General features: G+C 65.6%; 49 protein-coding genes and 2 tRNA genes. 36 read left to right on the forward strand and 15 right to left on the reverse strand.

Annotated elements, in window-relative coordinates; all coding sequences use genetic code 11:
* Positions 1-894 (reverse strand): AMP-binding protein (locus QM712_RS27400; RefSeq protein ID WP_415026277.1); only part of this gene is annotated, 894 nt, incomplete at its 3' end.
* Between the two features lie 401 nt (positions 895-1,295).
* On the opposite strand from QM712_RS27400, the gene QM712_RS27405 reads away from it, so the two are divergent.
* The 4 genes from QM712_RS27405 (at position 1,296) to QM712_RS27420 (ending at position 5,016) form a co-directional block, all read left to right on the forward strand.
* Positions 1,296-2,465, forward strand: coding sequence for a DNA topoisomerase IB (locus QM712_RS27405; protein WP_415026278.1), 1,170 nt, complete (start codon positions 1,296-1,298; stop codon positions 2,463-2,465).
* Positions 2,466-2,729: 264 nt separating this feature from the next.
* Positions 2,730-3,179, forward strand: a complete 450-nt coding sequence (locus QM712_RS27410) for a dihydrofolate reductase family protein (protein WP_415026279.1) — start codon at positions 2,730-2,732, stop codon at positions 3,177-3,179.
* Positions 3,180-3,190: 11 nt separating this feature from the next.
* A complete protein-coding gene (locus QM712_RS27415) occupies positions 3,191-3,937 on the forward strand; it encodes an SDR family NAD(P)-dependent oxidoreductase (RefSeq protein WP_415026280.1) in 747 nt (248 codons plus the stop codon).
* 41 nt (positions 3,938-3,978) lie between these two features.
* The gene (locus QM712_RS27420; RefSeq protein ID WP_415026281.1) at positions 3,979-5,016 is read left to right on the forward strand and encodes a sigma-70 family RNA polymerase sigma factor; all 1,038 of its coding nucleotides are present in this window, start codon (positions 3,979-3,981) and stop codon (positions 5,014-5,016) included.
* Positions 5,017-5,042: 26 nt separating this feature from the next.
* Here the strand turns inward: QM712_RS27420 and QM712_RS27425 are convergent, their stop codons facing one another.
* The 3 genes from QM712_RS27425 to tsaD are packed head-to-tail and all read right to left on the reverse strand — an operon-like array spanning position 5,043 to position 7,515.
* Positions 5,043-5,456 (reverse strand): EVE domain-containing protein, encoded by a 414-nt coding sequence (locus tag QM712_RS27425; protein WP_415026282.1) that lies wholly within the window; start codon positions 5,454-5,456, stop codon positions 5,043-5,045.
* A gap of 2 nt (positions 5,457-5,458) precedes the next feature.
* Positions 5,459-6,439, reverse strand: a complete 981-nt coding sequence (locus QM712_RS27430; RefSeq protein WP_415026283.1) for an NAD(P)H-dependent glycerol-3-phosphate dehydrogenase — start codon at positions 6,437-6,439, stop codon at positions 5,459-5,461.
* A gap of 2 nt (positions 6,440-6,441) precedes the next feature.
* Positions 6,442-7,515, reverse strand: a complete 1,074-nt coding sequence (tsaD, locus tag QM712_RS27435) for a tRNA (adenosine(37)-N6)-threonylcarbamoyltransferase complex transferase subunit TsaD (protein WP_415026284.1) — start codon at positions 7,513-7,515, stop codon at positions 6,442-6,444.
* A gap of 144 nt (positions 7,516-7,659) precedes the next feature.
* Between tsaD and QM712_RS27440 the strand changes: the two genes are divergently transcribed.
* The 7 genes from QM712_RS27440 to QM712_RS27470 all read left to right on the forward strand — a co-directional run bounded on the left by QM712_RS27440 (position 7,660) and on the right by QM712_RS27470 (position 15,515).
* Positions 7,660-8,406, forward strand: coding sequence for a uroporphyrinogen-III synthase (locus QM712_RS27440; protein ID WP_415026285.1), 747 nt, complete (start codon positions 7,660-7,662; stop codon positions 8,404-8,406).
* Between the two features lie 65 nt (positions 8,407-8,471).
* Positions 8,472-9,722: a COG4223 family protein gene (locus QM712_RS27445; protein WP_415026286.1), complete on the forward strand. Its 1,251-nt coding sequence runs from the start codon at positions 8,472-8,474 to the stop codon at positions 9,720-9,722.
* A gap of 36 nt (positions 9,723-9,758) precedes the next feature.
* Positions 9,759-11,486, forward strand: coding sequence for a heme biosynthesis HemY N-terminal domain-containing protein (locus QM712_RS27450; RefSeq protein WP_415026287.1), 1,728 nt, complete (start codon positions 9,759-9,761; stop codon positions 11,484-11,486).
* A gap of 100 nt (positions 11,487-11,586) precedes the next feature.
* A tRNA-Thr gene (locus QM712_RS27455) sits at positions 11,587-11,662 on the forward strand.
* Positions 11,663-11,749: 87 nt separating this feature from the next.
* A complete protein-coding gene (locus QM712_RS27460; protein WP_415026288.1) occupies positions 11,750-13,264 on the forward strand; it encodes a glycosyltransferase in 1,515 nt (504 codons plus the stop codon).
* A 33-nt stretch (positions 13,265-13,297) separates the two neighbouring features.
* Positions 13,298-15,043 (forward strand): hypothetical protein, encoded by a 1,746-nt coding sequence (locus QM712_RS27465; protein ID WP_415026289.1) that lies wholly within the window; start codon positions 13,298-13,300, stop codon positions 15,041-15,043.
* 100 nt (positions 15,044-15,143) lie between these two features.
* Complete coding sequence (locus QM712_RS27470) at positions 15,144-15,515, forward strand: hypothetical protein (protein WP_415026290.1); 372 nt, start codon at positions 15,144-15,146, stop codon at positions 15,513-15,515.
* A gap of 76 nt (positions 15,516-15,591) precedes the next feature.
* Here QM712_RS27470 and QM712_RS27475 read toward each other — a convergent pair whose 3' ends face one another.
* Positions 15,592-16,635: a polysaccharide deacetylase family protein gene (locus QM712_RS27475; protein ID WP_415026291.1), complete on the reverse strand. Its 1,044-nt coding sequence runs from the start codon at positions 16,633-16,635 to the stop codon at positions 15,592-15,594.
* A 252-nt stretch (positions 16,636-16,887) separates the two neighbouring features.
* Between QM712_RS27475 and QM712_RS27480 the strand changes: the two genes are divergently transcribed.
* Together QM712_RS27480 and QM712_RS27485 are read left to right on the forward strand one after the other, a co-directional pair.
* Positions 16,888-17,190 (forward strand): hypothetical protein, encoded by a 303-nt coding sequence (locus tag QM712_RS27480; protein ID WP_415026292.1) that lies wholly within the window; start codon positions 16,888-16,890, stop codon positions 17,188-17,190.
* 163 nt (positions 17,191-17,353) lie between these two features.
* Positions 17,354-17,569, forward strand: a complete 216-nt coding sequence (locus QM712_RS27485; protein WP_415026293.1) for a hypothetical protein — start codon at positions 17,354-17,356, stop codon at positions 17,567-17,569.
* A gap of 69 nt (positions 17,570-17,638) precedes the next feature.
* On the opposite strand, the gene QM712_RS27490 is transcribed toward QM712_RS27485, so the two are convergent.
* Positions 17,639-19,327, reverse strand: a complete 1,689-nt coding sequence (locus QM712_RS27490; RefSeq protein ID WP_415026294.1) for an MFS transporter — start codon at positions 19,325-19,327, stop codon at positions 17,639-17,641.
* A 137-nt stretch (positions 19,328-19,464) separates the two neighbouring features.
* Here QM712_RS27490 and QM712_RS27495 point away from each other — a divergent pair, with 137 nt between their 5' ends.
* The 7 genes from QM712_RS27495 (at position 19,465) to QM712_RS27525 (ending at position 27,286) form a co-directional block, all read left to right on the forward strand.
* Positions 19,465-20,835: a hydrolase gene (locus QM712_RS27495; RefSeq protein WP_415026295.1), complete on the forward strand. Its 1,371-nt coding sequence runs from the start codon at positions 19,465-19,467 to the stop codon at positions 20,833-20,835.
* A 32-nt stretch (positions 20,836-20,867) separates the two neighbouring features.
* Positions 20,868-22,235: a cytochrome P450 gene (locus QM712_RS27500; protein ID WP_415026296.1), complete on the forward strand. Its 1,368-nt coding sequence runs from the start codon at positions 20,868-20,870 to the stop codon at positions 22,233-22,235.
* A gap of 50 nt (positions 22,236-22,285) precedes the next feature.
* The gene (locus QM712_RS27505; RefSeq protein ID WP_415026297.1) at positions 22,286-23,695 is read left to right on the forward strand and encodes an adenylate/guanylate cyclase domain-containing protein; all 1,410 of its coding nucleotides are present in this window, start codon (positions 22,286-22,288) and stop codon (positions 23,693-23,695) included.
* 203 nt (positions 23,696-23,898) lie between these two features.
* The gene (locus QM712_RS27510; RefSeq protein ID WP_415026298.1) at positions 23,899-24,387 is read left to right on the forward strand and encodes a TerB family tellurite resistance protein; all 489 of its coding nucleotides are present in this window, start codon (positions 23,899-23,901) and stop codon (positions 24,385-24,387) included.
* Between the two features lie 228 nt (positions 24,388-24,615).
* Positions 24,616-25,395 carry an SDR family NAD(P)-dependent oxidoreductase gene (locus QM712_RS27515; protein WP_415026299.1) on the forward strand — a complete coding sequence of 260 codons (780 nt, stop codon included), beginning with the start codon at positions 24,616-24,618 and terminating at the stop codon, positions 25,393-25,395.
* A gap of 193 nt (positions 25,396-25,588) precedes the next feature.
* Positions 25,589-26,392, forward strand: coding sequence for a glutamine amidotransferase (locus QM712_RS27520; RefSeq protein WP_415026300.1), 804 nt, complete (start codon positions 25,589-25,591; stop codon positions 26,390-26,392).
* Between the two features lie 81 nt (positions 26,393-26,473).
* Positions 26,474-27,286, forward strand: a complete 813-nt coding sequence (locus QM712_RS27525) for an enoyl-CoA hydratase (RefSeq protein ID WP_415026301.1) — start codon at positions 26,474-26,476, stop codon at positions 27,284-27,286.
* 232 nt (positions 27,287-27,518) lie between these two features.
* Here QM712_RS27525 and QM712_RS27530 read toward each other — a convergent pair.
* Positions 27,519-27,594: transfer RNA gene (locus QM712_RS27530), tRNA-Ala, on the reverse strand.
* A 188-nt stretch (positions 27,595-27,782) separates the two neighbouring features.
* Here QM712_RS27530 and QM712_RS27535 point away from each other — a divergent pair.
* Genes QM712_RS27535 through folD form a run of 3 tightly spaced genes read left to right on the forward strand, consistent with a single transcriptional unit; the run spans position 27,783 to position 29,333 of the window.
* Positions 27,783-28,073, forward strand: a complete 291-nt coding sequence (locus QM712_RS27535; RefSeq protein WP_415026302.1) for a YggT family protein — start codon at positions 27,783-27,785, stop codon at positions 28,071-28,073.
* A 17-nt stretch (positions 28,074-28,090) separates the two neighbouring features.
* Positions 28,091-28,426, forward strand: a complete 336-nt coding sequence (locus QM712_RS27540) for a DUF167 domain-containing protein (RefSeq protein WP_415026303.1) — start codon at positions 28,091-28,093, stop codon at positions 28,424-28,426.
* Between the two features lie 22 nt (positions 28,427-28,448).
* Positions 28,449-29,333 carry a bifunctional methylenetetrahydrofolate dehydrogenase/methenyltetrahydrofolate cyclohydrolase FolD gene (folD, locus tag QM712_RS27545; RefSeq protein WP_415026304.1) on the forward strand — a complete coding sequence of 295 codons (885 nt, stop codon included), beginning with the start codon at positions 28,449-28,451 and terminating at the stop codon, positions 29,331-29,333.
* A 53-nt stretch (positions 29,334-29,386) separates the two neighbouring features.
* Here the strand turns inward: folD and ppa are convergent, their stop codons facing one another.
* Both ppa and QM712_RS27555 read right to left on the reverse strand, forming a co-directional pair.
* Positions 29,387-29,926 carry an inorganic diphosphatase gene (gene ppa / locus QM712_RS27550; RefSeq protein WP_415026305.1) on the reverse strand — a complete coding sequence of 180 codons (540 nt, stop codon included), beginning with the start codon at positions 29,924-29,926 and terminating at the stop codon, positions 29,387-29,389.
* A 175-nt stretch (positions 29,927-30,101) separates the two neighbouring features.
* Positions 30,102-30,611 carry a GNAT family N-acetyltransferase gene (locus tag QM712_RS27555; protein WP_008136728.1) on the reverse strand — a complete coding sequence of 170 codons (510 nt, stop codon included), beginning with the start codon at positions 30,609-30,611 and terminating at the stop codon, positions 30,102-30,104.
* Positions 30,612-30,876: 265 nt separating this feature from the next.
* Between QM712_RS27555 and QM712_RS27560 the strand changes: the two genes are divergently transcribed.
* From QM712_RS27560 to QM712_RS27575, 4 genes are read left to right on the forward strand one after another with little or no spacing between them, the layout of a single operon-like run.
* Complete coding sequence (locus QM712_RS27560; RefSeq protein WP_415026306.1) at positions 30,877-31,776, forward strand: dienelactone hydrolase family protein; 900 nt, start codon at positions 30,877-30,879, stop codon at positions 31,774-31,776.
* Positions 31,773-32,240, forward strand: coding sequence for a DUF2269 family protein (locus QM712_RS27565; RefSeq protein WP_415026307.1), 468 nt, complete (start codon positions 31,773-31,775; stop codon positions 32,238-32,240). The genes QM712_RS27560 and QM712_RS27565 overlap by 4 nt, the downstream gene beginning before the upstream one ends.
* 8 nt (positions 32,241-32,248) lie before the next feature.
* Positions 32,249-33,568, forward strand: coding sequence for an SDR family oxidoreductase (locus tag QM712_RS27570; protein ID WP_415026308.1), 1,320 nt, complete (start codon positions 32,249-32,251; stop codon positions 33,566-33,568).
* A gap of 60 nt (positions 33,569-33,628) precedes the next feature.
* Positions 33,629-34,036: a thiol-disulfide oxidoreductase DCC family protein gene (locus QM712_RS27575; RefSeq protein ID WP_415026309.1), complete on the forward strand. Its 408-nt coding sequence runs from the start codon at positions 33,629-33,631 to the stop codon at positions 34,034-34,036.
* Positions 34,037-34,042: 6 nt separating this feature from the next.
* On the opposite strand, the gene QM712_RS27580 is transcribed toward QM712_RS27575, so the two are convergent.
* From QM712_RS27580 to QM712_RS27590, 3 genes are all read right to left on the reverse strand, one after another.
* Positions 34,043-35,290 (reverse strand): flavin monoamine oxidase family protein, encoded by a 1,248-nt coding sequence (locus QM712_RS27580; protein WP_415026310.1) that lies wholly within the window; start codon positions 35,288-35,290, stop codon positions 34,043-34,045.
* A gap of 191 nt (positions 35,291-35,481) precedes the next feature.
* Positions 35,482-37,308 carry a translational GTPase TypA gene (typA, locus tag QM712_RS27585; RefSeq protein WP_415026311.1) on the reverse strand — a complete coding sequence of 609 codons (1,827 nt, stop codon included), beginning with the start codon at positions 37,306-37,308 and terminating at the stop codon, positions 35,482-35,484.
* A gap of 275 nt (positions 37,309-37,583) precedes the next feature.
* Positions 37,584-38,354, reverse strand: coding sequence for a Crp/Fnr family transcriptional regulator (locus QM712_RS27590; protein WP_415026312.1), 771 nt, complete (start codon positions 38,352-38,354; stop codon positions 37,584-37,586).
* A 186-nt stretch (positions 38,355-38,540) separates the two neighbouring features.
* On the opposite strand from QM712_RS27590, the gene QM712_RS27595 reads away from it, so the two are divergent.
* Positions 38,541-38,927, forward strand: coding sequence for a response regulator (locus tag QM712_RS27595; protein ID WP_415026313.1), 387 nt, complete (start codon positions 38,541-38,543; stop codon positions 38,925-38,927).
* Positions 38,928-38,985: 58 nt separating this feature from the next.
* Here QM712_RS27595 and QM712_RS27600 read toward each other — a convergent pair whose 3' ends face one another.
* Positions 38,986-40,527, reverse strand: a complete 1,542-nt coding sequence (locus QM712_RS27600; RefSeq protein ID WP_415026314.1) for an alkaline phosphatase D family protein — start codon at positions 40,525-40,527, stop codon at positions 38,986-38,988.
* 127 nt (positions 40,528-40,654) lie between these two features.
* Positions 40,655-42,100: a TAXI family TRAP transporter solute-binding subunit gene (locus QM712_RS27605; RefSeq protein ID WP_415026315.1), complete on the reverse strand. Its 1,446-nt coding sequence runs from the start codon at positions 42,098-42,100 to the stop codon at positions 40,655-40,657.
* A 151-nt stretch (positions 42,101-42,251) separates the two neighbouring features.
* Here QM712_RS27605 and QM712_RS27610 point away from each other — a divergent pair, with 151 nt between their 5' ends.
* Entirely contained in the window at positions 42,252-42,554 is a 303-nt protein-coding gene (locus QM712_RS27610; RefSeq protein WP_415026316.1) for a 4a-hydroxytetrahydrobiopterin dehydratase, read from the forward strand.
* A 90-nt stretch (positions 42,555-42,644) separates the two neighbouring features.
* Positions 42,645-43,016, forward strand: a complete 372-nt coding sequence (locus QM712_RS27615) for a YkvA family protein (RefSeq protein WP_415026317.1) — start codon at positions 42,645-42,647, stop codon at positions 43,014-43,016.
* Positions 43,017-43,193: 177 nt separating this feature from the next.
* Here QM712_RS27615 and QM712_RS27620 read toward each other — a convergent pair whose 3' ends face one another.
* Positions 43,194-44,168 (reverse strand): NADPH:quinone oxidoreductase family protein, encoded by a 975-nt coding sequence (locus QM712_RS27620; protein ID WP_415026318.1) that lies wholly within the window; start codon positions 44,166-44,168, stop codon positions 43,194-43,196.
* A 231-nt stretch (positions 44,169-44,399) separates the two neighbouring features.
* On the opposite strand from QM712_RS27620, the gene QM712_RS27625 reads away from it, so the two are divergent.
* From QM712_RS27625 to QM712_RS27650, 6 genes are all read left to right on the forward strand, one after another.
* Positions 44,400-45,239: an SDR family oxidoreductase gene (locus QM712_RS27625; protein WP_415026319.1), complete on the forward strand. Its 840-nt coding sequence runs from the start codon at positions 44,400-44,402 to the stop codon at positions 45,237-45,239.
* Positions 45,240-45,354: 115 nt separating this feature from the next.
* Complete coding sequence (locus QM712_RS27630) at positions 45,355-45,990, forward strand: invasion associated locus B family protein (protein ID WP_415026320.1); 636 nt, start codon at positions 45,355-45,357, stop codon at positions 45,988-45,990.
* Positions 45,991-46,200: 210 nt separating this feature from the next.
* Complete coding sequence (gene rlmN / locus QM712_RS27635) at positions 46,201-47,403, forward strand: 23S rRNA (adenine(2503)-C(2))-methyltransferase RlmN (RefSeq protein WP_415026321.1); 1,203 nt, start codon at positions 46,201-46,203, stop codon at positions 47,401-47,403.
* A gap of 123 nt (positions 47,404-47,526) precedes the next feature.
* Positions 47,527-48,021, forward strand: coding sequence for a hypothetical protein (locus QM712_RS27640; protein ID WP_415026322.1), 495 nt, complete (start codon positions 47,527-47,529; stop codon positions 48,019-48,021).
* A 56-nt stretch (positions 48,022-48,077) separates the two neighbouring features.
* Entirely contained in the window at positions 48,078-48,854 is a 777-nt protein-coding gene (locus tag QM712_RS27645) for a phosphatase PAP2 family protein (RefSeq protein WP_415026323.1), read from the forward strand.
* A gap of 92 nt (positions 48,855-48,946) precedes the next feature.
* A partial coding sequence (locus QM712_RS27650; RefSeq protein WP_415026324.1) for an argininosuccinate synthase domain-containing protein occupies positions 48,947-49,474 on the forward strand: 528 nt, incomplete at its 3' end.

Here is a 49,474-nt window from a genome sequence, read left to right on the forward strand (position 1 = left end):
GTAGATGTCGCCGTCGTGATAGTCGAAGACGTATTGATGCGTCATCGAGGCGAAGACGAGATAGCCGCCGGTGGTGTGCAGCACGCCCTTGGGCTGGCCGGTCGAGCCCGACGTGTAGAGGATGAACAGCGGGTCCTCGGCGTTCATGTGCTCCGCCGGACATTCCGTCGTCACCATCGCCGCCGCCTCGTGATACCAGAGGTCGCGCGTCGGGTTCATGTCGATCTTGCTGCCGGTGCGCTTGACCACGACGACCCAGTCGACGCCGTCGGCCTTGGCGAGCGCCGCGTCGACATTGGCCTTCAGCGGCACCTTCTTGCCACCGCGCAGGCCTTCGTCGGCCGTGATGATGACCTTGGATTTGCAGTCGTTGATGCGCTGGGCGAGGCTGTCCGGCGAGAACCCGGCGAAGACCACCGAATGGATCGCGCCGATGCGCGCGCAGGCCAGCATCGCGTAGGCCGCCTCCGGAATCATCGGCAGGTAGATGGTGACGCGGTCGCCCTTCTGGACGTTGCGGGTGCGCAGGATGTTGGCCATCCGGCAGACCTCGTCGTGCAGCTCCCTGTACGAGATGTGCTTGGACTGCGAGGGATCGTCACCCTCCCAGATGATCGCGGTCTGGTCGGCGCGGTCGTGAAGATGCCGGTCGATGCAATTATGGGCAACGTTGAGGATGCCGTCCTCGAACCATTTGATCGAGATGTTGCCCGGCGCGAACGAGGTATTCTCGATCTTGGTCGGCGCCTTCATCCAGTCGACGCGCTTGGCCTGTTCGGCCCAGAAGCCATTCGAATCCGAGATCGAGCGGGCGTACATCTCCTTGTACTTTGCCTGGTCGATCCAGGCTCGCTTGGCCCACTCGGCGGGGACGTCGTAAATCTTCTCGGACATGTTTCCCTCCACATGCGGCGATCCGAACGCAAGCGACCGGCGCGCCGACTTGATCGTTAAATCAATTATGCGTCGGGCTAACCGCGCCCGACAAGGAGCACAAGCTGGACCTTCGGTGGGCCGCCGGCCATGCGAAGGATCAATGTGCCTGAGGGGTCTGTCGCAGATTTGAAACGGACGGGAGTCCGGTTTTCGGCTCTTTACCCAAATCCCGGGAACGGGCCCGCGCAGGGCTCCCATGCCCGAGTTGGAGGTATTTGGCAACCTTCCCTCACTGATTCGGGACTCGCAATGAGGTTCGGAACACCCTAAATGGCCAACCCGGGTCCGGAGAGACCCTTCGGAACAAACATCAGAACAACCGCATTGACCGGTAACAGACAGGGCTAAGGCGTAAAGCTATGATGGATCAGCAGAATCTCGGGACGATGCGGCCCGCGTCAGCCGATCCTGCCGCCGTTGCGCTCGCCAAGGCCCTCGGACAATGGCCGAAACAGGGTGTTTCCGGGCGTCCGAGCCCGAAAAAGGTGTTCGATACGCCGTCCCCGACCTCGGTCGAGGCCCTCGCGAAGGAACTCGGCCTGCGGCTCGGCGATCAGAACGAGCTGACGATCCGGCGTATCAAGCGCGGCAAGGGCTACTCCTTCGTGCGTCCCAACGGCGCACATATTCGTGACGCCCGCACCATTCGGCGGCTGCATGCCATGGCGGTGCCGCCGGCCTATCGCGAAGTCCGTTACTCCGCCGATCCGAGCTCGCATCTCCAGGCCGTGGGACGTGATGCCGCGGGCCGGCTGCAATACCGCTATCACGCCGATTGGGAGAAGGTCCGCGAGCACCGCAAGGCGCATCGCCTGGAGAAGCTGGTCGGCGCCCTGCCGAAGATCCGGCGCAAGGTGTCCGCGTTCCTGTCGGGCGACGAACCGACGCGCGAATTCGCGCTCTCGGCCGTGATCGAACTGATCGCGCGCACCGCGATCCGTCCCGGCAATGAATCCTATGCGCGCCTCAACGGCACCCGCGGCGCGACCACGCTCCTGAAGTCCAACGTCACGCTGGAGGACGACTGCTTCGTGCTGACCTTCAAGGCGAAGGGAGGCAAGGCGGTGCGGAAGGAATGCGACGCGGCCAAGCTGGTGCGCGCCATCGGCATCCTGCGCGGCGTTCCCGGCAAGCGCATGTTCCAGTACCGCGATGCCTACGGCATCGTGCGCGCGGTCAGCACCACCCAGGTGAACGCGTTCCTGCGCGAGATCGCCGGTATCAAGATTTCGCTGAAGGATTTCCGCACGCTGATGGCGTCGGCCGTCGTCGTGGAATCGCTGTCGCGGATCACGCCGGCGACCAGCCAGCGCGGCCGCAAGAAGCAGGTGCTGGACGCGATCCGCGCCGCCGCCGACCAGCTCTCCAACACGCCGGCGATCTGCCGCAAGAGCTACGTCCACGACACCATCGTCACTGCGTTCGAGGACGGCATTCTCGAGCGGTTCGCCGCGACGATGAAGGGCCAGCGCTCGCAGGCGCGGCGCGAGCAGCTCCTGGCGCAGGTGGTGGCGACCGCGGCGGTCTGACCGTCCGCGGATCCGATCCGGCGAGCGGATCAGCCCGCCGAAAAAATCTTTCCATCGACCGATGAGTTTCCGGCACGCCGCCGGTCTTACACACGAGAGCCCGCCAAGCCGGCCGGCCCGAGTGATGGGAGACGTGCGATGCGGAAGCTGATCGCTGCCTTCAAGGTGTCCGTCGACGGCAAGGTCGAGGCCGCGCAGGACATGGCCGACTGGGTCGAGGCCTAGTCGGACGATTACGGCCTGACCGGCGAGATCGACGCCTGCGTGATCGGGGGCCGCATGTATCCCGGCTACGAGCGCTACTGGACAGCTATCCAGAACGAACCGAACAAGGTCGCCTGGATCACCGGCACGGCGCCGACTGCGGCCGAGGTTGCATGGGCCCGCTTCGCCGCCGGCACGCCGCACTACGTTCTCTCGACGACGCTCGCCGCGGCGGCATGGCCGAACACACGCATCGTGCGCAAGCGCGACGACATCGCCGCGCTCAAGCGGCAGTCCGGCAAGAACATCTACCTGATGGGCGGCGCGCAGACGGCGGCGGATTTCATCGATGCCGGGCTGGTCGATGAAATCCGGCTGATCGTCTATCCGTTGATAGCAGGCCCCGGCAAAGCCCTGTTCGCGTTGACCGGGCAGCGCCGCGGCCTCGAGCTGCGCAAGGTACAGCAGCTTCCGGCCGGCAAGGTCGCTCTCACCTACCAGATCGGTTGATGGAGGTCGCCATGGATTCGCTGGCAGGCAAGATGGTCACGGTCATCGGCGGCAGCCGCAATGTCGGACGGAAGATCGTCGAGACGGTGCACGCGCAGCGCGCCAGGGTGCTCGCGGTGGCGCGGCAGGAGGGCGGGCTGCGGCAACTCGCCGAGGACATTCCGGGCATCGGCATTCTTGCGCTTGACGCGGCGGACGAGGATGCGCCGGCAAGGGCGTTCCATGTTCAGAAGCCCGACATCCTGGTGCTGTGCGCGGGCGCGCTTCCGCCGGCCGCGCCGCTGCACGAACAGAACTGGCTCGACTTCGCGGTCAATTGGGAGACCGACGTCAGAATCGCGTTTCACTTCTGCAAGGCCGCGCTGTCCTGGCCGCTCGCGCCGGGCGCATCGGTGATCGTCATCTCGTCCGGCGCGGCATTCGCGGGCTCGCCGAACTCGGGCGGCTATGCCGGCGCGAAGCGCACGCAGCTCTTCATCGTGAACTACGCGCAGAAGGAATCCGATCGCCTCGGCCTCGGCCTGCACTTCTCCGCGCTCGCGCCGCGGATGATGCCCGAGACCGATCTCGGCCGGCATGCGGTTGCCGGCTATGCCCGCTATCTCGGCATCTCGCCCGCTGATTTCGTCGGCGGCATGGCCTCGCCTCCCGCGCCTTCCGACGTCGCGAGCGGCGTCCTCGAACTCGCCGCTCGTCCGGATCATGCCAAAGGCAAAGCGTTCATCGTCACCGGCAACGGTCTCGAAGCCACGCCCTGAAGGAGAAGCCCTTGACCAAGATCGCCGGAGGCCCAATCTCAATGGCCATGACCGCGGGCGGGACATCGCAGCCGATGCAGTTGCCCGAGCGCACCAGCGCGACATTCGAACGGCTCGCCGAGCCGTTGCGCCGGGAGCTCAGGCTGCACTGCTATCGCATGCTGGGCTCGCTGCATGAGGCCGAGGACCTCGTGCAGGAAACCTATCTGCGCGCCTGGCGCGGCTTCGACAGTTTCGAGGGCAGCGGGACGTTTCGCGCCTGGTTGTACCGGATCGCCACCAACGCCTGCCTCAATGCGCTGGAAGGCCGCAAGGCCGCACGACGCGTGCTGCCGGACCAGCAGGGGCCGCCTGCATCGGCGATGCCGGAGGGCAGTCCCGCGACCGACATCGCATGGCTCGAGCCCTATCCGGATTCACAGCTCGAAGGCATTGTCGACGACCAGCCCAATCCGGAAGCGCGCTACGCGTCGCGCGAGGCCGTGCAGCTTGCTTTCGTCGCGACGATCCAGCAATTACCGCCGCGCCAGCGCGCGGCGCTGTTGTTGTGCGATGTGCTCGGGTGGGCCGCCGATGAAGCGGCCACCCTGCTCGGCGGCTCCACGGCTTCGATCAACAGCGCCCTGCAACGCGCGCGCGAGACCCTCGCAAAGCGATATCCCGATGGCCGGCCGCACGTGCCGTCCCGCCCCGAACCTGCGCAGCAGGAGCTTCTCGGCCGCTATCTTCGCGCCTGGGAAGGCCACGATCTCGATGGTTTCGTTGCGCTGCTGAAGGAGGATGCGACCTTCAGCATGCCGCCGTGGCTGCAATGGTATTCGGGGCGCGATGCGATCCGTGCCTTCTTCGACGTGGCGTGGGGACACTGCCGCGGCATGCGCCTCGTGCCGACCGCGGCCAACGGCCAGCCGGCCTTCGCCGTCTATGCGCGGACCGGCGCCGACCTGCGGCTCGCCGCCAACGCCATCCACGTGCTGACGCTGGAGAACGATCGGATCGCGACGGTGACGATGTTCCTGGAGCCGCGGATGTTCGAAGCGTTCGGATTGCCGCTGGAGCTTCCGGAAGTGGACGGTTAGGCAGCGATCGTCACCCGGATCGCGCGCTAGACGCCGCCCATCTTGCAGACGAGCTTCCATTCGTCCGCCGTCACCGGTTGTACCGACAGCCGTGAATATTTCACCAGTGCCATGTCGACGAGCTTCTTCTCCGCCTTGACCGCGGCCATCGTCACCGGCGACTTCAAGGGCTTGTCGGCCTTGATGTCGACGCAGACGAACTTGCCGGTCTTGTCGGTCGGATCGGGATAGGCTTCCTTGATGATCTCGGCGATCCCGACGATCTCCTTGCCTTCGTTGGAATGATAGAAGAACGCCTTGTCGCCCTTCTTCATGTTCACGAGGTTCTGGCGCGCGGTGAAATTGCGCACGCCGGTCCAGGCCTCGCCCTTCGCGCCCTTCGCCACCTGCTGGTCCCACGACCACACCGACGGTTCGGATTTCACCAGCCAGTACGCCATGCTCATTCCTCTGCCTTGAAGGGGCGTGTCAACAACCCGGAAATCACGGCGTCGATCGAGCTCTTGCCGCTCAGGATCGTCACCACCGCCTGTGATACCGGCATCTCGATGTTTTGCGAAGCTGCGAGTTCGATCAGCACCGGCGCGGTGAATTCGCCCTCGGCAAGCTTGCCGGCGGGCGGCTGCTCGCCGCGGCCGAGCGCAAGGCCGAGCGCGAAGTTGCGCGACTGCGGGCTCGCGCAGCTCAGGATCAGGTCGCCAAGACCGGAAAGGCCGGCCAGCGTCTCGCTGCGTGCGCCGTGCGCGCGACCGAAGCGGGCGAGTTCGGCGAAGCCGCGGGTGGTCAGCGCCGCCTGCGCGGAGGCGCCGAGCCTGCGTCCGACCGCGATGCCGACCGCAATGGCCAGCACGTTCTTGGCCGCACCGCCGATCTCGACGCCGCGCACGTCGGTGGAATGATAGGGACGGAACGTCGGCGAACCGAGTGCCTGCACCAGGCCGCTGGCAAGCGCTTCATCCTTCGCCGCCAATGTCACCGCCGTCGGCAGGCCGCGCGCGACGTCGTCGGCAAAGCTAGGGCCCGACAGGATCGCCGGCTGCGCGTGGGGCGCGGCTTCACCGATCACATCGGTCATGAATTTGTGCGTGCCGTGCTCGATGCCTTTGGCGCAGGCGACGATCGGCATCGGCCTGGCCAGATGCGGAGCCAGCATGTTGACGACGCCACGCAGATGCTGCGCCGGCGTCGCGATCAGCAGCATGTCCGTGCGCGCGGCAAGCGCCGGATCGCTCGTGACGACGATGTCTGGGGCGATCGGTACGCCCGGCAGGCGCGGATTGTCGCGGGTCGATGCGATCCTCGCGGCGTGCTCGGCGTTGCGCGCCCAGAGCGTCACCGTGCGCCCGGCGCGCGCGGCCATCGTCGCCAGCGCGGTGCCCCAGGCCCCCGCGCCGATCACGCCGACGGATCGGAACGCGGTCATGGCTAGAATCCCGCTCGCGTATTGCCGTAGCCCGCCGGCGCGGTCGCGTTGGCATCGAGCAGCCAGCGCGCGCGGGGCTGCGCTTCCATCGTGTCGGTCATGCCGAGCGCGAGCCGTTCCGCGCCGGCCCAGGCGATCATCGCGCCGTTGTCGGTGCAGAGCGCGGGCGGTGGCATGATCAATTGCGTGTCTGCGCGCTCCGCGACGTCGTGCAGGGCGCCGCGGATCGCCTGATTGGCGGCGACGCCGCCTGCGGCGACGAGCGCATGGGGCGCGCCGAATTTTTCGCGGAAGAGCTTGAGGCCGACGCTCAGCCGATCCGCGGTCGATTCCAGAACGGCGGCCTGGAAGCCCGCGCAGAGATCGCTGATGTCCTGCGGCGTGAGCGGCGTGATACGGCTGGCTTCGTTGCGGACGGCGGTCTTCAATCCCGACAGCGAGAAATTGGCATCGGGACGTCCCTGCATCGGCCGCGGAAAGGTGAAGCGCGCGGCCTCGCCTTCTGATGCGGCGCGTTCGACCTGCGGGCCGCCCGGATAGGGCAGGCCGAGCATCTTCGCGACCTTGTCGAAGGCCTCGCCGATCGCGTCGTCGACGGTGGTGCCGAGCCGCACATACTGCCCGACGCCGACGACCGCGACGATCTGGGTGTGGCCGCCGGAGGCCAGGAACAGGCAGTAGGGAAATTCGAGCCGGTCCGTGAGGCGCGGGGTCAGCGCATGCGCCTCCAGATGGTTCACCGCGACCAGCGGCGTGTCGTGCACCATCGCGATCGCCTTCGCGGTGGTGAGCCCGACGATGACGCCGCCGATCAGGCCGGGGCCCGCCGCCGCCGCGACACCGTCGAGTTGGGCGAAGTCGATGCCGGCCTCGCGCATCGCGCGGTCGACGATGCCGTCGAGCAGATCGACATGAGCGCGCGCGGCGATCTCCGGCACCACGCCGCCGAAGCGGGCGTGCTCCTCGACCTGCGAGCGCACGATGTTGGACAGGATCGTGCCGCTTCCGTCCGGCGCACGTTCGATCACGGCCGCGGCGGTTTCGTCGCAGGTGGTTTCGATGCCCAGTACCAGCATTGGCGAATTGTTATCCAATTTGCGCCCTTGCGCTCTTTCACGAACCAGAGTTCTGGTACGTCCGGTAGCATTCCGGGGTCGACTTGTGCAATTGCCCTGCGCAACCGTCCTCTTGAAAGCTGCAGTCGCCGGGGAACATCCGCCATGTCCATTCTTGTCACACGGCCGCATCCCGACAACGAGGCGACGGCCGAGGCCCTGCGCGCGCGCGGCCATGCGGTGTTGCTGGCGCCGGTGCTCAAGTTCGAGCCGGTCGCCTTCCACGACGAGAGCGAGGCCGGCTATGACGGCATTATCGTCACCTCGGCGAATGCGATCCGCGCCGTGACGCCGCAATTGCGCGACCTCGATCTGCTGAAGCTCCCGCTATTCGCGGTCGGCGAGCATACCGCGGAGGTGGCGCGCGCCGCGGGCTTTGCCGAGGTGATCGTGGCCGGAGGCGATGCGGCCGCCTTGCATGAGCGGGTGATTCAGGGCGCGCGCGACAAGGTGCTGAAGAAAAAGGGCACGCTGCTCTATCTGGCGGGCGCGGACCTGTCGCGCGACCTCGGCGGCGATCTCGGCGCGGAGGGGTTCAACGTGGTCACGCAGACGACCTATCGCATGGCGCCGGTCAAGCATCTGCCGCGCGAGGTCTGCGAAGGCTTTGCCGCGCATGGCGTCGAGGCGGTGCTCCATTACTCGCGGCGCAGCGCGCGCGCCTTCCTCGCGGCGGCGCAGGACGAAGGCGTCGAAATCTCGGCACTGGCGATTCCGCAATGCTGCCTGTCCGAGACGGTCGCGGGCGTGCTGCGGGACGCCGGAGCGGCGCAGGTCGCGGTGGCCGCCAAACCGGACGAAATTGCCCTGTTTGAGACCTTGGAGCGTGCTTTGCGCCCCCGTTTGGCGTAAGAGGACGGGCCGAATCCGACGAAATCGGGTCCGGCCCGGGTATGTAAGCTTGAGGAACCGTCACGATGGCCGACGACAAGCCTGAAGACACAGGATTGGCCCCAGAGTCCGGCCGCGCCAAGCGCACCCCGCCGACCATCGATCTCGAAGCGACCGAAGTCTCCACCCAACCGCAAGATGCGGCGGGCGAAGCGGAGGTCCCGCCGTCGCCCGATCTGGCGGCGCATGAGCACCCCGGCTTCGAACGCCTGGAGGCGGAGCCATTCGAGGCTGAAGCTGAAGCCCCATCCGGGCATTCCGATACGGACACTTCGGCCAAATCGGCACCGGTCTCGCCCTGGATCATCGCTCCGTTCTCCGGCGCGGCGGCCGCGGCTGTCGTGATCGGGGTCGGCTGGATGCTGGGCTGGCCCGCGGTCCAGGCGCCGCCGGCCGCCCCGCAGGTCACGAGCGCGACGGTGGATGCCCTCGGCGGACGTGTTGCGGCCGTCGAAGCCAGGATCGCCAAGCCTGCCGCCGACCCGGCGATGTCGGTGCGGATCGACGCGCTGGAAAAAACGATCGGCGCGCTGCGCGGCGACGTCGCCAATTTGCGCGCCCAGTCGGACAAGCTCGCGAGCGCGTTGACGGACATGAAGCCCGCGCCGGGCGATGCGACCGCGGTGTCCGGCGGTCTCGCCGCCATCGACGAGCGCCTCAGCCAGCTCGAGCGCGCCAGCAAGACCGACCGCGCGGAGATTGCGCAGCAGGGCGAGAAGATCGCCGATGCGAAGACGGTCGACGACAAGCCGCTGCGCCACGTTGTGGCCGCTTCCCTGCTCGACGTCGCGGTTCGCCACGGCGATCCCTACGAATCGCAGCTTGCCGCGGCGCGGTCGCTCGCGGCCCAGCCCGACGCGCTGAAGCCGCTCGAGCTGTTCGCGTCGTCCGGCATTCCGACGCCGGTCGCGCTGAGCCGAGAGCTCCTCAACATCGTGCCGAAACTGGTGCCGCCGGCCGAAGCGCCGAGCAGCAATGCCGGCATCGTCGAGCGTCTTCAGGCGGGCGCATCGAAGCTCGTCCGCATCGAGCGCACCGACGGCGTCGGCAATGATCGCGGTGCCATCGTCGCGCGCGTCACGTCGGCGGCGCTGCGCAACGATTTCGTGGAGGCGCGGCGCGAGCTCAAGACGTTGCCCGAGGCCGATCGTGCTCCGGCGCAGGCCTGGCTCGACAAGGCCGATGCCCGCGACGCCGCGCTCGCCGCCTCCCGCAAATTCGCCGACGATGCCATGGCGGATCTCGCCAAACCCGATGCGGTCAAGCCTGCTCAATAAAGGTTCGCGCAACAAACGGCGCGTATAGGGATCGTCATGCTTCGCATCGTCCTCTTCCTCGTCCTGATCGCGCTGGCAGGCGCAGGCGCGGCCTGGATTGCCGACCAGCCCGGCGATTTCGTCCTGACCTGGGGCGGCTTGCGCGCAACGACGACATTCCCCAGGTTCGTTCTTCTGCTCGGCCTCTTCGCCGCGGCGGTCGTGCTGATCTGGAGCATCCTGACGATGGTCTGGCGCACGCCAGGGCGCCTGCGCCGCCGCCGTCGCGAGAAGCGCCATGCGCGCGGCCGTCATGCCATCACCCACGGCCTGCTCGCGATCGGCCACGGCGACGCCGGGCTCGCGCGCCGTCATGCCGAGGCGGCGCGGCGGCACGCGCCGGACGATCCGCTCGCGCTTCTGCTGCACGCGCAATCAGCGCAGCTCGAAGGCAATCACGACGAAGCGCAGCGCGCCTTCCGTGCCATGGCGGAACGCGCGGACACGCGCCTGCTCGGCCTGCGCGGCCTGTTCATCGAGGCGCAGCGCGCCGACGATGCGGTCGGCGCCGTCATGCTCGCGGAGGAAGCGATCAAGCTGTCGCCGTCGTCGACCTGGGCCTCGCATGCGGTGCTCGGCTTCCGGTGCGCGCGCGGCGACTGGAGCGGCGCGCTCGCGATCCTCGATTCGAACCTGTCGGCGGGCCTGATCGACAAGCAGGCCTATCGCCGCCAGCGCGGCGTGCTGCTGACGGCGCGCGCGCTGGAATTGGAGAGCATGGACCGCGACGTCGCGCGCGAGAGCGTGATGGAGGCCGTCAAGCTCGCGCCGACCCTGGTGCCGGCCGCCGTGCTCGCCGCGAAATTCGAGAGCGAGGCGCATCAGGTGCGCCGCGCCATGAAGCTGGTCGAGGCGGCGTGGCTCGCCAACCCGCATCCCGATCTCGCGGATGCCTATGCGCATGTGAAGCTCGGCGATTCCGCGCGGCAACGCCTGCAGCGGGTCGAGACGCTCGCCGCCAAGACGCCCGCGACCGCGCCCGGCCATGTCGAGGGTCAGCTTGCGATCGCGCGCGCCGCGATCGACGCGTCCGAATTCGGCCGCGCGCGCGAGGTGCTGACGCCTTACGTCAACGATCCGACCCAGCGCGTGGCCCTGCTGATGGCCGAGCTCGAGCGTACCGAGCATGGCGATGGCGGGCGGGCCCGCGCCTGGACCTTGCGCGCGGTGCGGGCCCGGCACGATCCGGCCTGGACCGCGGACGGCTATGTCAGCGACCGCTGGCGTCCGGTCTCCCCGGTCACGGGGCGGCTCGATGCGTTCCAGTGGCAGACGCCGGTCGCGAGCCTGCCGTCGGACAAGGGCGCCACGATCGAATCCTCTGCGTTCGAGGAGGCCATGCTGGCGGCTCCCCCGCCCAGGCGTGTGGCTGAGGCGCCGAGCGAAGCCGCCGTGGTGGAACAGGCGCCAGCGGCATCGGTCCCGGCCGCGCAGGACAATTCACCTCCCGAGGCCAGCGAAGAGCCGATTACCACGGCCGACGAGCCGGTAAAACCGGCCCCGGAGCCCGCCGAATCATCGCTGCCGGCCGCAACGCCGGTGTTCCGGACCCGGGCCGATCTCGGCAAGCCGGCTCCGATCCAGGCCGTCATCCCGATCGTCCGCGCGCCGGACGATCCCGGAATCGACGATGAAGGCCCCAGCGACGAATTTACGGAACAAATCGGCACGCCCAAGGCCCAGGCCGGCGGCTGGCGCGGATTCTGGTCCCGCTGGGGCGCCTGAGGAGCATTTCCAACCCGGCTTGTCCTTGCCAATTCGGGCCATGCCCGATATCAGGAGCGCGCGTATCGGGACCGGCACTGCGCAGGTCCCGGCAGGGTTCGCCGCAATAGCTCAGTTGGTAGAGCACGTCATTCGTAATGACGGGGTCGGGGGTTCGAGTCCCTCTTGCGGCACCAGCGCTTTAATCTCTTCAGGACGACAATTTGGGCGCGCGCGCCGGCCTTTCGGCTGATAGGTTGCTCGTGAACAGTTTCTGACCCGCCATGATTGCCCCCGCCAAACCCCGCCTCCTGATATTCATCGTCGCGTATCATGCCGAGACCACGATCCGGCAGGTGTTGCGACGGATTCCGGCAGCTCTCGAAGCTGAATACGACGTCGAAGTCCTGATCATCGACGACGGATCCTCCGACAAGACCTTTCGCGAAAGCGCGCGGGCCGATGCCGAGGGATTGCCCTTCAAGGTCACCATTCTGTTCAATCCGGTGAACCAGGGTTACGGCGGCAACCAGAAGATCGGCTATCACTACGCGATCTCATTCGGTTTCGATTTCGTCGCGCTGCTGCATGGCGATGGCCAATACGCGCCCGAAATGCTTCCCGACCTCGTCCGCCCCCTGAAGGAAGGCAGGGCTGACGCGGTATTCGGCTCGCGGATGATGAAATCTCGCGAGGCTTTGCGGGGCGGGATGCCGCTCTACAAATATGTTGGAAACGTCATTCTCACGACGCTGCAGAACCGCATTCTCGGCACGCATTTGAGCGAGTTTCACAGTGGCTATCGCGTCTATGCGATCAAGGCGCTGGCCGCCCTGCCGTTTGAGCGCAACACCAACGACTTCCATTTCGACACCGAGATCATCATCCAGCTTCATCTCGCAGGCCTGCGCATCGCCGAGATCCCGATCCCGACCTATTACGGCGACGAGATCTGCCGTGTGAACGGGATGCGCTACGCCAAGGACGTGATACGTGCGTCACTTCAGGCCAAGCTGCAGAACGCGCAGGCCTTCTACGACCGCCGCTTCGATTGCCGTGCCGACGTCGCGGGGGAACGCTATCCCTCGAAGCTCGAATTCGACAGCACTCATTCACGCGTCGTTGGCCTCGTGCCCGCCGGCGCACGCGTGCTCGACCTCGGCTCGGGGCTTGGCGTCGTCGGGGCGGCGTTGAAGCAGAAGGGCTGCCATGTCGTCGGTTGCGACATGGAACGCGGGCCGTTCACGCAGAGCTATGACGCGTTCGTCGAGGCTGATCTCGACAAAGGCGTGCCTGTCCTCGATGGACACGACCGCTACGATTACATCCTCTGCCTCGACGTGATCGAGCATCTGCGCGCGCCGGAAGACTTCCTCGACCAATTGCGCAAACTCGCGGCTTCGACCGGTGCCGAGCTCATCCTGACAACGGCGAACATCGCGTTCGCGCCGATGCGACTGTCGCTGCTGCTCGGCCGTTTCGAGTACGGCAAGCGCGGCATTCTCGATCTCACCCACACCAGATTGTTCACCTTCGCGACCATGCGACGTGCGATGAGGTCGGCGGGCTTCGAGATCGTGTCATCCGAGGGAATCGTGGTGCCGCTGCCGTTCATCTTCGGTGACAACGGGCTGTCGCGCACTTTGCTGCGCCTGAACGCCTTTCTAGTGCGGCTGTGGCCGGAGATGTTCGGATTTCAGATCCTCCTGCGCGCCAAGGCGCGGCCGAATCTCGACACCTTGCTGGCGTCGGCGCAGCAGGCTGCGCTTGCAAAGCGCGAAGAGGATTGCGTTGCCTAGCGCGCGCTTGGGGACATTCGGGGTGCATTGCTGATGGGTGGACTGCAGGCTCTGCCGCTCGCGTTCATGCGTGCCCGCACGGCTCTTCGAACGGGCCCGGCGCTCAGCTACGCCATCGTATTTTTGGTGGCGGCCAAAACCGTCTGGGGCATGTGGCTCTATCGGGACCTGACCTTCGGCGACACGTCGTCGTATTTCACCACGGCGAATCGCTGGTTCGAGGGCTTCAAGGACAATATCCTGTGGTCGCCGTTGTACACGTCGTTTTACGGCGAGATGTTGCGCGTGACCCACGACGTCTATGGCGCAACCAATCTGCACCGTATCGTCATCGTGCTGGCAGCCGCGATCGGCGTGCTCGCGTTGATGCGCAGATTGATGTCGCCGGGCATGGCTCTGCTGATCGCCCTCTGGTGGGCGGTGATGCCGATCAACTTCGATACCCTCTACGAGGTGCATCTGTTTGCGCTTCTGCCGATGCTCGTCGTCCTGATTCTGGCTTGTTCGGCGACGAGGCCGCTTCATCGCGGCATCATCCTGGCTCTGCTGCTTGTCATCACGGTTCTGGTTCGCAACGAAACGAGCATCGTGCTCGCGATCTTCGCGACCTTCTGTGCCTATGAAGAGTTCTTCGGGCCGTCGGGTGCGGAGCCACGGACGACAACGTGGTGGAGGGCGCGGTTGGCCGGCTATGCGGTGCCGCTCGCGCTCGCCTGCGCGTTGATCGGCGGGGCCTACGCACAGTCCCTGGTCAAGTATCCTCAGACATCGGGGGCGGCGCAGTCCAAGCACACGCTCAACATGTGCCAGGTCTATGCTTTCGGCTATTCGCAGCGGCACCCGGAATATACGGCAAGCCCCTGGACCGAATGCCAGCCGCTGATGAAAGCGACCTTCGGTGCCGATCAGCCGAGCCTGGCTGAGATGCTGAAGGCCAATCCTGGAGCGACATTGAGGCACTTTGCCTGGAATGCCAGTCTGGTCGTCAACGGATTTCAGGTCGCATTGTTCAACGCGATGTCCGGATCGGTCAATCCGGACTACGCTCCGGTCCAAGGCCAGGAGAGGTATGCCGCGGTGCTGAGCCTGATCTGTGCCGCTCTCCTTGCTGCCGGTGCATGGCGATTCCAGTCGGATCGCCCGGCGATGCGTGATGTCCTCGTCAGGCACCGCCACTTCCTCGTAATCTTGGTGGGGCTCGCCTGCACGATCTGCGTGGTGGTTGTCACACAGCGGCCCCGGCCGTCCTACCTTTTTGCCTTCACTGTCTGCATCATGGCGCTGGTTGGTATGAGCGCGGACCTGCTGACTCGTGGCATCAGGGAAGCGATCAACGGCATTGCGATCGTGGCTGGTGCGGCTCTTGTGCTGCTGCTGCCGTTCTATCAGCAGACCTATGCCTCGCCTCGTCCCCTTCGCGCGAACCTTGCGCGATTGCAGCCCTATCAGTCCTTGCTGGCGGCTCCGGACAACAAGCTTCTGATCGGCGATTACGCCGGCGAGCTCGCGGGCTATCTGCAGTACAGGACGGATGCGGCGAGCAACGTTCGGCTCGCCTTCAAGACCTATGATTATTCCGTTCTCACCGATTGGGACCGGCAGCAGCCGCTCGATGCTTTCCTCGAGCGGCGCGGATTCACAGCGATCTTCGTTCAGCCCCGCGTCATGCCCGAGCTGCAGGCGCTGCCCGCGGCGAAGGCCTTGCTCGACGGGGAAACCCGATACCGGCGAGTGAACTCCCTGGTGGATCGCGATTGGGCGCTCTACATCCGGCAATGAAGACGGTGGCACGGCTGGACCGCTCAACGTGATGCACGTCACATATCGGCGCCCAAAATCTCCGTAGATTTCCCCTCACGCAAACACGGGGAGATTTCACATGCGCAAGATCATTCTGGTTGCCGCCATGGTCCTGGCCTCTGCATCTGCCCAGGCCGGCGGTCCTCGCAGCCTGTCGCTGGCCGCGAACAGCGATCAGCCCACGGCTCCGGTCGCCACGACGACGGCGACGACCACCGCCACGGCGGAGGTCACCCCGGCCGCACCGGTCGCGGAGACTCCGAAATATGTCGATCGTCCGGCAGCCGTCTCGACCACGACGCCCGCGCCAGCCACTGCGACCACGGCTACTCCGGCACCGGCGCCCGCGGCCGACAAGACCGCCGCGAAGGCGGACAAGCCGAAGCACAAGCGCTACTGGACGGAAGGCCGCATCATCAGCGAGCTGCATCGCCACGGCGTCTACTGGTAGGCGGCCCCTGCTTCCAAAAGCAAATGGCCGGGCGAGTGCCCGGCCATGCGCGTATCTGGAACGATCGGGATCGATCCTATTGCGAAACCGTCTGCACCACGCTTCCGATCGGGCGCGCGCTCGTCGTCGGCACCTTCATCTCCTTCAGCAGCGCGTCGTCGTATTCTGGCAGCGACTGGAAGGTGGTCTTGGCCTTGACCTGCACGACCTTGTAGCCGCCGGCCTTCAGGCGCGCGAGCAACGTCGGCAGCGCCTCGCCGGTGTGCTTCTGGAAGTCGTGCATCAGAATGATGCCCTTGCCGAGCTTGTCGAGCTTCGTCATCACGGTCTCGACGATCTTCTCTGGCGTCGCGCCCTTCCGGAAGTCGAAGGAATCGAGGTCGGTCGACCACATCGCGACGTTGCGGGTGCCGAGATAGCTCACCATCGCCGGGTTGTGCTGAAGCTGCGGGAAGCGGAAGAACGGCGCGGGGTTGGTGCCGAGCGCGAGCTTCACGGCGCTGAAGCCCTTCTCGATCTCGTCCTTGGCCTGCTGCTCCGTCAGCTTCTTGCTGTTGAGATTGAGGTGCGACCAGGTGTGGGTGCCGACGGTGTGACCCTGGGCCAGCACCTGGCGCAGGATTTCCGGATGCCAGGTCGCGTGCTTGCCGACCGAGAAGAACAGGCCCTTGGTGCATTCATCCGCAAGCGCCTTCAGCACCGCGGGCGTGTTCACCGGCCATGGACTGTCGTCGAACGTCAGCACCACTTCCTTGTCGCCGAGGAAGTCGAACTGCTTGAAAGTCTCGAAACCGAAACCGGGACCGCCGGTGGTGTCGATCTCGACCACGCGGGACACGCCCAGCGCGTTCGGATTGGTGCAGGTCGACTTCTGCTGCACCGGGATGGCCGGAGCGGGCGCGGGCGCCGGGGTTGCCGGCTTGGCCGCGATCGTCGCGGTGGTCTCGACGTCGTCCTTGGCGGCGCGCTTCGCCTGTGCCGGCAACGGATCGGCGGCACGGGCGGCAATCGTCTTGGGGGCGCCCTGGTCGGCGCGCGTGGAATAATAAAACCAACCGCCGGCGGCGATCACGACCGCCGCAACTACACTGGCCAGCATCAGGCCCAACGCATTACGCATCGCTGCTCTTTCCAATTACGCAACCAAACCGGCGGAATTTCCCGCGCACCGGGCCATTAATGCGAAGGAACAGTTAACGTGACACCAACACGACAGCGGTTGCGGAGGAAAATCAGGCGGGTGCGCCAAAGTGACCGAGGTCACAGTTGAGGTGAGGCGCGTGACGGCCATCACAGTGCAAACGGCTTTCCTGGCGCATCCTGGTTTCCATCAACAACGGGCACCGCTCCGGCGGGCCAATGGGAGCCTCAAATGACCAAGTCGCTGAACACCAAGTCCCTGACCGCCAAGATCCGTGACACCAGCCTGGCGCTGGGCTTCGCGGCCTTCGTTTCGATCCTGTCGACCGGCTCGAGCTTCGCGTTCTCGTCCGAGGCCCAGCAGATGTGCACCGGCGATGCCTTCCGCCTGTGCTCCTCGGAAATCCCCAACATTCCGAAGATCACCGCCTGCATGATGAAGCACCGCTCCGACCTGAGCGCCGGCTGCCGCGCGGTGATGGACAAGGATCTCGCCAAGGGCGCTTCGCGCAAGGTCGCTGACGCTCAGGAGTAAGATCTCACGGCCCATGACCCTTTGAGCTCCCTCGCGACGTGCCCCGGCGAAATGCCGGGGCCACGCGGCGGCGCAAATCCGGCCCGGCAACAAAGCCGTTGCGGCTCCGGAACCACCGCACTAGCTTCGCCCGCACATTGTTCCGGGCAAAAGGCATTACGCGATGGCCAGATTTCTTTTCGTTATTTCCTTGCTCATGTGCGCATCGGGCGCATCCGCGCAGCAGCAGCCCGGACACGATGCCTGCGCGCGCGACGTCACGCGCTTCTGCCGCCCCGTGATGAACAATGGCGATTCGGCTGTGCTCGCCTGCCTGAAGCAGAACCGCACGCGAATCAGCAAGGGCTGCGACAAGGTGCTGACCGACCACGGCCAGTAAGATCATCTCGCGGCCGGGATGAGCGAGCCGACATCCGGATAGCCTTGCTCCGCTGCGATCCGACGCGATCTACGTGCTGCTGCCCGCCGCGGTCGCGACCACCGGCAGCACCTCGCTCGTCGCGCGGTCCGGCGTCTCCTCCTTCCAGCGCACCGAGCCGAACGGACGCTCCAGCATCCGGCGGATCCGGATCGGCTCGGGGCCGATGTGGAAATCGCTCGCGCCCTTGTACAGCGTGCGTTCCGACTGCGTCGCGCGGTTGCGCTGACGCAGATAATCGAGCCAGGTCGGGCAGTGAAAGCGCTCGGTCCACAATTCGGGGTCGGCGATGTCGCGTGCGATCGACCATCCGTAGGCGCCGTTGCGCTGCCGCGAGAGCTGCACGTCCTGCATCACGTTGTGAAAGGCGCGCGCGTTCTCCTGCGAGACGCGATATTCGATCTCGACCACCAAGGGTCCGCTGCGTGCGGTGAGCTGCAGCTTGACCTCCGGATCGGCCAGTACGTCGGCATCCTCGTTGCGGGCGCCGACGCGCGGCATCGTGAGCCAGATCCCCAGCAGGGGCGAGATCAGCATCAGCCCGGCCGCGACCAGCAGCGCGACCTCGACGCCGGCATAATCGGTGAGATGGCCCCAGCCCCAGGCGCCGACCGCGATTCCGCCGGAAATCGAGGCCTGGAACGCCGCGAGCGAGCGGCCCGCGACCCAGCGCGGCGCCGAGAGCTGCACGCCGATATTGAACAGCGCCACCGCGGCCATCCAGACCGCGCCGGCGAGCACCAGTGCGGCGGCCGTGAGCACCGGTTCGGTGCTGATCGCAAGCGCGGCCATCGCGAAGGCCATCGAGATCGTGCAGGCACGGATCGCCGCCTCGCCGCTCATGCGCTTGCGCAGCTCGTGGATGTTGAGCGCGCCGACCACGGCGCCCATGCCGAAGGCGCCGAGCATGATGCCATAGGTCTGCGCGCCGCCATGCAGCAGGTCGCGCGCCACCAGCGGCATCAGCGCCATGATGGCGCCGCCGATCAGGCCCATCACCAGTGTGCGCAACAGCACGATCTTGATCGGCGGCGAATTGGTGATGTAGCGGAAGCCGGAAACCATGGCCCGGTTGAGCTTCTCGCGCGGCAGGCGCGAGGGCTCGGTGCGGCGCCGCCAGAGCAGCAGCACCACCAGCAGCGGCAGATAGAGGATCGCGTTGCAGGCGAAGGCGGCGACCGCGCCGAGCGCGGCGACGATCACGCCGCCGACCGCCGGACCGAAGCTGCGCGCGATGTTGTAGCTGATGCCGTTCAGCGCCACCGCGGACGGCAGCGCATCCGGCGGCACCTGCTCGCTGACCGAGGATTGCCAGGCGGGTCCGAACAGCGCATTGCCGCTGCCCACCACGAAGCAGAAGGCGAGCAGCGATTCCGGGGTGATGAGGTTGAGCCCCGCCAGCACCGTGAGTGCGGTCGCGCCGATCAGCGCGATCGCGAGCGAGACCAGGGTGACGATGCGGCGGTCGTACATGTCGGCGATGGCGCCGGCCGGCATCGAGATCAGCATGATCGGCAGCATCAAGGCGGTCTGCACCAGCGCCACCTTGTCGGCCGAGGCCGCCATCTGGGTCATCGCCCAGGCCGCGCCAACGCCCTGGATCAGCAGGCCGAGATTGGAGAGCAGGCTGGCGAGCCAGATGCGCCGGAACACGGTGTACCGCAGCGGCGCGGTAATGCCGTCGGCAGCGATTTTCTGGCGGTTCGGCTGCTCGGTCATATCCCCTTCCATGTGGGCTGGCAGAAGTGATTTCAGCGATTCCGGATGATTCAGTGATGCCCGTGAAAGTCGTTCGCTGTCCAGTGCTTAGGTCGCTATAAGCGGTGCAAAGAGATGTTTTGCCGGGAGAGGAACACATGAAGGTTTCGCGACGGATGATCCTGCAAGGTGCCGGCACATTGTCTTTCGCGGTTGCGAGCAGCCGGATGGAGGTCCTCGCCCAAACGGCCACTGCGGCGCCGGATTCGCAGCTGCCGCCGATCCTGTTCGTCCACGGCAACGGCGATTACGACGCGCTCTGGATGACGGCCCTGTGGCGGATGGAATCCAACGGCGTTGCGCGCGATCGCATGTTCGCGATCAATTTCACCGATCCGCTGGCGCGGAACGACGACAAGATCGAGCAGGCGGGTCGCTCCTCGATCGAGGATCAGCGCCGCGAGCTTGTCGCGTCCATTGCCGAGCTCAAGCGCCGCACCGGTGCGGCCCGCGTGGCGCTGGTCGGCAGTTCGCGCGGCGGGAATGCCATCCGCAACGTCATCAGGAATGGCGGCGCGGGCGATGTCAGCCACGCCGTCCTCTGCGGCACGCCCAATCACGGCGTGTTCGCGACCGATGACCAGCCCAACAACGAGTTCAACGGCCGCGGCCCCTTCCTGCGCGGCTTGAACGAAGGCGAGAGCGAGGTGACGCCGGGCACGGCCTTCCTGACCTTGCGCAGCGACGGTATGGACAAATACGCCCAATCCGACGGCCGCTTCATCGGCAAACCCGGCGCGCCGACCGGCGTCACCGTTGAAGGCCCGGAATTGAAAGGTGCCACCAATCTCGTGCTCGGCGCACTCGATCATCGGGAACTGGCGTTTCACCCGCGGGCCTTCCGCGAGATCTACAAATTCATCGCCGGCCGCGAGCCCGCGCGCATCGCGATCGTGCCGGAACAGAGCGTCAGGCTGAGCGGGCTGGTGACAGGCACGCCAGGCGGCGTGCCGACCAATCGTCCGGTGGCGGGTGCTGGCGTGGAGATCTTCCGCGTCGATCCCGAAAGCGGCGAGCGGAGCGGTGCCGCCGTGCACAGCTCGAAGACGGGCGCCGACGGCCGCTGGGGGCCGGCGCAGGTCGAGCCCGGCTGGTCGCTCGAATTCGTCCTCACGGCGCCGGATGCGCCGGTCACCCATATCTACCGCTCGCCATTCCCGCGCTCCTCCGATGTCGTGCACCTGCGCGCCGCGCGCCCGTTCGGGCCGGCGGACAAGGATGCCGGTGCTGTCGTGATCATGTCGCGTCCGCGCGGTTATTTTGGTCTGCCGCGGGACATCGTTCTGCTCGACGGCAAGGAGCCCACGGACGTCAAGCCGGGCGTGCCTACGGATTCGGCAGCAACCCTGAGGCTTCCGGCAGCTGGTATCGGCCGCCACGTCGTCGCTCAATTCGGCGAAGAGCGGATCGTGGCGCGCGCCTGGCCGGCCTCCGAGAACAGGATTGCGATTGCCGAGCTGACTTATTAGCTTTTGGCGGGGTTGGATCTGCGGAGAGAGCCATGAACATCGCCAGCGCGCGCCGGCCCATCGTCCCTCCGACCCCGCCGCGTGCGCCGGACGACATGACGTTTTTTGGCCGGCTCGCCGTGATCCGGCAGAACATGATCGCGACCTGGGGACAGCGCGCCTATGAGGAGGACGTCATCCAGGGACGTTTCTTCTTCCGCAACAGTTTCATCCTGAATCGCCCGGATGCGATCCGGCACGTCCTGCTCAGCAATTACGAGAATTATTCGCGCACGCCGGCCGGCATCCGCATGCTGCGTCCCGTGCTCGGCGACGGCCTGCTGATCGCGGAAGGCCATTCCTGGACCTTCCAGCGCCGCACGCTTGCCCCGGCGTTCACGCCGCGCGCGACCGCGAATCTCGTCCCGCACATGACGGCGGTGCTCGACGAGACCATCGCAAAGCTCGACGCGCGCGCGGGAGAACCGGTGGATCTGCGGGAGCCCATGCAGCGCATGACGCTCGAGATCGCCGGGCGCACCATGTTCTCCTTCGGCATGGATCGGCATGGTCCGACCCTGCGCAACTTCGTGATGGAATATGGCGAGAGACTGGGACGGCCCTATGCCCTCGATATGCTGCTGCCCTTGTCCTGGCCGAGCCCGATGGATTTCGCACGCGCCCGTTTCCGCAAGCGCTGGACCGCATTCGTCGCGATGCTGATCGCCGAGCGGCGCGCGATCGGCAAGAAGGACGGCGCGCCGCCGCGCGATCTGTTCGACCTCATGGACGAGGCGCGCGACCCCGAGACGGGCAAGGGCTTTTCGGACGAGCAGCTCGTCGACGAAGTCGCCACCATGATTCTGGCCGGTCACGAGACCACGGCGACGGCGCTGTTCTGGGCGCTCTACCTGCTCGCGCTCGATCCGGACACGCAGGAGGAGGTCGCCTCCGAGACCCGCGGCGAACATCTCGACAGCATGGCCGACATCGATCGGCAGAAATTCACCCGTGCCGTCACCGACGAGACCATGCGGCTCTATCCGCCGGCCTTCCTGGTCGCGCGAGCCGCGCGCGACAAGGACGATGCGGCCGGCGTCGCGATCGGCAAGGGCGATATCATCATGATCGCGCCCTGGCTGCTGCACCGGCACGAGAAGCTCTGGGATCAGCCGAACGCGTTCATTCCGAAGCGCTTCATGACGAAGGATGCGCCCGATCGCTTCGCCTATCTGCCGTTCGGCGCGGGGCCGCGCGTATGCGTCGGGGCGCCGTTCGCCCAGGCGGAGTCCGTGCTCTCCCTGGCGCGGCTGATCGGCGCGTTCCGTGTCGAGCTGGCGGATGGCGGTCCGGTCATTCCGCTCGGCGTCGTGACGACCCAGCCGGACCGCTCGCCCATGTTCCGCATCACGCGTCGGTGACAGGCGCTGGTCTGGCCGATGGCGCGATCCACCCCAGATAGAGTTGCGCCATGAGTGACATCCAGGCCCAGTTTTCCGTTCTCAAGCAGACCGCCGATGCGAAGGTGGTCGACGCCATCGCGCGCCTCATCGATGACGGCGAGGACCACGAGCTCAACCGGGTCAACGTCCTCGATTTCGCCAGGCAGCATCAGCTCGACGAAGAGCGGGTGATTTCGGCCTTCCTTCATTCGGCACGGCTCGGGTTGTTCGATCTCGGCTGGAACGTGCTGTGCCCGGGGTGCGGCGGCGTGCTGGGGGCGCATTCGACGCTGAAGGCGCTCAAGCCGGACGACTATCATTGCGCGCTCTGCGCCTGCGGCTACAAGGCATCGGTCGACGATCAGGTCGAGGTGTCCTTCACCGTGAACCCGCGGGTGCGGCGGATCGCGGCGCACGATCCCGACACGCTTCCGGTCTGGGAATATTTCAAGCAGGTGTTCTGGAGCTCCGGCGTCGACTTCAACAAGGACTCGTTCGCGACGCTGGTCAACGAGGTGACGCTGGATACGCTCGAGATTCCAGCCGGCGAGAAGGCGACGATGTCGCTGCAATTGCCCAACGATTTCATCATCATCTTCGAGCCGGTGACGCACGCCGCCCAGTTCATCGACGTTCAGGGCGAGCCGGCCAAGGAGCGCCAGCAGCTCGCCATCATGTACAACAAGGTGCAGGCGCCGACGGGGACGACGACGATGCGGCCGGGGCCGCTGCGTCTGTCGCTCGACAACCAGGCGGGCGTGCGCGTGCTGCCGTCGGTGTTCATCGCGGCCGAGGCCCTCCATCATCTGATCGGCAAGCGCAAACCGTTCCTCACCGCCAAGCGGATGTTGTCGAACCAGACCTTCCGCGACGTGTTCAAGGCCGACAATCTCAACATCGACCAGCGGCTGCAGATCACCTCGCTCACCTTCCTGTTCACGGATCTGAAGGGCTCGACCGCGCTTTACGAGCGGGTCGGCGATCTTGCCGCCTTCGATCTCGTGCGCGCGCATTTCCACGCGCTGCTCGAGATCATCTCTTCGGAGAAGGGCGCGGTGGTGAAGACGATCGGCGATGCCGTCATGGCGACCTTCGTTCGTCCCGAGCATGCGATCGTGGCGGGCCTGCGGATGCGCGCGGCCATGGACGAGCTCAACCGGCAGCGCGGCACGGCCGATCTCATCGTCAAGATCGGTATCCATGAGGGACCCTGCCTCGCGGTCATGCTCAACGAGCGGCAGGATTATTTCGGCCAGACCGTCAACATCGCCGCCCGCGTGCAGAGCCTGTCGACCGCGCAGGAGATCCACATCACCGAGCCGGTACTGGACGCGCCCGCGGTCGCGGAAGTGCTGCAGCAACGCGCGATCAAGCCGATCCAGAAGCAGGCGGCGCTGCGCGGCATCGCCGACAAGATGGTGGTGTACGAGATACCCTGAGGGCCGGCGTGACGATGCGAGCGGGCACGATGCCTCTCCAGCGTCGTCCTGGCTTCGGCCAGGACGACAAAAGCAGCTGTCAGGTTGCCGAAACGTAATGCGGCGCGCGGAACTGACGCACGTTGCGCTGGTTGAGTTTCCCGCTCATATAATGGCTTGCACCGGCCGCGGCCCGCGGCCTTCATCGATTTCGGAAGGACTTCATGCTCGACGGCCTGCGTCAATTCATCAGTGAGATCGTGGCCCCTCATGCCCAGGATCGCGCATTCGGTGACAGCGACTATCGGCTGGCGGCGACCGCGTTGCTGATCCACGTGATTTCGCTGGATGGTCAGCCCACGGAAGCCGAGCAGCGCAAGCTGCACAGCCTGATCGAAAGCCATTTCGGGCTGGATCGCGGCACGGCCGACCGCCTGATCGCGGATGCGACCCAGGTCGAGGGCGAGGCTGTCGATCTCTATCATTTCACCAGCGTCATCATGCGCTCGCTCGACGAAGAGGGCCGCAAGCGCATCGTCCAGATGATGTGGGAGCTGGTCTATGCCGACGGCCAAGTCACTGAGTTCGAGGACAATGTCGTCTGGCGCGCCTCCGACCTGCTCGGCATATCCCAGCGCGACCGGATCGATCTCAAGCACGCCGTCGCGGAGCGGACCGGCGGCCCGGTGACCGACAAGGCGATCGGCGGCTGACCTGCCGCCGGCCCCGCCAACGGCGGGTTGTATCGCGCACATGACGAAACTTTAATGTGCCCGCCGGCCGCGCCGTGCCGGAATCGCCCGCAAATCCGCGCTTTTTTCAGCTCTTCCTGTCGCCTGCTCAAGCGGCCATGCGGCCAGCCAGCTTGCGTGTCGCGCACGGCCTATGCTCTCGTTCCGCCATTGCGGGGGCAAAAAACTTGAATTCAAGAGACTTCGATCGTGACTGAGCGGGTGACGCTGATTACCGGTGCCTCGGCGGGCATCGGCACGGAGCTGGCGCGCGTATTCGCCGCCAATGGGCATCGTCTTGCGCTGACGGCGCGACGTGCGGACCGCCTGGAAGCGCTCGCGACCGAACTCGCCGCAAAGGGCGGCAAGAAGCCGATCGTGATTGCGTGCGATCTCCAGGACGCGGATGCCGGCGAGAAGATCGCGGCCGCACTCGCCGCCGAAGATGTCGAACTCGATCACCTCGTCAACAATGCCGGCTTCGGCGTGTTCGGCGATGCCGTCGAGCGCGACCGCGTCGAGCAGGTCGGCATCGTCGACGTCAACGTCCGGGCCCTGACGGATTTGTCGCTGCGCTTCGCCGATCAGCTCATCAAGAACAAGGGCGGGCTTCTCAATGTCGGCTCGGTCGCCGGCTTTCTGCCCGGCCCCGGCATGGCGGTGTATTACGCGTCCAAGGCCTATGTGATCTCGCTCACCGAGGCCTTGCGGGCCGAGCTCGCGCCGCACGGCGTTCGTGTCACCGTCCTGTGCCCGGGTCCGGTGCCGACCGAATTCCAGACGCGCGCCGGCGTGGGGGCTGGGCACGATACGGCCCTTCTCAACGTGTCCGCCGCAGACGTCGCACGGCAGGCCTATCATGGCCTGATGGCCAACAAGCGGGCAGTGCTGCCTGGTCTCGGCATCAAGATCGTACCGTTCGCGCTGCGTTTCTTCCCGCGGGGGTTCATCCTGTCTGCCACCAGCCGGTTCCAGAGGCAGCGGCACTAGAGTCCAGGTCCGGCCGCGCCTGCCTGACGCGTAGCGGTGTTCGATTCGCTCGCAAATCTTCCGGCGAAAGCCCGAAGCGATCGTGGTGGCCCGGAGCTTGCTTCGAGATCAGGCAAGTGTGCGCGAACTCACACGATGTTAACCGCCGCTTAGCTATGATGGCGGTTCTGAACCGATAGAACCCGTAAAGGCAATGTCGTTCCGGACGGACAGGTTTGGTGGCGCTGAGTTGGTGCCCTTCCCCATGCGAAGGGTGCCAGGCGCGGCCGCCTCCGATCGCGACGCCAAATTGCCCGTCCTGATCGTCCTGCATCAGGAATCCTCGACGCCCGGCCGGGTCGGCAATGCGCTGCGCGCGCTCGGCCATCACCTCGACATCCGCAGGCCACGCTTTGGCGATCCCCTGCCCGAGACGCTCGACCGGCATGCCGGCGCCGTGGTGTTCGGCGGTCCGATGAGCGCCAATGATCCCGACGACTACATTCGCCGGGAGATCGACTGGATCGAAATTCCGCTCCGCGAACAGCGACCGTTCCTCGGCATCTGCCTCGGCGCGCAGATGCTGGCGATGCAGCTCGGCGCCCGTGTCGCGCCGCATGCGGATGCATTGACCCAGATCGGATACTATCCGATCCGTCCGACCGCGGCCGGACATGCGCTCTGCCCGGCCTGGCCGGAGCGGGTCTATCACTGGCATCGCGAGGGATTCGGGCTTGCTGCCGGTGCCGAACTGCTCGCCGAAGGCGACGATTTCCCGATCCAGGCCTTCCGGGCCGGCAATGCCTTCGGCCTGCAGTTTCATCCCGACGTGACCTACGCGATGATGCATTGCTGGACCACGCGCGGCTATGACGGTCTGAGCGCACCCGGCGCGCGGCAGCGCCATCATCATTTCGCCGACCGCGCGGTCTACGACGTCGCGGAACGGGCCTGGCTCGGCCATTTCATCGATGGCTGGCTCGCGCGCCGGCCGATGCTGGCGCAGGCCGCCGAGTAATCGGTTTCAAAATCCCTCGATGTGCTAGCCTCGTTCGCAACGAGCGCGCACAGGCGTGCCGGAAAGCAGAGGGAGAGCGCCGTGGCCTACGAACACATTCTCTACGAGGTGAGCGACAAGGTCGCGACCATCACGCTCAACCGTCCCGATCGCATGAATGCGTGGACGCCGATCATGGAGCGCGACGTGCGTCACGCGATGGAGGCGTCGGCCGCCGATGACGATGTCCGTGTCATCGTGCTCACCGGCGCGGGCCGGGCCTTCTGCGCCGGCGCCGACATGGATGCGTTGAAGGGGCTCGACCCCAACGATGTCAGGCGCGCGTCGAACCTGCCGCCCTTCGACATGAACCGCCGGCCGGACTGGCAGACGCGCTACGGCTATTACCCGTCGATCGGCAAGCCGATCATCGCGATGCTCAACGGCGCGACCGCCGGTATCGGCCTCGTTCATGCGCTGTATTGCGACCTGCGGTTCGCCGCCGACAACACGGTGTTCACCACGGCCTTCGCCCGGCGCGGACTGATCGCCGAACACGGCATGAGCTGGATGCTGCCGCGCATCGTCGGCCACGCCAATGCGATGGATCTGCTGCTCTCCGCCCGGCGCGTGGCAAGCGACGAGGCGCTGCGGATCGGTCTGGTCAACCGGCTCTGCCCGCCCGACAAACTGCGCGAGGAGACCTATGCCTATGCGCGGGATCTCGCTGATCTGGTCTCGCCGAGCGCCATGGCCGTGATCAAGCGCCAGCTCTACGAGGTGCCGTTCCAGTCGTTGGCGGAAGCGACGATCGAAGCCAATCGCGAGATGCTGGTCGCGCTCAACGGCAGCGATTTCAGGGAAGGCGTGGCGAGCTTCATGGAAAAGCGGCCGCCGAGGTTTACGGGGAGGTAAAGGGATTTTGCCGAGGCGGTCCGTGTTCGTCCAAGGGGCGATTGGGCGCGACGGCGTTCGCCAAGAGGGAGCCTGCCGGACTGGCCCGGCCGGAGCGCGCGACGATTGAATATGGCTGATGGGATCCGGGTCCGCCGCCGCCCATCGGGCTCCGGCGGAACAGCCTTTGCTCACGTCGCTACGATGTATTGTCCGGGCTTGCCTGGCCGAAGCTCGCGAAGTGAGCGAAGGCTGGTGGAGCCAGGCGGGATCGAACCGCCGACCTCGTCATTGCGAACGACGCGCTCTCCCAGCTGAGCTATGGCCCCTTTGCTGGCCGCTCTGGTGAATGCGGCCGACAACCGGGCGCCGGTTTAAGTCCCCGCCAAGGTCAAGTCAAGGACGGGCGTAACCCGGTTTTCGCCCTTCGGGCCCCCGAACTTCCCTTGTTTGGGCGGGAGGGAACCGATATTTAGCAAAAGGGGTCAATTCGACCGGAGCCAGAGTTTTCACAGCCATGCGTGCCGTTCTCGACATCATCAATATCGTGCTCGACCTCTACGTCTGGCTGCTGATCGCGTCCGCGATCCTGTCCTGGCTGATCGCCTTCAATGTCGTGAACACGCGCAACCAGTTCGTGTCGGCGGTGGCGGAGTTCCTCTACCGCATCACCGAGCCGGTGCTGGCGCCGATTCGCAATGTGATGCCCAATCTCGGCGGCATCGACATTTCGCCGATCATCCTGATCCTGATCATCATGTTCATCGAGCGGGTCATCATATACTACATCTACCCGAACGTGATCTGATCGGCGCGGGCGGAGCCTTGGCGGCCAGCGAGCCTCGGCAGACGTCACCTTGGCGTATGTCAGGCACGGGAATCACCATCGCGCTGCGGGTGACGCCGCGCGGCGGCCGTGATGGCATCGACGGAATCGAGACACTGGCCGACGGCCGCAGCGTCTTGAAAGTGCGGGTGCGTGCCGTCGCCGATGGCGGCGAGGCCAATCGCGCCGTTCTGGCGTTGCTGGCGAAATCGCTCGGCGCGCCCAAGGCCAGCGTGCGGCTCCTCTCCGGAGCTGCGTCGCGGCTGAAGCAGATTGCGGTCGACGGCGATCCGGAGCGTCTCGACGATGCTTTGCGGGCACTCGCCTCGGCCTAACCTCAGGGATCAGGGAACTGACATGACCGCCAAGATCATCGATGGAAAAGTCATTGCCGCCGAATTGCGCGGCCGCGTCGCCGACGAGGTCGCCCGCGTCAAGCGCGAGCACAAGCTGGTGCCGGGCCTCGCGGTCGTTCTGGTCGGCACCGATCCCGCGAGCGAGGTTTACGTCCGCTCCAAGCACACCCAGACCCAGGCCGCCGGCATGGCCTCGTTCGAGCACAAACTGCCGGCCGACGTCTCGCAAGGCGAGTTGCTGGCACTGGTCGCGACACTGAACCGAGACCCCGCCGTGCACGGCATCCTGGTGCAATTGCCTCTGCCCAAAGGACTGAACACCGAAGCGGTGATCAATGCCATCGATCCCGCCAAGGACGTCGACGGCCTCCATCCGAACAATGCCGGGCGGCTCGCCGGTGGCTTCGAGGCGTTGTCGCCCTGCACGCCGCTCGGCTGCATCATCCTGACCAAGAGCGTGCATGCCTCGCTCGAAGGCATGAACGCCGTCGTCATCGGCCGCTCCAATCTGGTCGGCCGCCCGCTGGTGCAATTGCTGTTGAACGAGAACGCCACGGTGACGATCGCGCATTCGCGCTCGCGCGACCTGCCCGGGCTCGTGAAGCGCGCCGACCTCGTCTATGCCGCGGTCGGCAAGCCCGAGATGGTGCGGGGCGACTGGCTGAAGCCGGGCGCGACCGTGATCGACGTCGGCATCAATCGGATCCCGAAGGAGGACGGCAAGACCCGGCTGGTCGGCGACGTCGCCTATCAGGAAGCGCTCGGCGTTGCCGGTGCGGTGACGCCGGTGCCGGGCGGCGTCGGCCAGATGACCGTCGCCTGCCTGCTCGTGAACACGTTGCGCGCGGCCTGCGCAATCGCGGGCCTGCCGAAGCCGGCGGTGTAGCAAAGCGCCATCTACGGGTTCGCGGCTGTCGCGCGAACCCGGGTGACGGATCCTTACGCCTTCTTCTTCTTGTTTTCGCGCTCGATGCCTTCGAGGATCAGCTTCTGGGCTTCCTCCGGGCCGCCCCAGCGCAGGATCTTCACCCACTTGCCCTTCTCGAGATCCTTGTAGTGCTCGAAGAAGTGCTGGATCTGCTGCAGCGTGATGTCCGGCAGGTCGGAATACGACTTCACCTTGTCGTAGCGCTGCGTCAGCTTCGACGACGGCACCGCCAGGATCTTCTCGTCGCCACCGGCCTCGTCCTCCATGAACAGCACGCCGACCGGGCGCACGCTCATGACGGCACCGGGAATGATGGCGCGTGTATTGACGATCAGGACGTCGCAGGGGTCGCCGTCGTCCGACAGCGTGTGCGGGATGAAGCCGTAGTTACCGGGGTAACGCATCGGCGTGTAGAGGAAGCGGTCGACCACCAGCGTGCCGGCCTCCTTGTCCATCTCGTATTTGATCGGTTCACCGCCCACGGGGACTTCGATGATGACGTTGACTTCGTGTGGCGTGTTCTTCCCGATCGAGACAGCATCGATACGCATTCAAGGCTCCGTTATTGCCGAGGGTAAATCGCGCCCGGCAGCGATTTTGGCAATGTCATACGCGGGCTTGGCCCGCCTATCCATCGCGTTCTTGTGAAATAATGAATCCCGCGATCACCGGCTCGAAGCGACGGTATCGACGGAGGCAAACGCTGCCGATCAGGTTTTCAGCAGCTCAATTTGTCCAGGCGAAGGCAACCTTGTCGAGCGACTTCGGCCCGAATCGCTCTGAGGAACGGGCCACCATCCGGCCGCCCAGCGCCCGGTAGAACTCGGTGGCCGGATCGTTGTCCGAGAGCGCCCACACCACCATGCTCTTCAGCCCGCTCTGCATCAGGTCGCGGCGGGCGGCGGCGAACAGGCGCCGGCCGAAACCGAGGCCCTGAAACTCGGGGCGCAGATACAGCTCGTAGATCTCGCCGTCGAAATGCAGGCTGCGCGCGCGGTTGCGGCCGTAATTGGCGTAGCCCGCGATCTTGTCGCCGAACACGAGCACGCTGACACGGCTGCCCTTGCGGATCGCGCTGTCCCACCATTGCGGGCCGCGACGGTTGATCAGCTTCTCCAGTTCGGCACCGGGGATGATGCCCTGATAGGCGGAGCGCCAGGCTTCGTCATGCGTCGACGCCACCGCAGTTGCATCTGCAGCTTTCGCCGGCCGGACCTCGATCAGGGTTGTGCTCATGGGCGTGATCAAACCAAGTCGCCGCGCCGGCGGCAAGACCTATCGTTAATTATCGGTTAACGTGTGGATTTTCTGCATCAGTATTTGAGCCATGTTGTACCGAAAAAAGACAAGAGACCAATTCGAACGACGCGGGCGTGCCATGCGTCGGTGCAAAACTGCTTTGCGACAAGGAATGAGCGGCATCGGCAACGCAGAAAGTCCGCCCCGGATGATTCGTTCCTACTAGTCTGCTTGCCGTCATCTGTGTCGCCTCCGGCAATTCATGCGGTTCTTCAACACTCTCGCGCTCTTGTGCCTGCTGACGCTGCTGACGGCGTCGCCTCTGTGCGCTCAGGTCACGTTGGGCGCATCGGGTGAGGAGGGCGAACCGTTCCGCCGGCAGCAATGGCGCGTACCGTCGCCGGATACCGACATTGCCGCGCATGCGCTGCTTTTTCGTCCGCCTGGGCCCGGCCCATTCCGTCTCGCCGTCATCGCGCACGCCTCGACGCAGAACGTGATTCGTCGCGCGCAAATGTCGCATCCGGAGTACCGCGCGCTGGTCGCGCACCTGGTCGCGCGAGGCTTTGCCGTGCTGGTGCCGGAACGGCTCGGACATGGTGCAACGGGCGGCCGCTATGTCGAGGATCAGGGTGGTTGCGATGAGGCCGACTACGCGCGCTCCGGCCGCGCCACCGCGGACGAGATTCGGCTCGCGCTGGACTATTTGCGAAAGCAGGATTTCGTCCGCACGGATGCCGCCGTCGTGCTCGGTCATTCCGCCGGCGGCTGGGGCGCGCTGGCGCTGGCGAACGCCGATCCGAAAGCGATCTCCGCGATCATTGCATTCTCCCCCGGGCGTGGCGGTCACGCCAACGATGAACCGAACCGGATCTGCGCGCCCCATACGCTCGTCACAGCGGCAGCGGAGTTCGGCAAGGCCTCGCACATCCCCGTCTCATGGTTCGTCGCGGCCAATGACAGCTATTTCGCGCCGGCCTTTTCGAAGACGCTGGCGGATGCGTTTCGTGGAGGTGGCGGCCGAGTGGATTTCCACGTGCTGCCGCCCGTGGGCAGCGAAGGCCATTGGATGATCGAGACCGAAGCGGGCGTGAAAGCGGCCGCCGGAGCGCTCGACCGTGCGCTGAACCTGCCGAAGCCCGTGGCGACCAAGAAGCCATGACGCTGTATTTCGTGATCAAATATCTTCATGTGCTCGGTGCCATCGTCATTCTCGGCACTGGAACCGGCATCGCCTTCTTCATGCTGACGGCGCATCGCAGCCATGACGCAGAATTCATCGCGCGCACGGCATCTGTGGTCGTGATCGCTGATGCGATTTTCACGCTTTCGGCCGTGATCCTGCAGCCGATCACTGGCGGTTTGCTGATGATGCTGTCGGCCACACCGATCACCGAACGATGGCTCCTCGCCTCGCTCTGCCTCTACGGGCTCGCAGGCGTGTTCTGGATTCCGGTGGTGTTCATGCAGATCGAGATGCGCGATCTCGCGCGCAAGGCGGCCGATCAGAGGGCCGCCCTGCCGCCGCGCTACTTCGTCCTGTTCCGCCGCTGGTTCGCGTTCGGCTTCCCAGGCTTCGGTGCGACGATGCTGATCCTCTGGCTGATGATCGCAAAGCCGTTTTGAGGGATGCCATGAAACAGCGAACGATCCTCGTGCTCGGTGCGTCCGGTCTGATCGGCCGCTTCGTCGCCGACGATCTGCGCGCGCGAGAATTTCGCGTGATCGGCGTGGCACGCAGCCTGTCACCGGCGCAGAAGATGAGCGCGCTCGACATCGAACTGCCGATCCTGTCACTGGACGCGCCGGCGCTGACGCACCTGCTTGGCGCGCACGTAGTGGACGTCGTCGTGAACTGCCTCGGCGTGCTCCAGGACGGTCCGGGCAGCGACACCCAGGCCGTTCATCGCGACTTCGTCGCGCGCCTGCTCGAGGCCATCGGCCAGAGCGGCCGTCCGATCCGGCTGGTGCACATCTCGATCCCCGGAACCGCGGATGCGGATCGCACCGCTTTCGCGACGACCAAGCGTGACGCCGAACGCGTGATCGCATCGTCAGGCATTCCCTATGCCATTCTCCGGCCGGGCTTCGTGATCGCCCCGTCGGCGTATGGCGGCAGCGCCATGCTGCGCTCGCTCGCGGCCTCTCCGTTCGATCTTCCCGCTGCCGAGATGGCGACGCCGTTCCAGCCCGTCGCGGTCGAGGATATCTCCGCCACCATCGCCTGGCTCGCCGCCCGCGATATCGACGATGTCTCCGCGAGAGCGGTGAGCTGGGACCTGATGCAGCCCGCGCCGATCACGATGGCGGGTGTCATCAAGCAGTTTCGTTTCGCGTTCGGGACGGCCGGCTGGCCGCAGGTTGCGATGCCGTCGTTCGCGCTCGACCTCGGCGCGAAGCTCGGCGATCTCGCCGGTTGTCTCGGCTGGATGCCGCCGATGCGCGCCACGGCGATCGCCGAATTGCGTCGTGGCGTGACCGGCGATCCGTCCGGCTGGATTGCCGCCACGGGCATCGTCCCGAAAACACTGACCGAGATGATCGGGCGTCATCCCGCCACCATCCAGGACAAATGGTTCGCGCGCCTGTTCCTGATCAAGGCGCTGGTCATGGCAAGCCTGGTGGCGTTCTGGCTCGTCTCCGGCTTCATCGCGCTGTTCGTGTCGTATCGCGCCGCGGCCGGCATCCTGAGTTCGCATGGCTTTCCGGCCGCACTGGTCGATCCCGTCACCATCGGCACCAGCCTGATGGACATGAGCATCGGCGTGCTGATCGCCTTCCGCCGCTCGGCGCCGATCGGTCTCCTCGCTGGTATCCTCGCCTCGCTCGGCTACATGGCGGGCGCGGCGATCCTGACCCCCGATCTCTGGATCGAACCGCTCGGGGCGCTGGTGAAGACGGGACCGGCGATCGTGCTGATGATCGTGGCGCTGCTGATGCTGGACAACAGGTAGTGCTTCTGAGCGAAGTGGAGGCCGGTTCGCGAACAGAAAGCGCGCCGAGAAGAGAGTCCGATGAGCAAATGGCCCGACGATGACGTGATCCTGTTCGACGGTGTCTGCATCTTCTGCTCGCGCTGGGTGCGGTTCGTCGCACAGCGCGACACGGCCAGGCGCTTCCGCTTCACGCCGATCCAGTCGGACTACGGCATGCGCCTCGCGCGTACATTCGGCATCGATCCCGACGATCCCGACACCAATGCCGTGATCCATGGCGGCAAGGCGTTGATGAAGTCGGACGCCGCGCTGACGGTGCTGTCACAGCTTCCCGGCTGGGGCTGGACGCGTGTCTTGTTCGCGGTGCCGAAGCCGCTGCGGGACCCCGTATACGGCCTCATCGCCCGCAATCGCTATCGCATCTTCGGCAAGTACGACGCATGCTTCGTGCCTGATGCGGACTTGCGGGCGCGGGTGATCGAATGACGGATGTTACGGCTTCGCCGCCGTTCCCAGCGCTTCCCTTGCCGCCCGCTCGCCGCTGTCCCGCGCCCCGTGCGCGGTCGTGAAGAAGTTCGTCGACGTTGCCTCTCCCGCGAAGAACAATCGCCCGTTGACGGGCGTTGCCAGCGCGGCGCGGTCGCCGGCATGGCCGGGCAGCGCGTGCGAATAGGAGCCACGGGCAAAGGGATCGTGAGCCCAGCGGGATTCGTAGAGCGGCTTCAGCTTGCGGCGGATGTCATTGCCGAGAAAGCCCGCGATCTCGTCGATGCTCTGCGCGGCGATGGCGCCTTTTCCGGCGTCTTCCAGCGCGCGCGCGAAGCTGCCGCCGAAGAAGCCCTCGATGCAGGGCCGGCCGAACGGACGGATGTGGTAGGTGCCCATCTCGGTGCGCATGGTCGCGCCGCGCAGATTGCCTTCCTTGGGAAAGGCTTCAGCGTCCTCGAGCGCCAGCGCCACCTTGTCGTCCACGCCGAGCGGCAGGCCGCGCGCCGCGTCGACCTTGGCGGGAAGCGGTGGAGAGAATCTGATCGCCTCGTCAGCGATCAGATTGGTCGGAACGGTGATGATCACCTTGTCCGCGGTCAGCGTGCCCCGTGATGTCTCGATGCGGACGCGCTTGCCTGCGTGATCGACCAGCGTGACGTTGCAGTCGAGTGCGACCGGATGATTTGCCCCATACGCGGCGATCAGCGCACCATAGCCGCGTCGGACGCGCCAGTTCAGCTCGCTGTCCTCATAGGCGTCCCAGTCCAGCGTCGACATGTCCTTCAGCTCGCAGCCGTTGACATAGGTCGAGACCGCGTCGATCATGTGGTTCCAGCGATTGCCGGGTTCGAGGCTCAGGCTCGCGGGTTCGTCCTTGCCCTTCTGCGCGGCCCGCCAGAGCCGCTCATAGAAGGCATCCATCGCGCGCATGAACGCATCGCGCTCGCCTTGCGGAAAGGCGTTGCCGAAGGCGCGTTCGCGCCAGGGCGGCAGGTCCTTGTTGACCTCGAATCCCAGTTGCCTTGCGATCGGGACGAAGGAGTTCTTGTCCGCCGAATGGAGCCAGCCGCAACCGACGTCGAATGTCACGTCCGGCGAGGCCTGCACCGTCCAGGCGCGGCCGCCGAGCCGGTTGCGCGCCTCCAGCACGATCACGGAAAGGCCGGAGCCCGTCAGCGCCTGCGCGGCGCCGAGGCCGGCAGCGCCCGCGCCGATGATCGCGATGTCGACGGAGGAGGGAAGGGCGTTCATGGCCGGGCTCTAGCACGTTCGCTGGGTGTGCTGAAGCCAGGTCGGCTCTCTTGTCCCGGACGCGCTACGTCGCCCCGCGCTGCTGCGCAGAGCCGGATACAGGGGCGTTAGGTCTGATGGAAATACGGGGGCCCGGCCCGGCAGCGCAGCACGATCGTGATGTGCTGCGTCCGGGGTATGGGAGCGGCAGCTTACGCCACCGCTTCCTTGGCCTTTTCCGCGCGCTTGCGCTCGTTCGGATCGAGGTGCTTCTTGCGCAGGCGGACGGACTTCGGCGTGACCTCGACGAGTTCGTCGTCCTCGATATAGGCGAGCGCCTTCTCCAGCGTCATCCGGATCGGCGGGGTCAGACGCACGGCCTCGTCCTTGGAGGTGGTGCGGATGTTGGTGAGCTGCTTGCCCTTGAGCACGTTGATCTCGAGATCGTTGTCGCGGGTGTGCTCGCCGACGATCATGCCGCGATAGACCTTCCAGCCGGGCTCGATCATCATCGGGCCGCGGTCTTCCAGCTTGAACATCGCGTAGGCGACGGCGTCGCCCTGGTCGTTGGAGATTAGCACGCCGTTGCGGCGGCCCTGGATCTCGCCCTTGTACGGCGCATAGCCGTGGAACAGGCGATTCATGATCGCGGTGCCGCGCGTGTCGGTGAGCAGTTCACCCTGGTAGCCGATCAGGCCACGGGTCGGCGCGTAGAACACCAGGCGCTGGCGGTTGCCGCCGGACGGCTTCATCTCGATCAGCTCGGCCTTGCGCTCGCTCATCTTCTGCACGACGACGCCGGAATGCTCCTCGTCGACGTCGATCACGACTTCCTCGATCGGCTCCATGGTGGCGCCGGTCGCCTCGTCCTTCTGGAACACGACGCGCGGGCGGGACACGGAGAGCTCGAAGCCCTCGCGGCGCATCGTCTCGATCAGGATCGCGAGCTGCAATTCGCCGCGGCCCGACACTTCCATCGCGTCCTTGTCGGTGGATTCGACGACGCGCAGCGCGACATTGCCTTCGGCTTCGCGGAGCAGACGGTCGCGGATCATGCGGCTCGTCACCTTGTCGCCCTCGGTGCCGGCGAGCGGGGAATTGTTGACGATGAACGACATCGACACGGTCGGCGGATCGATCGGCTGCGCGGTCAGCGGCACCTCGACGGTCGGATCGCAGAAGGTGTCGGCGACGGTGCCCTTGGTCAGGCCGGCAATGGCGACGATGTCGCCGGCTTCGGCTTCATCGAGCGGCGTACGCTCGATGCCGCGGAACGCCAGGATCTTGCTGATGCGGCCCTGCTCGATCAGCTTGCCGTCGGCGTTCAGCACCTTGACCTGCTGGTTCGGCTTGAGTTGGCCGGAGGTGATGCGGCCGGTGATGATGCGACCGAGATAGGGGTTGGCCTCGAGGATCGTGCCGATCATCCGGAACGGACCTTCCTCGACCTTGGGGGGGGCCACGTGACGCAGGATCAGGTCGAACAGCGGCTCCATGCCCTTGTCCTTCGGACCCTCCGGGCTATCGGCCATCCAGCCCTGCTTGGCCGACCCGTAGAGGATCGGGAAGTCGAGCTGCTCCTCGCTGGCGTCGAGCGCCGCGAACAGGTCGAACACTTCGTTGATGACCTCGGTCGGGCGCGCGTCGGGGCGGTCGACCTTGTTGATGACCACGATCGGCTTGAGGCCGACCTTGAGCGCCTTGGAGACGACGAATTTGGTCTGCGGCAGCGGGCCTTCGGCGGCGTCCACCAGCACCAGCGCGCCGTCCACCATGTTCAGGATGCGCTCGACCTCGCCGCCGAAATCGGCGTGGCCGGGGGTGTCGACGATGTTGACCCGGGTGTCCTTCCACTGCACCGAGGCCGCCTTGGCCAGGATGGTGATGCCGCGCTCGCGCTCCAGATCGTTGGAGTCCATGGCGCGCTCGGTCACCTTCTGGTTTTCGCGGAACGTGCCGGATTGCTGGAGGAGGCGGTCGACCAGGGTCGTCTTGCCGTGGTCGACGTGGGCGATGATGGCGATGTTGCGGAGGTTCATGAGTAAGCTTCTTTGCGTTCGAACAATGGGTTAAGCGCGATCTCGCCGGTCGGACCGGGACCTCTTTTCGAAACAACGCTGGAAGACTGGAAACGGGCGCTCTTCGCCCAAAAAGGGAAGCCCGGCCAGCTCGACCGGGCACCCCTGCGTTTGCGGCGCAATATATGCAAAAACCGCCAAAAAACAATGTGTTCTTTGAGGGTTGGTTGACTGAATTTTGTCCGGGAATCCCCGGGGCTTAGGGGCCTTCGGGGGGTGGGAGCGGCAGTTCCGCCTCAGGCCGAGCTGCGGTCCGCCTCCTCGCTCGGATACACGCCCCGCAGCACCTCCTCGAAATGGTTCTTCACGGCCTCGTTGCAGAGGCAGGCGCGCATCCGCAGGCCATCGCGGTTGCGGACCAGGATCGCGCCGCGTCTGGTGTCGAGAATGCCCTCGGCCTTGAACGACTGCAGCACGCGGCTCGCGTAGCTGCGGCCGACGCCGAGCAGCGTCGCGAGTTGCTCGTGGGTCAGCGGAACGCTGTTCTCGTTGTCGGTCCGCTCCATCGCCGCCAGGATCCATTTGGCGGTGCGCTGCTCGATCGAATGGATGGCGTTGCAGGCGGTCGACTGGAAGATCTGCGCCAGCATGCAATCGGCGTAGCGCGCAAAGACGTTGCGCAGCGATGCCGAACGCAGCTTGGCCGCCTCCAGCTTGCCGACGTGAATGCGCGCGAACGGTCCGCCGAACTTGACGACGATGCGGGTGTAGGCCGGCAGATATCCTTCGCTGACGATGCCGCCCACCGCGCCTTCGCGGCCGACCAGGATGGTCTCGACGTCGCGGCCGTCCTCGTTGGGCACCAGGAAGGTCGCTAGCGAGGGCCCGCAGGGGAAATGGACGACTTGGACATCATCGCCGGGATTGTAGAGCAGCTCGTTGGCCGCGGCGTTCTCGAACGCGATGTGCGGTGCGAGCAGCGCGTAGTCCGTCGGGCTCAACCGCCGCAGCAGATTGTTCGCGGGTCTGCCATTGTTGTCGATCGCCTTGCCCGTACGTGCATCCATCATCCGTCCCCTGATCTCCTTTCGACATTACCGAGTTCCGTTCGTCGGCTATGTGCACAAGTGTACAGACGGAGAAACTGTTGTGTGGTGAGTTTCGTTCCGGGAACCCTCCGATGCGCTGGGCGCAGGCATCGAGTTGAGGCTGTTCTGATCGGACAAAACATGCAGCCCTTAATAGACAGGATCATGGTACCTGCCGCTCCCGGCCGCCCGGCCGACGTCCCCGCCGATGTCCTGATCGTCGAGGATGATCCGATCATTGCGATCGATTTCGAGGATCGTCTGATGGGATTCGGCGTGAAGCACGTTCGCACGGTCGCGTCGGTCGCGCAGGCGCTTCAGGCGATCGCGGAGCGCGCGCCGGACTTCGCGCTGCTCGATGTCGAGCTGGTCCGCGAGAAGAGCTTCGCGATTGCCGAGCGGCTGGTCGCCCTGAAGATCCCGTTCGTGTTCGTCACCGGCTATGGCGCCGAGACGCGCGTTCCGCCGGCCTTCGCCGGCCAGCCGCGGTTGCAGAAGCCCTGCTCGAGCGACGCGCTGGAAGCGGCGCTGCAGGCACGGGCCGAGGATTAGCGGTTGCGCGCGATCCGGATTCCGGTTCGCGCAAGCACGCGCGTCGGGACGATGGCGATCAGGCCTGTTTCGGATCGAGCGTGGTCGACCATAGCGCGACGTCGGCGCGGTCGCGCAGTGTCACCGTCATCTGCCCGGACGCGCCGTCGATCTTGACGTGACCGAAGAACTGCATGCCGGCGGACGGCGGCAGATTCTGGCTGTCCTTTCCCGGAGCTTTCACGAAGCGCACCTCCGGCCCGAACGTGTTGTCGAGCTCGTTCGGACCAAAGGCGCCGGCGTGCAACGGACCCGAGACGAATTCCCAGAACGGCTCGAATTCCTGAAACTGCGCCTTGTTCGGATCGTAATAATGCGCGGCGGTGTAGTGCACGTCCGCCGTGAGCCACACGGTGTTCCGGACAGGCGCCGTCTTGATGAAGCGCAGCAGGTCGGCGATCTCGAATTCGCGGCCACGCACCGGACCGCTGCCCTGCGCGAAGGCTTCCGAGCCGCCCTTGGCCGTATCGGGCACGACGAGGCTGAGCGGCATGTCGGAGGCGATCACCTTCCAGGTCGCGCGCGAGTCGAGCAGGCCGCGCTTCAGCCACGCGATCTGGTCCGGGCCGAGGAAATAGGCGGGCGGGCCGTAGCTCTCTTCGAGATTGGGACCGTTCGGGCCGCGATAGCTGCGCTCGTCCAGCATGAACACGTCGAGATGCGGGCCATAGGAGATGCGGCGATAGATGCGGCCCGGCTCGACGATGCTTTCGCGCAGCGGATACATCTCGTGGAAGGCGCGCGCGCCGCGCGCGGCGAGCAGCGTGACGTCGCGCTCCTTGTAGGCGTCCGGCAGTTGCTTCGACAGCGACCAATTGTTGGTGACCTCGTGGTCGTCCCACTGCACGAAGATCGGCACCTCGGCATTGAATGCGCGGACATTGACATCGGTGAGATTGTATTTGTGCGCGGCACGGTACTCGTCCAGCGTTTCCGCGACCTTCGCCTTCTCGGGGATCGTCACGTTCTTCCAGATCTTGCCGTCGGCGAGCTTGACCTCGGGCAGGATCGGGACGTCGGCATAGATCGTGTCGCCGGAATGCAGGAAGAAGTCCGGACGGTGCTTGCGCATGGTCGAGAATGAAAGCATGCCGCCGTCGTCGGGATTGATGCCCCAGCCCTGGCCGGCGACGTCGCCGCCCCAGACGAAGCTGACGTCGCGGCGATCGGCGGGCGCGGTGCGGAAGCGGCCGACGACGGATTCGCCTTCGATCGCGCCGTGCGAGAGATCGCGGAAGCGGACGCGATAGAAGATGTCCTGTCCGCCCGGCAGGTTCTCCAGCAGCATCTTCGCGGTGAAGTCGCTCTCGGGAAGTGCTGCGATCGGCGGCAGGGCGCGCGCATCCTTGAATGATTCCGTCGTTGCGACTTCGACCAGCATCTGCGCCGGCCGATCGGTCCGCGCCCAGACGACGCCGCCGTCGACGCTGACGTCGCCCGACTGCACGCCATGCGTCACCGCCGGCCGGTCGGCCGCGCGCGAGATGTAGGGCATCGCGACCGCGCCGAGCGCACCGGCGCTGGTGGTGAGGAAGCGGCGGCGGGAGAATTTGATGTTCATGGGCTGGCTCGCTGGCTAGCTGTCTCGCGCATCCCGCGCGGTGTTCCGGGGTGACCCTCGAGGCCGCCCGCAAAGGCGCGAAACCTATATTTAGGCAATGTGACGCAGCGATTACGTCACGAGGCCGCTAGGCGTTGCCGGCGGCCCTGAACTGCGCGCCGGGGCGCTGCAGGTTCGGCGGCAGACTGGACAACACGGCCTTGCGATCGGCGACCGCGGCGTGGAACTGGTCGAGCACGATGTTGAACGCGGTGAGCGCGCCCTCCTCGATGGCGCCATGGTCGAAACAGCGCAGCGTGTCGCGCAGGATCTCGTCGGCTTCGGTCTGCATCTGGTCGAGCTCTTCGTTCGTATCGCTCTTGCGGGCCGCGGCGATCATGTCGAACAGCCGCTCGCGCAGATGGCTGTTGTTGTTGCGCTCGTCCTTCTTCAGGTAGCCGGCGAACCACGCGCCGATGGAGCCCATCGCCGAGAGCGCCATCAGGCTCCACCAGATGTAGTCGCTGTATTTGTCGAGGAAGGTCTTTTCCTCGCCGTCGACGAAGGCGGCGGCGCCGGGATGCACGGGGATCACGGCGTCCTTGTCGGTGTCGGGCGTTTCGACCTTCGCGACCTGCGGGAATGCGGCGACCAATTGCTGGCGCACGGCAAAGAGCTGGCGCGTGAACGCCGCGACGGTGGTGTCGGAGAGGCCTTTGCGCGCGACGATGTGGTGGGAGAAGCTGATCGTCTTGACCTCGTCCTCGGGGCGCGCGGGCGAGCCGCCATAGGTGCCCGCGGGAATCTCGGAAGCTTCATAGACGGGGTGATTCTGCGCGATCGCATCCGCCGAATCGATCGCGAGGAAAGTCGGCGTGCCGCCGTCCTTGGAGGAGGCGGCGATCGCGTCTGCCGTGATCTTGCTGTTGACGGGACCTGCCGCGAGATAGACGTCGGCCTTCTGGGCGCGGATCGCTTCCGCCGCTTCGTTCGCCGGGAATTGCACGATCTCGACCTTGGCGGGATCGACGCCGTATTGCTGCAGGATCACCTTGAGCAGATTGACGTTGGCTGGCGTGCGCCCGACCACGCCGACGCGATGGCCGGCGAGCTGCGAGATCTTGGTGATCTTGGCACCGCGTTTCTTGCCCTTGCCGGGCATGGACCACAGCACCACGACGTTCTTGCGCAGGGTCGCGACGGCTTGCGCGTTCTTGGGGACGTCGAGATCGCCGCGCACGATGGCGAGATCGACCTTGCCTTCGGCGAGCGCATCGGCGCTGGCGGTGGCGCTGTCGGTCTGGACCGGGCGCAGCCGCACGTAGCTCTTGTTGTGCGCGAAGGCCTGGGTCAGCGCCTGCACCACCTTGATGTCGTCGCTGTTGGCGGGACCGACCGCGATCTTCAGTGTCACCGGGCGCATCGCGAAATAGTAACCGCCGGCGAGCGCACCGACGATCGCGAGCACGAGGGCGAGAGACACGAGCGCAGTCTTACGCGCCGCGGATCGCGGCGACGGCGGGGTGGGCGTTTGGGCCAGGTCCAATCCCCCGGTCATCGATCTCCCAGACAGACGCTTGAGGCTCGGTTTCATCTCGGCCGGCGATTTACGCCCCCAATTGTAGCAAATTTCTTGTCCGGCGGGGTTACATCTGCGTCATGGTTAGCGGATGGGGCAAATCCGAGATGAACCCGTCCGTAAGCACGGTGTTAGGGTAAAGTTCCCCTGAAGGACGGAGACCATCATGGCAGAGCGGTTGTCGGCGGAGGCGCGCAAGCAGGCCCTGGGCGGATTGCCGGGATGGGCGGAGACCCCAGGCCGCGAGGCGATCGGGAAGACCTTTGTCTTCAAGGATTTCAACGAGGCCTTCGGTTTCATGACGCGCGCGGCGCTCGTTGCCGAGAAGATGGATCACCATCCCGAATGGCGCAACGTCTACAAGACCGTCGAGGTGGTACTCGCGACCCATGACGCCGGCGGCCTCACCACGCGCGACATCGAACTCGCCAAGGCGATGAACGCCATTGCCGGGCGAACAGCCGGCTGACGTCTTGCAGCGATCAGGTGAATCCCCATCTTGTGATCAGCACCGCATGCGGCGATCCGCCGCGTCGGCGTGAAATGGGAGTTTCGGGATATGGCTGCCGAGCAGAGCGTCGGCTTCGAGCCGGCGGATCGGCTCGCTGAAGATCGAGAGAGCGTGCGGCGCCGCTTCTGGCGCAAGCTGAAGCGCGGCGCCACGCGTCTGCCGTTCGCGGAAGATCTGCTCGCCGCCTATTACTGCGCCTTCGACAAGGCCACGCCGCGCCACGTCCAGGCGTCGCTGCTCGGTGCGCTCGCCTACTTCATCCTGCCGTTCGACTTCATCCCCGACATGATGCCGGTCCTCGGTTTCACCGATGACGCCGCGGTGCTCGCCACCGCCATTCGTCTGGTCGCCGGCCACATCACGACGGAACACCGCGAAGCTGCCCGCGCCGTGCTGAAGCGGGGCGTGGAGGAGGGGTAGCCCTGCTCCCGCTCCAGCGTCCTCCTGGCGACAGCCAGGACACATGCTCCGGACTCTAGCGATGGTGTTCGGTCGCAGTACCGAATGCAGAGTCTTCGCCGAACTGCTCCCTGAGGTAATGGGTCCTGGCTTTCGACAGGACGACTCGTGGAGGGAGGCGCGATCCCAATCGCATCGTCACGGATGCAGGATCACCTTGCCCATCGCCTGGCGTCCCGCGAGCACCTTCAATGCGTCGGCGGTCTGCGCCAGCGGGAAGGTGCGGTCGACATGCGATGAGATCTTGCCTTCCGCCGTCCACTTCACGAGCTTCTCGAGATTGGCGCGATTCTTCTCGGGATTGAGCCGCGTCCAGGCGCCCCAGAACACGCCGCGGATGTCGCAGCCTTTCAGCAGCGCGAGGTTCAGCGGCATTTTCGGAATGTCGCCGGCTGCAAAGCCGATCACGAGGAAGCGGCCCTCCCATGCGATCGAGCGCAGCGCCTGTTCGGCGTAGGCGCCGCCGACGGGATCGAAGATGATGTCGACGCCCTTGCCGCCGGTGAGCTTGCGCAGACCCTCCTTCAGGTCTTCCTTGCCGTAGTTCAGCGTCAGCTCCGCGCCATGCGCCTTGGCGAAGGCCAGCTTCTCGTCCGAGGAGGCGCAGGCGATCACCTTCAGGCCCATCAGCTTGCCGAGCTCGCAGGCGGCGAGGCCGGTGCCACCGGCCGCGCCCAGCACGGCGAGCGTTTCGCCGGGCTTCGGGCTGGCGCGGTCCTCCAGCGCATGCAGCGCGGTGCCGTAGATGATGATGATGCCGGCCGCACGGTCGTAATCGAGATTGTCGGGAATCTTCACGATCGTTGCCGCCGGCAGCGCGATCTTCTCGCGCGCGCCGTTGTGGCCGCAGGACGCGACGACGCGATCGCCGACCTTGAGGTCGGTGACGCCCGGACCAATGCTCTCGATCACGCCCGCCACCTCGGCGGCCGGCGAGAACGGGAACGGCGGCTTGATCTGATATTTGCCCTGGATCATCAGGATGTCGAAGAAGTTCAGCGCCGCGGCCTTGATCGCGATCACCGCTTCACCCGGACCCGCGACCGGATCCGGTACGTCGGCGAGCACGAGGTCGTCAGGCTGGCAATATTGCGAACAGAGGATGGCTTTCATGGCGGCACCTTCTTCAGAGCGCTTGGCGTTTCAGGATGGAGTTATCGTTGGCCCGTTTCTGCCGGATTTAGGCACGGGCGACAATCCGGATTCTTTGTAGAAACCGCGGCCGGGTCTATCCTCGCGTGAGCAAGAACGTAGCGAAGCAACCCGGAATCCGCCCGGCGGAAATAGACGGGCTGCTTCGCGACGCTCGTAATGACGAAACCCGCGAAGAAAGGGATTCAAACGATGTTTGAAACAGGTCTGCTCAGGAACAAGCGCATCCTCGTCACCGGCGGCGGATCGGGACTCGGTGCGTCGATGGGCCGTCGTTTCCTCGCGCTCGGCGCCGAACTCGTCATCTGCGGCCGCAAGCTCGATCGGCTGGAAGCGACCGCGGCCGAGATGCGCGCGCAGACCGGCGGCAAGGTCGTTGCGATGGCTTGCGACGTCCGCGACGGCGCCGCCGTCGACGTCATGATGGATGCGATCTGGCGCGATGCGCCGCTCGACATTCTCGTCAACAATGCTGCCGCGACCTTCATCGCGCAGAGTGAGCATCTGTCGTTCCGCGCCGCCGATGCGATCCTCGCGCCGACGCTGCACGGCGCGATGTACTGCACGCTCGCGGCCGGCAAGCGATGGATCGAGGGCTCGCACGGCGGCGTCGTGCTGTCCATCCTCTCGACCTCGACCATCACCGGCCGCGCCTTCACCGTCCCCTCGGCGATGGCGAAGTCGGCGGTGCTGGCGATGACCAAGAGCCTCGCGGTCGAATGGGGCCCGAAGGGCATCCGTACCGTCGCGATCGCGCCGGGACCGTTCCCGACCCCCGGGGCCGCAGGACAGCTCCGCCCCGAGGGACGCGATGAAGGCTGGACGGCGCGCAATCCGATGGGGCGCACCGGCGAGCACAGCGAGCTCGCCGATCTCGCCAGCTTCCTGGTGTCGGACCGCGCCGGTTACATCAACGGCGAGATGGTGGTGATCGATGGCGGCGCGCATCTGCGCAGCTCAGGCGCCGAAGACCTGTTGCGCTGGACCGAAGCGCAGTGGGCCGATCAACGCGCAGCGCGGTCCAGAGGTTAACGGCCGCATCCCGTCACCCGCCTTTCCAAATTTGGCTTTCCCGGGTATCCCTGACTCGGGGACAAAGCGCGCCCGGGCCATCTTCCAGTCACAATATTGAGGGAACCGTTCCAGCATGTGGCGGGCGCTGATTTTAGCTTTCATGACTGGCATGGTGGCCTGGGGAATCAGCGATTCCGCGCGGGCTCAGACGGTGCAATCGGCGCCGAAAGCCGCACCGAAATCGGCCGCGCCGGCAGCGAAGACGGCGGCAAAGCCCGAGAGCAAACCGGTGGCGGCTCCCGCTGCGGTTGCGGGCGGCGCCGAGCCGACGCTGATCGGTCAGTTCGGCACCTGGGGGGCCTATTCGGCGACGCCCAACGGCAAGAAAGTCTGTTTCGCGCTGGCAAAGCCGTCGTCGTCGAAGACCAACCCGCCGAATCGTCCGCGTGACCCCGCCTATGCCTTCGTCTCGACCCGGCCGTCTGAAAAGGTCAACAACGAGGTCTCGGTGATGATCGGCTACGCGCTGAAGCCGGGCTCTGAATCGACGGTCGAAGTGGGCGGCGCAGCCTTCGCGATGTACACGCAGGGCGACGGCCTCTGGATCAAGAACGCGGCGGAAGAGGAGCGGATGGTCGAGGCCATGCGCCGGTCCGCCGACCTCGTGGTGAAAGGTGTTTCCGCCAAGGGGACCGAGACGACCGATACTTTCTCCCTGAAGGGCCTTGCCCAGGCGCTGGACCGTATCTCCCAGGATTGCAAACGGTAAGGCTGCAGGCTTAAGCCTTTAAGGCTAAGCAATCGCGGCGGTCGCAATTGGCGGTTCCGATTGCTATATAGGGGCGGTTCCAGACTTTCCGTCGTCATGGCCGGGCTTGACCCGGCCATCCGCGTGTTACGGCGTCCGAGCCAGGACGTGGATGCCCGGGCCGAGCCCCGGGGATGACGAGTTTAGACAGCATTGATCTTAGGCCAACTGATGCAAATGACGAGCGAGCCGCACAACGCAACGCTGGTGGAGAAAACTCCACTCGAGACCTATGTGCCGCCGGCCAAGCCGTCGCTCATCGGACTGTCACGCGCGGAACTCGCTGACTGCCTCGGCGAGATCGACGTCGCGCCGGCGCAGCGCAAGATGCGCGTGCAGCAATTGTGGCATTGGCTCTATTTCCGCGGCGCCAGGAATTTCGACGAGATGACTTCCATCTCGAAGACGATCCGCACCGCGCTCTCGGAGCGCTTCACGGTCGACCGCCCTGAGGTCGTCGCCGAACAGATCTCCAACGACGGCACCCGCAAATGGCTGCTGCGGCTGCCGAGCGGCGACAATGTCGAGAGGGCGCATGAAGTCGAATGCGTCTACATCCCCGAGACCGATCGCGGCACGCTCTGCGTCTCCTCGCAGGTCGGCTGTACCCTCAACTGCGCCTTCTGCCACACCGGCACGCAGCGCCTGGTGCGCAACCTGACCGCGGGCGAGATCGTGGGGCAGGTGATGGTCGCGCGGGATCGTCTGAACGACTGGGCCGATCGCGAGGACGGCACGCGCCGCGTCACCAACATCGTGATGATGGGCATGGGCGAACCGCTCTACAATTTCGATGCGGTGCGCGATGCGCTTCTGATCGTCGGCGACAACGAAGGCATCGGCATCTCCCGCCGCCGCATCACGCTGTCGACCTCGGGCGTGGTGCCGAACATCGTCCGCGCCGGCGACGAGATCGGCGTCATGCTGGCGATCTCGCTCCACGCCGTGCGCGACGAATTGCGCAACGAGCTGGTGCCGCTCAACCGCAAATTTCCGATCGCCGAGCTGCTGCAGGCCTGCCGCGACTATCCCGGCGCGTCGAATGCCCGTCGCATCACCTTCGAATACGTCATGCTCAAGGGCGTCAACGATTCGCTCGACGATGCGAAGCTGCTGGTGAAGCTGCTCAAGGGCATCCCGGCCAAGATCAACCTGATTCCGTTCAATCCGTGGCCCGGTACGGCCTATGAATGCTCGGACTGGGACCAGATCGAGAAATTCTCCGAATACATCTTCAACGCGGGCTATTCCTCGCCGGTCCGCACGCCGCGCGGCCGCGACATCCTCGCCGCCTGCGGCCAGCTCAAGTCGGAGACGGAAAAACTCTCGGCCCGCGAGCGCCAGGCGCTGCGCGCCATGGCGATGACGGATTGAGTTGATGCGTGCCGGCGCTCTCGCGTCCCTGTCATTGCGAGCGCAGCGAAGCAATTCAGGGGCTTTCCGCAGAGGCGGATTGAATTGCTCTGCCCCGCTCGCAACGACGGAAAGAGTCGTGTCATGGCGCTGATCGGCCGCCTCGTCGTCATCTTCATTGGCTTCATCGCCGCCTGTGTGGTCGGCGGCATGATCGTCGTCGGCGCGCTGCTGTTCCCGGAATTCTCCGATCTCGGAGCGGGACCTGTGGATCAGGGCACGATCGACATCCTGCTCGGATTCGGATTCATCTTCGTCTCCGGCTTTGCGCTGGTGCCGGCGGCGGTGATCGTTGCGGTCACCGAGGCGCTCTACGTGCGCAGTGCGCTCGCCTACGCGGTCGGCGGCGGCGTGGTCGGGCTGGCCTGCTATCTCGGCCTCGTTCCCTTCCATCCCGACACATTCCAATTCGAGGGCATCGTGCGGCGGCACCTCGAGATCATGACTGGCGCGGGTATCGTCGCCGGCGTGGTCTACTGGCTGATTGCCGGCCGTAACGCCGGCGCCTGGCGCGAGCCGCCGCCACCCCTCAGGCGACCTCCGCCGCTGCCGTCGCAGTCGCGGCCCGATGCGCGGTAATTTCCCGGCCTGTCTCGGGGTTTCCATCTGCGCCTCTCTCCGCTAAACCGCGCGCCATGAACCGGACTGGACTCTTCATCGCCCTGGCGCTGTGGCTCGTGATCGGCGTCGTCTTCGGCCTCTATCCCGAACTCGACCTCAAGCTCGCCTCGCTGTTCTTCGATCCCGAGACGAAGACCTTTCCGCTCAAGCTGAACAGCTGGGCCGGCGTCGCGCGGGACGCCGCGATGTGGGTCTCCTGGGCTTTCGTGCTGCCGTCGCTGGTCGCGCTCGTGGTCAAGATGATCAGGCCCGACCGGCCCTTGATGGTGTCGGGGCGCGCGATCGTGTTCCTGCTGGTCACGATCATCCTGTCCGCCGGCATTCTCACCAATCTGACCTTCAAGACCTATTGGGGCCGGCCGCGGCCGGTGGTGGTGACCGAGTTCGCCGGTGATCAGCATTTCGTGGCGTGGTGGGACCCGCGCGGCGATTGCGCACGCAACTGCTCGTTCTTCTCCGGCGAGGGGGCGACGGCGTTCTGGACGCTGGCGCCTGCAGCGCTGGCGCCGCCGGCATGGCGGCCGCTTGCCTATGCCGGAGCGGTGATCTTCGGCGTTGCGACCAGCGGGCTGCGCATGGCCTTCGGCGGGCACTTCTTCACCGATGTCGCGACCGCCGGCCTCGTCACCTTCATCGTGATCTGGTTCGGCTACGCGTTGATTTACCGCTGGCCGCGGACCCGGTTCTCGGATGAGGCGGTCGATGCCGCCCTGACCCGGCTGAACATGCCCGCCTATCGCCTCCGCAAGCGCCTGTTCGGCGGCAAGACCGGCCCCGCGGCGTCGATTTGAGCCATTAAATGCGTGCCGAGACCTGCGAAATTTGATATTCGCGCGGTCAATCCGCCCTCACATCAGCCCCTTGAGACCCGATTGGAAGCGCCATGACCACGATCCTGAAAAGCCTGCCCAAGGGTGAGAAAGTCGGCATCGCTTTTTCGGGCGGTCTCGACACCAGCGCGGCGCTGCTCTGGATGAAGCAGAAGGGCGCGCGCTGCTACGCCTATACCGCCAATCTCGGCCAGCCGGACGAAGCCGACTACAACGAGATCCCGCGCAAGGCGATGGAGTTCGGCGCCGAGAAGGCGCGGCTGGTCGATTGCCGCACGCAACTCGTCCACGAAGGCATCGCGGCGATTCAATCCGGCGCCTTCCACATCTCGACCGGCGGCATCACCTATTTCAACACCACGCCGCTCGGCCGAGCCGTCACCGGCACGATGCTGGTCGCGGCCATGAAGGAAGACGGCGTCAACATCTGGGGTGACGGTTCGACCTTCAAGGGCAACGACATCGAGCGCTTCTATCGCTACGGCCTCCTCACCAATCCGGGCCTGAAGATCTACAAGCCGTGGCTGGACCAGCAGTTCATCGACGAGCTCGGCGGCCGCGCCGAGATGTCGGCGTTCATG

Origin of the sequence: Bradyrhizobium sp., from assembly GCF_047605465.1 — a bacterium.
Taxonomy (GTDB): domain Bacteria; phylum Pseudomonadota; class Alphaproteobacteria; order Rhizobiales; family Xanthobacteraceae; genus Bradyrhizobium.

Coding starts and splice junctions, on each gene's coding strand:
- QM712_RS27405 (WP_415026278.1), top strand. CDS start 1,296: ATGATGGATCAGCAGAATCTCGGGACGATGCGGCCCGCGTCAGCCGAT.
- QM712_RS27415 (WP_415026280.1), top strand. CDS start 3,191: ATGGATTCGCTGGCAGGCAAGATGGTCACGGTCATCGGCGGCAGCCGC.
- QM712_RS27420 (WP_415026281.1), top strand. CDS start 3,979: ATGGCCATGACCGCGGGCGGGACATCGCAGCCGATGCAGTTGCCCGAG.
- QM712_RS27425 (WP_415026282.1), bottom strand. CDS start 5,456: ATGGCGTACTGGCTGGTGAAATCCGAACCGTCGGTGTGGTCGTGGGAC.
- QM712_RS27430 (WP_415026283.1), bottom strand. CDS start 6,439: ATGACCGCGTTCCGATCCGTCGGCGTGATCGGCGCGGGGGCCTGGGGC.
- tsaD (WP_415026284.1), bottom strand. CDS start 7,515: ATGCTGGTACTGGGCATCGAAACCACCTGCGACGAAACCGCCGCGGCC.
- QM712_RS27440 (WP_415026285.1), top strand. CDS start 7,660: ATGTCCATTCTTGTCACACGGCCGCATCCCGACAACGAGGCGACGGCC.
- QM712_RS27445 (WP_415026286.1), top strand. CDS start 8,472: ATGGCCGACGACAAGCCTGAAGACACAGGATTGGCCCCAGAGTCCGGC.
- QM712_RS27450 (WP_415026287.1), top strand. CDS start 9,759: ATGCTTCGCATCGTCCTCTTCCTCGTCCTGATCGCGCTGGCAGGCGCA.
- QM712_RS27460 (WP_415026288.1), top strand. CDS start 11,750: ATGATTGCCCCCGCCAAACCCCGCCTCCTGATATTCATCGTCGCGTAT.
- QM712_RS27465 (WP_415026289.1), top strand. CDS start 13,298: ATGGGTGGACTGCAGGCTCTGCCGCTCGCGTTCATGCGTGCCCGCACG.
- QM712_RS27470 (WP_415026290.1), top strand. CDS start 15,144: ATGCGCAAGATCATTCTGGTTGCCGCCATGGTCCTGGCCTCTGCATCT.
- QM712_RS27475 (WP_415026291.1), bottom strand. CDS start 16,635: ATGCGTAATGCGTTGGGCCTGATGCTGGCCAGTGTAGTTGCGGCGGTC.
- QM712_RS27480 (WP_415026292.1), top strand. CDS start 16,888: ATGACCAAGTCGCTGAACACCAAGTCCCTGACCGCCAAGATCCGTGAC.
- QM712_RS27485 (WP_415026293.1), top strand. CDS start 17,354: ATGGCCAGATTTCTTTTCGTTATTTCCTTGCTCATGTGCGCATCGGGC.
- QM712_RS27490 (WP_415026294.1), bottom strand. CDS start 19,327: ATGACCGAGCAGCCGAACCGCCAGAAAATCGCTGCCGACGGCATTACC.
- QM712_RS27495 (WP_415026295.1), top strand. CDS start 19,465: ATGAAGGTTTCGCGACGGATGATCCTGCAAGGTGCCGGCACATTGTCT.
- QM712_RS27500 (WP_415026296.1), top strand. CDS start 20,868: ATGAACATCGCCAGCGCGCGCCGGCCCATCGTCCCTCCGACCCCGCCG.
- QM712_RS27505 (WP_415026297.1), top strand. CDS start 22,286: ATGAGTGACATCCAGGCCCAGTTTTCCGTTCTCAAGCAGACCGCCGAT.
- QM712_RS27510 (WP_415026298.1), top strand. CDS start 23,899: ATGCTCGACGGCCTGCGTCAATTCATCAGTGAGATCGTGGCCCCTCAT.
- QM712_RS27520 (WP_415026300.1), top strand. CDS start 25,589: ATGTCGTTCCGGACGGACAGGTTTGGTGGCGCTGAGTTGGTGCCCTTC.
- QM712_RS27535 (WP_415026302.1), top strand. CDS start 27,783: ATGCGTGCCGTTCTCGACATCATCAATATCGTGCTCGACCTCTACGTC.
- folD (WP_415026304.1), top strand. CDS start 28,449: ATGACCGCCAAGATCATCGATGGAAAAGTCATTGCCGCCGAATTGCGC.
- ppa (WP_415026305.1), bottom strand. CDS start 29,926: ATGCGTATCGATGCTGTCTCGATCGGGAAGAACACGCCACACGAAGTC.
- QM712_RS27555 (WP_008136728.1), bottom strand. CDS start 30,611: ATGAGCACAACCCTGATCGAGGTCCGGCCGGCGAAAGCTGCAGATGCA.
- QM712_RS27560 (WP_415026306.1), top strand. CDS start 30,877: ATGCGGTTCTTCAACACTCTCGCGCTCTTGTGCCTGCTGACGCTGCTG.
- QM712_RS27565 (WP_415026307.1), top strand. CDS start 31,773: ATGACGCTGTATTTCGTGATCAAATATCTTCATGTGCTCGGTGCCATC.
- QM712_RS27570 (WP_415026308.1), top strand. CDS start 32,249: ATGAAACAGCGAACGATCCTCGTGCTCGGTGCGTCCGGTCTGATCGGC.
- QM712_RS27575 (WP_415026309.1), top strand. CDS start 33,629: ATGAGCAAATGGCCCGACGATGACGTGATCCTGTTCGACGGTGTCTGC.
- QM712_RS27580 (WP_415026310.1), bottom strand. CDS start 35,290: ATGAACGCCCTTCCCTCCTCCGTCGACATCGCGATCATCGGCGCGGGC.
- typA (WP_415026311.1), bottom strand. CDS start 37,308: ATGAACCTCCGCAACATCGCCATCATCGCCCACGTCGACCACGGCAAG.
- QM712_RS27590 (WP_415026312.1), bottom strand. CDS start 38,354: ATGGATGCACGTACGGGCAAGGCGATCGACAACAATGGCAGACCCGCG.
- QM712_RS27595 (WP_415026313.1), top strand. CDS start 38,541: ATGGTACCTGCCGCTCCCGGCCGCCCGGCCGACGTCCCCGCCGATGTC.
- QM712_RS27600 (WP_415026314.1), bottom strand. CDS start 40,527: ATGAACATCAAATTCTCCCGCCGCCGCTTCCTCACCACCAGCGCCGGT.
- QM712_RS27605 (WP_415026315.1), bottom strand. CDS start 42,100: ATGAAACCGAGCCTCAAGCGTCTGTCTGGGAGATCGATGACCGGGGGA.
- QM712_RS27610 (WP_415026316.1), top strand. CDS start 42,252: ATGGCAGAGCGGTTGTCGGCGGAGGCGCGCAAGCAGGCCCTGGGCGGA.
- QM712_RS27615 (WP_415026317.1), top strand. CDS start 42,645: ATGGCTGCCGAGCAGAGCGTCGGCTTCGAGCCGGCGGATCGGCTCGCT.
- QM712_RS27620 (WP_415026318.1), bottom strand. CDS start 44,168: ATGAAAGCCATCCTCTGTTCGCAATATTGCCAGCCTGACGACCTCGTG.
- QM712_RS27625 (WP_415026319.1), top strand. CDS start 44,400: ATGTTTGAAACAGGTCTGCTCAGGAACAAGCGCATCCTCGTCACCGGC.
- QM712_RS27630 (WP_415026320.1), top strand. CDS start 45,355: ATGTGGCGGGCGCTGATTTTAGCTTTCATGACTGGCATGGTGGCCTGG.
- rlmN (WP_415026321.1), top strand. CDS start 46,201: ATGCAAATGACGAGCGAGCCGCACAACGCAACGCTGGTGGAGAAAACT.
- QM712_RS27640 (WP_415026322.1), top strand. CDS start 47,527: ATGGCGCTGATCGGCCGCCTCGTCGTCATCTTCATTGGCTTCATCGCC.
- QM712_RS27645 (WP_415026323.1), top strand. CDS start 48,078: ATGAACCGGACTGGACTCTTCATCGCCCTGGCGCTGTGGCTCGTGATC.